Source organism: Micromonospora sp. NPDC005237, assembly GCF_040607775.1.
In the GTDB taxonomy this organism is placed as follows: Bacteria; Actinomycetota; Actinomycetes; order Mycobacteriales; family Micromonosporaceae; genus Micromonospora.
In genome coordinates, this window is the sequence record NZ_JBEXHJ010000002.1 from 481,393 (window position 1) to 537,557 (window position 56,165).

Annotated in this window: 52 protein-coding genes, 1 pseudogene and 1 riboswitch (1 of these 54 running past the window's edge); of the genes and pseudogenes, 31 read left to right on the forward strand and 22 right to left on the reverse strand. The window is 72.0% G+C overall.

The window, feature by feature from the left end; genetic code table 11:
* Positions 1-166: 166 nt before the first annotated feature.
* A complete protein-coding gene (locus tag ABZT87_RS07205; RefSeq protein WP_355134208.1) occupies positions 167-4,534 on the forward strand; it encodes a HAMP domain-containing protein in 4,368 nt (1,455 codons plus the stop codon).
* Positions 4,531-5,085, forward strand: coding sequence for a response regulator (locus ABZT87_RS07210; protein WP_354853752.1), 555 nt, complete (start codon positions 4,531-4,533; stop codon positions 5,083-5,085). The genes ABZT87_RS07205 and ABZT87_RS07210 overlap by 4 nt, the downstream gene beginning before the upstream one ends.
* Positions 5,086-5,094: 9 nt before the next feature.
* Here ABZT87_RS07210 and ABZT87_RS07215 read toward each other — a convergent pair whose 3' ends face one another.
* Positions 5,095-5,592 carry a helix-turn-helix domain-containing protein gene (locus tag ABZT87_RS07215; RefSeq protein ID WP_355134210.1) on the reverse strand — a complete coding sequence of 166 codons (498 nt, stop codon included), beginning with the start codon at positions 5,590-5,592 and terminating at the stop codon, positions 5,095-5,097.
* Between the two features lie 92 nt (positions 5,593-5,684).
* Here ABZT87_RS07215 and ABZT87_RS07220 point away from each other — a divergent pair, with 92 nt between their 5' ends.
* Together ABZT87_RS07220 and ABZT87_RS07225 are read left to right on the forward strand one after the other, a co-directional pair.
* Positions 5,685-6,581, forward strand: coding sequence for an ABC transporter ATP-binding protein (locus ABZT87_RS07220; RefSeq protein WP_355134212.1), 897 nt, complete (start codon positions 5,685-5,687; stop codon positions 6,579-6,581).
* Positions 6,578-8,191: an ABC transporter permease gene (locus ABZT87_RS07225; protein WP_355134214.1), complete on the forward strand. Its 1,614-nt coding sequence runs from the start codon at positions 6,578-6,580 to the stop codon at positions 8,189-8,191. Before ABZT87_RS07220 ends, ABZT87_RS07225 begins: the two co-directional genes overlap by 4 nt.
* Before the next feature lie 123 nt (positions 8,192-8,314).
* On the opposite strand, the gene ABZT87_RS07230 is transcribed toward ABZT87_RS07225, so the two are convergent.
* Entirely contained in the window at positions 8,315-8,650 is a 336-nt protein-coding gene (locus ABZT87_RS07230) for an STAS domain-containing protein (protein WP_272614785.1), read from the reverse strand.
* A gap of 165 nt (positions 8,651-8,815) precedes the next feature.
* Between ABZT87_RS07230 and hemL the strand changes: the two genes are divergently transcribed.
* From hemL to ccsB, 6 genes are read left to right on the forward strand one after another with little or no spacing between them, the layout of a single operon-like run.
* Entirely contained in the window at positions 8,816-10,156 is a 1,341-nt protein-coding gene (gene hemL / locus ABZT87_RS07235) for a glutamate-1-semialdehyde 2,1-aminomutase (protein WP_354853764.1), read from the forward strand.
* A gap of 3 nt (positions 10,157-10,159) precedes the next feature.
* Positions 10,160-10,807, forward strand: coding sequence for a histidine phosphatase family protein (locus tag ABZT87_RS07240; protein ID WP_355064747.1), 648 nt, complete (start codon positions 10,160-10,162; stop codon positions 10,805-10,807).
* A complete protein-coding gene (locus tag ABZT87_RS07245) occupies positions 10,807-11,376 on the forward strand; it encodes a TlpA disulfide reductase family protein (RefSeq protein WP_354853769.1) in 570 nt (189 codons plus the stop codon). The genes ABZT87_RS07240 and ABZT87_RS07245 overlap by 1 nt, the downstream gene beginning before the upstream one ends.
* On the forward strand, positions 11,376-12,203 hold the full coding sequence (locus tag ABZT87_RS07250; protein WP_355134216.1) for a cytochrome c biogenesis protein CcdA: 828 nt from the start codon (positions 11,376-11,378) through the stop codon (positions 12,201-12,203). The genes ABZT87_RS07245 and ABZT87_RS07250 overlap by 1 nt, the downstream gene beginning before the upstream one ends.
* On the forward strand, positions 12,203-13,858 hold the full coding sequence (locus ABZT87_RS07255; RefSeq protein ID WP_355064749.1) for a cytochrome c biogenesis protein ResB: 1,656 nt from the start codon (positions 12,203-12,205) through the stop codon (positions 13,856-13,858). Before ABZT87_RS07250 ends, ABZT87_RS07255 begins: the two co-directional genes overlap by 1 nt.
* Positions 13,858-14,835: a c-type cytochrome biogenesis protein CcsB gene (gene ccsB, locus ABZT87_RS07260; protein WP_355064750.1), complete on the forward strand. Its 978-nt coding sequence runs from the start codon at positions 13,858-13,860 to the stop codon at positions 14,833-14,835. The genes ABZT87_RS07255 and ccsB overlap by 1 nt, the downstream gene beginning before the upstream one ends.
* A 70-nt stretch (positions 14,836-14,905) precedes the next feature.
* On the opposite strand, the gene ABZT87_RS07265 is transcribed toward ccsB, so the two are convergent.
* From ABZT87_RS07265 to ABZT87_RS07275, 3 genes are all read right to left on the reverse strand, one after another.
* Positions 14,906-16,267, reverse strand: coding sequence for a hypothetical protein (locus ABZT87_RS07265; RefSeq protein WP_354853778.1), 1,362 nt, complete (start codon positions 16,265-16,267; stop codon positions 14,906-14,908).
* Positions 16,268-16,371: 104 nt separating this feature from the next.
* The gene (locus tag ABZT87_RS07270; RefSeq protein ID WP_355134218.1) at positions 16,372-16,620 is read right to left on the reverse strand and encodes a hypothetical protein; all 249 of its coding nucleotides are present in this window, start codon (positions 16,618-16,620) and stop codon (positions 16,372-16,374) included.
* 134 nt (positions 16,621-16,754) lie between these two features.
* A complete protein-coding gene (locus ABZT87_RS07275) occupies positions 16,755-17,231 on the reverse strand; it encodes a MarR family winged helix-turn-helix transcriptional regulator (protein ID WP_355134220.1) in 477 nt (158 codons plus the stop codon).
* A gap of 74 nt (positions 17,232-17,305) precedes the next feature.
* Between ABZT87_RS07275 and ABZT87_RS07280 the strand changes: the two genes are divergently transcribed.
* A complete protein-coding gene (locus ABZT87_RS07280; protein WP_355134222.1) occupies positions 17,306-17,860 on the forward strand; it encodes a carboxymuconolactone decarboxylase family protein in 555 nt (184 codons plus the stop codon).
* Positions 17,861-17,907: 47 nt separating this feature from the next.
* Here ABZT87_RS07280 and ABZT87_RS07285 read toward each other — a convergent pair whose 3' ends face one another.
* Entirely contained in the window at positions 17,908-18,783 is an 876-nt protein-coding gene (locus ABZT87_RS07285; protein WP_355064758.1) for an alpha/beta hydrolase, read from the reverse strand.
* 162 nt (positions 18,784-18,945) lie between these two features.
* On the opposite strand from ABZT87_RS07285, the pseudogene ABZT87_RS07290 reads away from it, so the two are divergent.
* From ABZT87_RS07290 to mqnP, 4 genes and pseudogenes are all read left to right on the forward strand, one after another.
* Positions 18,946-19,212 (forward strand): annotated as a pseudogene (locus ABZT87_RS07290) (helix-turn-helix transcriptional regulator); the annotation flags it as partial.
* 108 nt (positions 19,213-19,320) lie between these two features.
* Positions 19,321-19,503, forward strand: coding sequence for a DUF397 domain-containing protein (locus ABZT87_RS07295; protein ID WP_355134604.1), 183 nt, complete (start codon positions 19,321-19,323; stop codon positions 19,501-19,503).
* 178 nt (positions 19,504-19,681) lie between these two features.
* Positions 19,682-21,142, forward strand: a complete 1,461-nt coding sequence (locus tag ABZT87_RS07300) for a menaquinone biosynthesis decarboxylase (RefSeq protein WP_355134224.1) — start codon at positions 19,682-19,684, stop codon at positions 21,140-21,142.
* The gene (gene mqnP, locus ABZT87_RS07305) at positions 21,142-22,053 is read left to right on the forward strand and encodes a menaquinone biosynthesis prenyltransferase MqnP (protein ID WP_355134226.1); all 912 of its coding nucleotides are present in this window, start codon (positions 21,142-21,144) and stop codon (positions 22,051-22,053) included. Before ABZT87_RS07300 ends, mqnP begins: the two co-directional genes overlap by 1 nt.
* Here the strand turns inward: mqnP and ABZT87_RS07310 are convergent.
* Positions 22,050-23,012, reverse strand: a complete 963-nt coding sequence (locus ABZT87_RS07310) for a terpene synthase (protein WP_354853798.1) — start codon at positions 23,010-23,012, stop codon at positions 22,050-22,052. The two genes, mqnP and ABZT87_RS07310, sit on opposite strands and share 4 nt — an antisense overlap.
* Positions 23,013-23,173: 161 nt before the next feature.
* Between ABZT87_RS07310 and ABZT87_RS07315 the strand changes: the two genes are divergently transcribed.
* A complete protein-coding gene (locus tag ABZT87_RS07315) occupies positions 23,174-23,803 on the forward strand; it encodes a UbiX family flavin prenyltransferase (protein WP_354853801.1) in 630 nt (209 codons plus the stop codon).
* Between the two features lie 100 nt (positions 23,804-23,903).
* Here the strand turns inward: ABZT87_RS07315 and ABZT87_RS07320 are convergent, their stop codons facing one another.
* A complete protein-coding gene (locus ABZT87_RS07320; RefSeq protein ID WP_007454516.1) occupies positions 23,904-24,170 on the reverse strand; it encodes a BldC family transcriptional regulator in 267 nt (88 codons plus the stop codon).
* 269 nt (positions 24,171-24,439) lie between these two features.
* On the opposite strand from ABZT87_RS07320, the gene ABZT87_RS07325 reads away from it, so the two are divergent.
* Genes ABZT87_RS07325 through ABZT87_RS07335 form a run of 3 tightly spaced genes read left to right on the forward strand, consistent with a single transcriptional unit; the run spans position 24,440 to position 26,908 of the window.
* A complete protein-coding gene (locus ABZT87_RS07325; RefSeq protein ID WP_354853802.1) occupies positions 24,440-24,898 on the forward strand; it encodes an Lrp/AsnC family transcriptional regulator in 459 nt (152 codons plus the stop codon).
* A 56-nt stretch (positions 24,899-24,954) separates the two neighbouring features.
* Positions 24,955-25,785 carry an SDR family oxidoreductase gene (locus tag ABZT87_RS07330; protein WP_354853805.1) on the forward strand — a complete coding sequence of 277 codons (831 nt, stop codon included), beginning with the start codon at positions 24,955-24,957 and terminating at the stop codon, positions 25,783-25,785.
* Between the two features lie 31 nt (positions 25,786-25,816).
* On the forward strand, positions 25,817-26,908 hold the full coding sequence (locus ABZT87_RS07335) for a PLP-dependent cysteine synthase family protein (protein WP_355064766.1): 1,092 nt from the start codon (positions 25,817-25,819) through the stop codon (positions 26,906-26,908).
* A gap of 76 nt (positions 26,909-26,984) precedes the next feature.
* Here the strand turns inward: ABZT87_RS07335 and ABZT87_RS07340 are convergent, their stop codons facing one another.
* The 4 genes from ABZT87_RS07340 to ABZT87_RS07355 all read right to left on the reverse strand — a co-directional run bounded on the left by ABZT87_RS07340 (position 26,985) and on the right by ABZT87_RS07355 (position 33,338).
* Positions 26,985-27,605 (reverse strand): putative glycolipid-binding domain-containing protein, encoded by a 621-nt coding sequence (locus ABZT87_RS07340; protein WP_355064801.1) that lies wholly within the window; start codon positions 27,603-27,605, stop codon positions 26,985-26,987.
* Positions 27,606-27,714: 109 nt separating this feature from the next.
* Positions 27,715-29,757: a DEAD/DEAH box helicase gene (locus ABZT87_RS07345; protein ID WP_355134228.1), complete on the reverse strand. Its 2,043-nt coding sequence runs from the start codon at positions 29,755-29,757 to the stop codon at positions 27,715-27,717.
* A gap of 259 nt (positions 29,758-30,016) precedes the next feature.
* Positions 30,017-31,666 (reverse strand): hypothetical protein, encoded by a 1,650-nt coding sequence (locus tag ABZT87_RS07350; protein WP_355134230.1) that lies wholly within the window; start codon positions 31,664-31,666, stop codon positions 30,017-30,019.
* Between the two features lie 112 nt (positions 31,667-31,778).
* A complete protein-coding gene (locus tag ABZT87_RS07355) occupies positions 31,779-33,338 on the reverse strand; it encodes a C40 family peptidase (RefSeq protein WP_355134606.1) in 1,560 nt (519 codons plus the stop codon).
* A 237-nt stretch (positions 33,339-33,575) separates the two neighbouring features.
* On the opposite strand from ABZT87_RS07355, the gene mqnE reads away from it, so the two are divergent.
* The 3 genes from mqnE to ABZT87_RS07370 all read left to right on the forward strand — a co-directional run bounded on the left by mqnE (position 33,576) and on the right by ABZT87_RS07370 (position 35,545).
* Positions 33,576-34,745, forward strand: coding sequence for an aminofutalosine synthase MqnE (gene mqnE / locus ABZT87_RS07360; RefSeq protein WP_355134232.1), 1,170 nt, complete (start codon positions 33,576-33,578; stop codon positions 34,743-34,745).
* 23 nt (positions 34,746-34,768) lie between these two features.
* Entirely contained in the window at positions 34,769-35,206 is a 438-nt protein-coding gene (locus tag ABZT87_RS07365; protein WP_355134234.1) for a hypothetical protein, read from the forward strand.
* A gap of 63 nt (positions 35,207-35,269) precedes the next feature.
* A complete protein-coding gene (locus ABZT87_RS07370) occupies positions 35,270-35,545 on the forward strand; it encodes a DUF4229 domain-containing protein (RefSeq protein WP_355134236.1) in 276 nt (91 codons plus the stop codon).
* Between the two features lie 124 nt (positions 35,546-35,669).
* Here the strand turns inward: ABZT87_RS07370 and ABZT87_RS07375 are convergent, their stop codons facing one another.
* Positions 35,670-37,007, reverse strand: a complete 1,338-nt coding sequence (locus tag ABZT87_RS07375) for a C39 family peptidase (RefSeq protein ID WP_354853824.1) — start codon at positions 37,005-37,007, stop codon at positions 35,670-35,672.
* Positions 37,008-37,219: 212 nt separating this feature from the next.
* Here ABZT87_RS07375 and ABZT87_RS07380 point away from each other — a divergent pair, with 212 nt between their 5' ends.
* From ABZT87_RS07380 to ABZT87_RS07395, 4 genes are all read left to right on the forward strand, one after another.
* Positions 37,220-39,097: a M14 family zinc carboxypeptidase gene (locus ABZT87_RS07380; protein ID WP_355134238.1), complete on the forward strand. Its 1,878-nt coding sequence runs from the start codon at positions 37,220-37,222 to the stop codon at positions 39,095-39,097.
* 177 nt (positions 39,098-39,274) lie between these two features.
* Positions 39,275-39,339, forward strand: a riboswitch (cobalamin riboswitch).
* Between the two features lie 110 nt (positions 39,340-39,449).
* A complete protein-coding gene (locus ABZT87_RS07385) occupies positions 39,450-40,379 on the forward strand; it encodes an ABC transporter substrate-binding protein (protein ID WP_355134240.1) in 930 nt (309 codons plus the stop codon).
* A gap of 193 nt (positions 40,380-40,572) precedes the next feature.
* On the forward strand, positions 40,573-41,607 hold the full coding sequence (locus ABZT87_RS07390) for an iron ABC transporter permease (RefSeq protein ID WP_355134608.1): 1,035 nt from the start codon (positions 40,573-40,575) through the stop codon (positions 41,605-41,607).
* A 23-nt stretch (positions 41,608-41,630) separates the two neighbouring features.
* Positions 41,631-42,434: an ABC transporter ATP-binding protein gene (locus ABZT87_RS07395; RefSeq protein WP_354853939.1), complete on the forward strand. Its 804-nt coding sequence runs from the start codon at positions 41,631-41,633 to the stop codon at positions 42,432-42,434.
* 9 nt (positions 42,435-42,443) lie between these two features.
* Here ABZT87_RS07395 and ABZT87_RS07400 read toward each other — a convergent pair whose 3' ends face one another.
* The 5 genes from ABZT87_RS07400 to ABZT87_RS07420 form a co-directional block, all read right to left on the reverse strand.
* On the reverse strand, positions 42,444-43,205 hold the full coding sequence (locus ABZT87_RS07400; RefSeq protein ID WP_354853833.1) for a VOC family protein: 762 nt from the start codon (positions 43,203-43,205) through the stop codon (positions 42,444-42,446).
* Positions 43,206-43,299: 94 nt separating this feature from the next.
* Positions 43,300-44,037 carry an ABC transporter permease gene (locus tag ABZT87_RS07405; RefSeq protein ID WP_355064776.1) on the reverse strand — a complete coding sequence of 246 codons (738 nt, stop codon included), beginning with the start codon at positions 44,035-44,037 and terminating at the stop codon, positions 43,300-43,302.
* 11 nt (positions 44,038-44,048) lie between these two features.
* Positions 44,049-45,005: an ABC transporter ATP-binding protein gene (locus tag ABZT87_RS07410; protein WP_354853839.1), complete on the reverse strand. Its 957-nt coding sequence runs from the start codon at positions 45,003-45,005 to the stop codon at positions 44,049-44,051.
* A complete protein-coding gene (locus ABZT87_RS07415) occupies positions 45,002-45,328 on the reverse strand; it encodes a transcriptional regulator (protein WP_234584813.1) in 327 nt (108 codons plus the stop codon). Before ABZT87_RS07415 ends, ABZT87_RS07410 begins: the two co-directional genes overlap by 4 nt.
* Complete coding sequence (locus tag ABZT87_RS07420) at positions 45,325-45,963, reverse strand: transporter (protein ID WP_355134242.1); 639 nt, start codon at positions 45,961-45,963, stop codon at positions 45,325-45,327. The genes ABZT87_RS07415 and ABZT87_RS07420 overlap by 4 nt, the downstream gene beginning before the upstream one ends.
* Before the next feature lie 95 nt (positions 45,964-46,058).
* On the opposite strand from ABZT87_RS07420, the gene ABZT87_RS07425 reads away from it, so the two are divergent.
* Positions 46,059-46,343: a hypothetical protein gene (locus ABZT87_RS07425; RefSeq protein WP_355134244.1), complete on the forward strand. Its 285-nt coding sequence runs from the start codon at positions 46,059-46,061 to the stop codon at positions 46,341-46,343.
* 71 nt (positions 46,344-46,414) lie between these two features.
* Here the strand turns inward: ABZT87_RS07425 and ABZT87_RS07430 are convergent, their stop codons facing one another.
* Together ABZT87_RS07430 and ABZT87_RS07435 are read right to left on the reverse strand one after the other, a co-directional pair.
* Entirely contained in the window at positions 46,415-48,757 is a 2,343-nt protein-coding gene (locus ABZT87_RS07430) for an AAA family ATPase (protein WP_355134246.1), read from the reverse strand.
* Positions 48,758-49,099: 342 nt separating this feature from the next.
* The gene (locus ABZT87_RS07435; RefSeq protein ID WP_355134248.1) at positions 49,100-50,350 is read right to left on the reverse strand and encodes a DUF222 domain-containing protein; all 1,251 of its coding nucleotides are present in this window, start codon (positions 50,348-50,350) and stop codon (positions 49,100-49,102) included.
* A 193-nt stretch (positions 50,351-50,543) separates the two neighbouring features.
* Between ABZT87_RS07435 and ABZT87_RS07440 the strand changes: the two genes are divergently transcribed.
* From ABZT87_RS07440 to ABZT87_RS07450, 3 genes are read left to right on the forward strand one after another with little or no spacing between them, the layout of a single operon-like run.
* Positions 50,544-51,125, forward strand: coding sequence for a winged helix-turn-helix domain-containing protein (locus ABZT87_RS07440; RefSeq protein ID WP_355134250.1), 582 nt, complete (start codon positions 50,544-50,546; stop codon positions 51,123-51,125).
* Positions 51,126-51,168: 43 nt separating this feature from the next.
* Positions 51,169-52,611, forward strand: a complete 1,443-nt coding sequence (locus ABZT87_RS07445; RefSeq protein ID WP_355134252.1) for an MFS transporter — start codon at positions 51,169-51,171, stop codon at positions 52,609-52,611.
* A gap of 26 nt (positions 52,612-52,637) precedes the next feature.
* The gene (locus tag ABZT87_RS07450; RefSeq protein ID WP_354853855.1) at positions 52,638-53,489 is read left to right on the forward strand and encodes a menaquinone biosynthesis protein; all 852 of its coding nucleotides are present in this window, start codon (positions 52,638-52,640) and stop codon (positions 53,487-53,489) included.
* Between the two features lie 97 nt (positions 53,490-53,586).
* On the opposite strand, the gene ABZT87_RS07455 is transcribed toward ABZT87_RS07450, so the two are convergent.
* Both ABZT87_RS07455 and ABZT87_RS07460 read right to left on the reverse strand, forming a co-directional pair.
* A complete protein-coding gene (locus ABZT87_RS07455) occupies positions 53,587-54,549 on the reverse strand; it encodes a hypothetical protein (RefSeq protein WP_354853858.1) in 963 nt (320 codons plus the stop codon).
* Positions 54,549-55,538 (reverse strand): hypothetical protein, encoded by a 990-nt coding sequence (locus ABZT87_RS07460; protein ID WP_354853861.1) that lies wholly within the window; start codon positions 55,536-55,538, stop codon positions 54,549-54,551. The genes ABZT87_RS07455 and ABZT87_RS07460 overlap by 1 nt, the downstream gene beginning before the upstream one ends.
* Positions 55,539-55,909: 371 nt before the next feature.
* Between ABZT87_RS07460 and paaA the strand changes: the two genes are divergently transcribed.
* Positions 55,910-56,165, forward strand: the start of a protein-coding gene (gene paaA, locus ABZT87_RS07465) for a 1,2-phenylacetyl-CoA epoxidase subunit PaaA (protein WP_355065331.1). The gene runs 824 nt beyond the window's last position; only the first 256 of its 1,080 coding nucleotides appear in the window; its start codon is at positions 55,910-55,912; the stop codon falls past the right edge of the window.

Consider the following 56,165-nt stretch of genomic DNA (forward strand, 5'->3'; position numbering starts at 1 on the left):
CGCCACTCGGCGAGGTCTGTGCCGGGTTGGGCGTCGCCGGGGGGATCGTGGAGGCCACCAGGGTCGCCCGGCGGGTCGCGCACCCTGGCACTGCGGCGCGCGCGGGCACAATATGGGGTGCCGGTGTGTCCGTACGGGCACGGGCCCCCGAGTTGAGCGAGGAATGATGACCACGGCGAAGCAGTCGGTCGCGGATCCGTCCGCGCCCGACCACGAGGCGCTCCTCGGTGAATTGACCGAGGCGCTGCGACGGATCGGTCGCGGTGACCTGAAGGTCCGGCTGCCCCGCCGTGCCGGCAAGGCCGGCGAGGTGGCGGACGCCTTCAACGAGGTGGTCTCGCTCCAGGAGCGGCAGTACCTGGACCTGCGGCGGATCAGCCGGATCGTCGGTCGGGACGGCCGGCTCACCGAGCGACTCGACGACGAGGGGCTGGACGGCTCCTGGGCGGAGGGGCAGCGGGCGATCAACTCGCTGATCGACGACCTGGGCCGGCCCACCACCGAGATCGCCCGCGTCATCGTGGCGGTTGCGGACGGCGACCTGTCCCAGCACATGGCGTTGGAGATCGACGGTCGGCCGCTGCGCGGTGAGTACCTGCGCATCGGGCGCACCGTGAACACGATGGTCGACCAGCTCTCGTCGTTCTCCAACGAGGTGACCCGGGTGGCCCGTGAGGTGGGCACCGAGGGCAAGCTGGGCGGCCAGGCCGACGTCCGGGGCGTCGCCGGCACCTGGAAGGACCTCACCGACTCGGTGAACACCATGGCGTCGAACCTGACCGGCCAGGTGCGGTCGATCTCGCAGGTGGCGACGGCGGTGGCCAAGGGCGACCTGTCGCAGAAGATCACGGTCGGCGCGCGCGGTGAGGTCGCCGAGTTGGCCGCGACGATGAACTACCTCACCGACACGCTGCGGCTCTTCGCCGAGCAGGTGACCCGGGTGGCCCGTGAGGTGGGCACCGAGGGCAAGCTGGGCGGCCAGGCCGAGGTGCCGAACGTGGCCGGCACCTGGAAGGACCTGACCGACAGCGTCAACTCGATGGCGTCGAACCTGACCGCCCAGGTCCGCAACATCGCGCAGGTCTCCACGGCGGTCGCGCGCGGTGACCTCTCGCAGAAGATCACCGTGGCGGCGCAGGGCGAGATCCTGGAGCTGAAGGACACCGTCAACACGATGGTGGACCAGTTGTCGTCGTTCGCCGACGAGGTGACGCGGGTGGCCCGTGAGGTGGGCATTGAGGGCAAGCTCGGCGGTCAGGCGCAGGTGCGTGGCGTCTCCGGCACCTGGCGGGACCTCACCGAGAACGTCAACCAGCTCGCCGGCAACCTGACCAGCCAGGTCCGCAACATCTCCCAGGTCTCCACCGCCGTGGCGAAGGGCGACCTGTCGCAGAAGATCACCGTCGACGCCCAGGGCGAGATCCTGGAGCTGAAGAACACCGTCAACACGATGGTGGACCAGTTGTCGTCGTTCGCCGACGAGGTGACCCGGGTGGCCCGTGAGGTGGGCACCGAGGGCAACCTGGGCGGTCAGGCCCAGGTCAAGGGCGTCAGCGGTACGTGGCGGGACCTGACCGACAACGTGAACTCGATGGCGTCGAACCTGACCAGCCAGGTGCGGAACATCGCCTCGGTGACCACGGCGGTGGCCAAGGGTGACCTGTCGCAGAAGATCACGGTGGACGCGCGGGGCGAGATCCTGGAGCTGAAGTCGACTGTCAACACGATGGTGGACCAGTTGTCGTCGTTCGCCGACGAGGTGACCCGGGTGGCCCGTGAGGTGGGCACCGAGGGCAAGCTGGGCGGCCAGGCCCAGGTGCGCGGGGTCGCCGGCACCTGGCGGGACCTGACCGACAACGTCAACTCGATGGCCTCGAACCTGACCGCCCAGGTGCGCAACATCGCGCAGGTCTCCACGGCGGTGGCCAAGGGTGACCTGTCGCAGAAGATCACGGTGGACGCGCGGGGCGAGATCCTGGAGCTGAAGTCGACTGTCAACACGATGGTGGATCAGCTCTCGTCGTTCGCCGACGAGGTGACCCGGGTGGCCCGTGAGGTGGGCACCGAGGGCAAGCTCGGCGGTCAGGCCCAGGTCAAGGGCGTCAGCGGCACGTGGCGGGACCTGACCGACAACGTGAACTCGATGGCGTCCAACCTGACCAGCCAGGTCCGCAACATCGCCTCGGTGACCACCGCAGTGGCGAAGGGCGACCTGAGCCAGAAGATCACCGTGGACGCGCAGGGCGAGATCCTGGAGCTGAAGTCGACGGTCAACACGATGGTCGATCAGCTCTCGTCGTTCGCCGACGAGGTGACCCGGGTGGCCCGCGAGGTCGGCATCGAGGGCAAGCTGGGCGGTCAGGCGCAGGTCAAGGGTGTCTCCGGCACCTGGCGCGACCTCACCGAGAACGTCAACCAGCTCGCCTCGACGCTGACCACCCAGCTGCGGGCCATCGCCCAGGTGTCCACGTCGGTGACCCGGGGCGACCTGACCCAGCGGATCGCGGTCAAGGCGCAGGGCGAGGTCGCCGAGCTGAAGGACAACATCAACCAGATGATCGTCACCCTCCGGGAGACGACCAAGAAGAACGCCGAGCAGGGCTGGCTGGACTCGAACCTGGCCCGCATCGGCGGCCTGTTGCAGGGCCAGCGGGACCTGGTCGAGGTCTGCCGCATGATCATGACCGAGGTGACCCCGCTGGTCGACGCCCAGCTCGGCGCCTTCTTCCTGGCCGACGACACAGACGGCAGCATGCGGCTGCGGTTGACCTCGTCGTACGGGTATGTGGCACGCGGGCACGACGTCACCTTCGGGCCGGGTGAGGGTTTGGTCGGCCAGACCGCCCTTTCGCGCCGGACGATCCGGGTCAGCGCCTCCCCGAACAGCCGCCTCACGCTGCGCTCCGGCCTGGCCGAGACGCCTCCGTCCGACCTGGTGGTGCTCCCCGTGCTGTTCGAGGGGGAGCTGCTCGGGGTGATCGAGTTCGCCAGCGTGGCCGCCTTCTCCGAGCTGCACCTGTCGTTCCTGGAGCGGCTGGTGCTCACCATCGGCATCGCCGTCAACACCATCCAGGCCAACCGGCGTACGGAGGAGCTGCTGGCCCAGTCGCAGCGACTCGCGCACGAGTTGCAGGAGCAGTCGGCGGAGTTGCAGCGCACCAACGCCGAGCTGGAGGAGAAGGCCACCCTGCTCTCCGAACAGAAGGGCAACATCGAGACCAAGAACCGGGAGATCGAGCTGGCCCGGCTCGGCCTGGAGGAGAAGGCGCAGCAGCTCACGCGGGCCTCGGCGTACAAGTCGGAGTTCCTGGCCAACATGAGCCACGAGCTGCGTACGCCGCTGAACTCGCTGCTGTTGCTGGCCCGGCTGCTGGCCGAGAACTCGGAGCAGAACCTCAACCCGAAGCAGATCGAGTTCGCCCGGACCATCCACAGTGCCGGCTCGGACCTGCTCTCACTGATCGACGACATCCTGGACCTGTCCAAGATCGAGGCCGGCCGGATGGACGTCGAGCCCACCGAGATCCGCTTCGCGGAGATCCGCGGCTACGTCGAGCAGGCGTTCGCGCCGCAGGCCGAGGAGAAGAACCTCGACTTCCAGGTACGGGTCAGCAAGGATCTGCCGCCGGCGTTGGTCACCGACGCGCAGCGGTTGCAGCAGATCCTGCGCAACCTGCTCTCGAACGCGGTGAAGTTCACCGACAACGGCGCGGTGACGTTGCGGATCGCCCCGGCGGCCGAGAACGCGGTCTTCGACGTGCCGGCGCTGACCAACGCCCAGCAGGTGATCGCCTTCACGGTGATCGACACCGGCATCGGCATCTCCGACGACAAGCTGTCGATCATCTTCGAGGCGTTCCAGCAGGCGGACGGCACGACCAGCCGCCGCTACGGCGGCACCGGCCTGGGGCTGTCGATCAGCCGTGACCTGGCCCGGCTGATCGGTGGCACCATCACGGTGTCGTCGGCGCCCGGGCAGGGTTCGACGTTCACGTTGTTCGTGCCGCAGGTCCTCGCTCCGGACGCGGTGGTCGCGCCCCAGTCGCCGTCACCGCAGCGTGCCGGCCTGCCGTCGTCGCTGTTGATGCCGCCGCTGGAGCTGCTGCCGGCGCGGCCGGAGGCGCCGGCCACCCGTCAGTTGGACGGCGCCACCGTGCTGATCGTGGACGACGACGTCCGCAACGTCTTCGCTCTGACCAGCGCGTTGGAGCTGCACGGCATGACCGTGCTGTACTCGGACAACGGGGCGGACGGCGTCCGCCTGTTGGCCGAGCACCCGGAGGTGGACATCGTGCTGATGGACGCCATGATGCCGGACCAGGACGGATACGAGACGACCCGCCAGATCCGCCGTAACCACCGGTTCGCCGACCTTCCGGTCGTCTTCCTGACCGCGAAGGCGATGCCGGGTGACCGCGAGTCCGCGCTCGCGGCCGGAGGAAGCGACTACATCACCAAGCCGGTCGACCTGGATGACCTGATCGAGTTGATGTCGTCCTGGATCAGCGGCGGCCGGACCGAGGAGACTTCGTGACCCAGATGGCCAAGGCGCTGCTCGTGGACGACCGCCGCGAGAATCTGATGGCGCTGGAGGCGATCCTCCAGGGCCTGCCGGTTCAGTCGGTGGCTGTGGAGAGCGGCGAGGCGGCGCTCAAGCAGCTGCTGGTGGACGACTTCGCGGTGATCCTGTTGGACGCGCAGATGCCGGACATGGACGGCTTCGAGACGGCCAGCCACATCAAGCGCCGGGAGCGGACCCGGCACGTGCCGATCATCTTCCTCACCGCCGCCGACCGGGACGCCCAGCTCGCGCTCCGCGGCTACCAGGTGGGTGCGGTGGACTACCTGACCAAGCCGTTCGACCCGTGGGTGCTGCGGGCCAAGGTGTCGGTCTTCGTCGAGCTGTGGGTGAAGACCCGGCAGTTGGCCGCCCAGTCGGACCTGGTTCGGGAGCGCGACACGCAGTGGCGGCGGCTCACCGACGCGGTCGACGAGGCGACCACGCTGCTCCGCTCCGACGACCAGGAGTCGCGGGGCCGTGCGGTGGAACTGCTGGAGCAGGCCCGCTGGGGCAGCTCCGCCTGACCGGGCCGGTCAGCCCTCGCCGGGGCGCAGATGGCCGGTCTGGGCCCGACGGATCCGCCAGCGCTCGCCCAGCGAGTCGATTTCCTCCTGCACGAAGATGAAGAAGTCGCGCATCTCGGCCACCCGTTCGCCGGCCGGCGTCTGCGGGCCGTTGAGCGCGTCCACCCCGGAGCTGGCCACGTCGATGAACGTCTTGTAGATCGCGGTCTTGGTGATGGTCCCCTCGTACCAGGGGTTGTCCGGCATCCGGTAGCGATCGCGGCGGGACCGGGGGACGGGCTCGCGGATCAGCATGCCGAACTGGGTGAGATAGCGGACCGCGCCGCTGACCGCCGCCGCGCTGACCCCGAGCCGCTCGCCGATCTCGGCGGCCGTCAGGGGGTCGTCGGCGCTCATCACGGTGAACAACACCCGGGCGGCCATCCGTGGGAAGCCGACCTCGGCGAACGTGAGGGCCATCCGTTCGACGAAGAGGTGCACCGGGTCGTGGCCGTCGTCGGCTGCCATGGCGGTCCCTCCCTGCGCGGTTCGTGGGCACCGATGGTGCACCGACTCTCACTGTCTTCACAACTTTGTGAAACGAGTGTAGCTTCCGAGATATGGAAACTCCGATTGAGGTGTCCGGCCTGGTCAAGACCTTCGGCCGGACCCGGGCGCTGGACGGTCTCGATTTGACCGTCCGCGCCGGCGAGGTGCACGGCTTCCTCGGCCCGAACGGCGCCGGCAAGTCGACCGCCATCCGGGCCCTGCTCGGCCTGCTGCGGACGGACGCGGGGGACGTCCGACTGCTCGGCGGTGACCCGTGGCGCGACGCGGTGGCCCTGCACCGCCGGCTGGCGTACGTGCCAGGCGACGTGACGCTCTGGCCCAACCTCTCCGGCGGCGAGGTCATCGACCTGCTCGGCCGGATGCGCGGCGGCCTCGACCCGGCCCGCCGAGCCGAACTGCTCGACTCCTTCGAGTTGGACCCCCGCAAGAAGGGCCGGGCGTACTCCAAGGGCAACCGGCAGAAGGTCGGCCTGGTGGCCGCCCTCGCGTCGGACGTCGAACTGCTCATCCTGGACGAGCCGACCTCCGGCCTGGACCCGCTCATGGAGGAGGTCTTCCAGCACTGGGTGCGCCGGGCCAAGGCCGACGGTCGCACCGTGCTGCTCTCCAGCCACATCCTGGCCGAGGTGGAGGCGCTCTGTGACCGGGTGACGATCATCCGCAACGGGCGGGACGCGGAAACCGGCACCCTGAGCGAGCTTCGGCACCTGCGACGCACCTCGATCGAGGCCGAAGTGACCGGCCCGGTGGACGGGCTGGGTCAGCTCGGCGGGGTACACGACCTGCGGGTGGACGGGCAGCGGGTGCGCTTCGACGTGGAGAACGCCGCGCTGGACGCCGCGCTGCGTCGGCTCACCGAGATCGGCGTACGCAGCCTGACCAGCCAACCGCCGACGCTGGAGGAGCTGTTCCTGCGGCACTACCAGGCCGAGCAGGTGCGGTCATGACCGCTCTCACCGGCACCCGGCACCTGGTGCGGCTGATCCTGCGGCGGGACCGCGTCGTGCTGCCGATCTGGATCCTCCTGCTGGCCGTGCTGCCGGCCAGCTACGCCGGCACGTACGCCGAGCTGTACCCGACCGCCGCCGAGCGGGCCGCGTACGTGGCGAGCACGGCGAGCAACCCGTCGATCGTCGCGTTGCTCGGCCCGGTGTTCGGCGACAGCGTCGGCGCGCTCACCGTCCAGCGGGCCGGCCTGCTGATGTTGTTCGCCGCGTTGGCCAGTCTGCTGACGGTGGTGCGGCACACCCGCACCGAGGAGGAGGCCGGCCGGCGGGAGTTGCTCGGCGCGACGGTCCTCGGCCGGTACGCCGGTCTGACCGCGGCGCTGCTGGTGACGTACGCCGCGAATGTGCTGCTCGGCCTGCTCACCGCCGGCGGCCTGGTCGCCGCGGGTCTGCCCGGCGCGGGTTCGCTGCTCTTCGGTGCCGGCTTGGCGCTCACCGGCGTCGCCTTCGCCACGGTCGGCGGTCTGGCCGCACAGCTCACCGAGAGCGCCGGCGGCGCGCGCGGCATCGCCCTGGGGGTGCTCGGGTTGGCCTTCGTGCTGCGGCTGGCGGGCGACGCCGGAGGGTCCGGCGGCGCCGGTGGAAAGACCGAATGGCTGAGCTGGGTCTCGCCGCTGGGCTGGGCGCCCCGGGGGCGGGCCTTCGCCGGTGAGCGCTGGTGGGTGCTGCTGCTTCCGGTGCTGTTCGCCGCGGTGGTCGCGCTCGTCGCGTACCCCGTCTCGGCGCGCCGGGACCTCGGCGCGGGGGTGCTGCCGCCGCGGCTCGGCCCGGCCACCGCCGGTCCGCGGCTGGCCGGCCCGTTCGGGCTGGCCTGGCGACTGCACCGGGGCCCGTTGCTCGGCTGGACGGTCGGCTTCGGGCTGCTCGGTCTGGTGCTGGGCGGCGCGGCGGACGCGGCCGGCGACGCGGTGCAGGGCAACCAGCAGTTCGCCGAGATCCTGGCCCGTCTGGGCGGCACCTCGGCCCTGGCCGAGGCGTACCTCGGAAGCTCGTTGAGCCTGACCGCGCTGGCCGCCGCCGGGTACGGCATCCAGGCGGCGCTGCGGGCGCGGGCCGAGGAGACCGCCGGGCGGGCCGAACCGCTGCTCGCCACGGCGGTGAGCCGGTCCCGCTGGCTGGCGGCGCACCTGCTCTTCGCGCTGCTCGGCCCGGTGGTGGTGCTGGCCGTGGCGGGGCTCGCGACCGGGCTGTCGTACGGCCTCAGCGTGGGCGACGTCGGTGGTGAGCTGCCCCGGCTGCTCGGCGCGGGGCTGGCCCAGGTGCCGGCGGTGTGGGTGCTCGCCGGGCTCGCCGCGCTGCTGGTGGGCTGGCTGCCCCGGTTCTCCGCGGCGGCCTGGGCCGTTCTCGCCGGCTGCCTGCTGCTCGGTCAGATCGGCGCGGTGCTGAAGCTGAGCCAGTGGGCGCTGGACGTCTCCCCGTTCACGCACACCCCCCAGGTCCTGGGCGACAGCTGGACGGCCACCCCCCTGGCGGCCCTGACGGTGATCACGGCAGCCCTCCTGGCCCTGGCCCTACGCACCTTCCAAACCCGCGACATCCCCACCCAGTAACCCCCGGCCCCCTGGAACCGCGTTGATCATGAAGTTATTGCCGACAAATGGGACGGAGATTGGCAATAACTTCATGATCAACGCTGGAGGCGGCCGGGACCCAGGCCGGGGGTGGGGTGGGGGTCAGCCGGTGGGTTGGTCGTTGCGGATCATCAGGGCGCTGCGCAGGCCGGTGATGTCCAGGACGCGGATCAGGAACTCGCCGACGTGGGTGAGCATCAGCAGGCTCTGCGCGTGACTGGCCTTGCGGCTGAGCACCACGAGCGTGCCCAGGCCCTGCGAGTCGCAGAAGGTGACGCCGCCGAGGTCGAGCACGATCCGCGGGGGCGGATCGGCCAGCACCTCGTTGACGACGGTGCTGAGCTGGGCGGCCGTGAGCATGTCGATCTCACCGGCCAGGCGCAGCACTGCTTCGTCGCCCGTCCGGTGTAGCGTGATGGACAGTTCGGCACGATCCACCCGGTCAGCCTATCGCGATCCAGCCGACCCGGCCTGTTGAGGCCGAGAGCCGCTGACCCGGCCCGTGTCGGGGCTGGTGACGGGTGCCGGCAGCGGGTGAGCCTGGTAACCCCGGCCCGGGGTGGCTGCTGGTTGACCGTCCGTCGCTGACACAATGGCGGCATCGTGACCGACATCGTTTCCGCCGGATCTGGCCGTTACCCGGCCGACGCGCCGGCTTCCGAGGCCCTGTTCGACCGCGCCCGCGCCATCGTGCCGGGCGGGGTGAACTCCCCCGTGCGCGCCTTCCAGGCGGTCGGCGGCACCCCGCGTTTCATGGTCCGTGGCGAGGGCCCGTGGCTGTACGACGCCGACGGTCGCCGCTACGTCGACCTGGTCTGCTCCTGGGGTCCGCTGATCCTCGGGCACGCCCACCCTGAGGTGGTGGAGGCCGTGCAGGCCGCCGCCGCCCGGGGCACCAGCTTCGGCACGCCCACCCCGGGTGAGGTGGAGTTGGCCGCCGAGATCGTCGACCGGACGCCGGTGGAGCAGGTGCGCCTGGTCAACTCCGGCACCGAGGCCACCATGTCGGCGATCCGGCTGGCTCGCGGCTTCACCGGCCGTTCCAAGATCGTCAAGTTCGCCGGCTGCTACCACGGCCATGTCGACGCGCTGCTCGCCTCCGCCGGCTCCGGCGTGGCGACGCTCGGCCTGCCCGACTCGCCCGGCGTCACCGGCGCGGCGGCCAGCGAGACGATCGTCCTGCCGTACAACGACATCCGGGCCGTCGAGGAGGCGTTCGCCGCCGAGGGCCCGCACATCGCCGCGGTGATCACCGAGGCCGCCGCCGGCAACATGGGCGTGGTGGCCCCCCGCGACGGCTTCAATCAGCAGCTCGCCCGGATCGCGCACGCACACGGGGCGCTGCTCGTGGTCGACGAGGTGATGACCGGGTTCCGGGTCTCCCGCGCCGGGTGGCACGGCCTCGACGCCTCCGACGCCGACCTGTGGACGTACGGCAAGGTCATGGGTGGTGGGCTGCCCGCGGCGGCCTTCGGCGGGCGCGCGGACATCATGGCGCGTCTCGCGCCGGCCGGCCCGGTCTACCAGGCCGGCACGCTCTCCGGTAACCCGCTGGCCTGCGCCGCCGGCCTGGCCACGCTGCGGCTGGCCGACGACGCGCTGTACCGCAAGCTCGACGACACGGCCGCCGTCGTGGGCAAGCTCGCGTCCGACGCGCTGGCCGCCGCCGGGGTCCCGCACCGTTTGTCGTACGCGGGCAGCATGTTCTCGATCTTCTTCACCGATGCCGATGTCGTCGACTACGACAGTGCCCGCACCCAGCAGGTGCCGGCGTTCAAGGCGTTCTTCCACGCGATGCTCGCCGCCGGCGTCTACCTGCCGCCGAGCGCGTTCGAGTCGTGGTTCGTGTCGGCGGCGCTCGACGACGCCGCTCTGGAGCACATCGCCGCAGCGCTGCCGACGGCGGCGAACGCGGCGGCGGCGGCTGGTCACGGGGGGTCGTAAACGGTGAGCAAGACGGTGGTCCACGTGCTCCGGCACGGTGAGGTGCACAATCCCGACCAGATCCTGTACGGGCGGCTGCCCGGTTTCCGCCTGTCCGAGCTGGGCGTGCAGATGGCCAAGGCCGCCGCGCAGGGGCTGGCCGATCGGGAGGTCGTGCACGTGGTGGCCAGTCCGCTGGAGCGCGCCCAGCAGACCGCCGAGCCGATCGCCGCCCAGTTCGGGCTGCCGGTCGGGGTGGACGAGCGGCTGATCGAGAGCGCCAACTGGTTCGAGGGCAAGAAGGTCTCCCCGGGTGACGGGTCGTTCCGCGACCCGCGCAACTGGTGGGTGCTACGCGACCCGGTGACGCCGTCCTGGGGTGAGGCGTACCGGGTGATCGCCGAGCGGATGTTCGCCGCCGTGCACGCCGCCCGCGTTGCCGCCGAGGGCCGCGAGGCGGTGCTGGTGTCCCACCAGCTCCCGATCTGGACGCTGCGCCGCTACGTCGAGCGCAAGCGGCTCTGGCACGACCCGCGCAAGCGGCAGTGCGGGCTGGCGAGCCTCACCTCGTTCCACTTCGACGGCGCGAAGGTGGTGGGCATCGGCTACAGCGAGCCGGCCGCGCACCTCATCGCCCTCTCCGCGACAGCCCGGACGGCCAAGGGGGCCTGATGACCGCCCGGAGGTGGACCGCCGGTCTGCTCGCCGCCGTCACCACGGTGGCGCTGGTCGGCTGCACGTCGTCGAAGGGGCAGGAGAAGACCTGCTCGACCACCTCCGACGGCATCATCGAGTGCGCACCGGACCAGCGTTCGGCCCCTCCGAAGCTCGCCGGTGAGCTGCTCACCGGCGGCACCTACGACGTGAGTGCGGCCCGCGGGCAGGTCGTGGTGGTCAACTTCTGGGGCTCCTGGTGCGCGCCGTGCCGCGCCGAGGCCGACGACCTGGAAGCCACCTACCAGGCCACCAAGGGCTCCGGGGTGGGCTTCCTCGGCATCAACGTGCAAGACCAGCGGGACAAGGCCAAGGCGTTCGAGGAGGGCCGGGTCACCTATCCGAGCCTGTTCGACCCGTCCAGCCGTCTGGCGCTCGACCTGGACATCCCGCCGAACACCGTCCCGGCGACCGTGGTGCTCGACCGGGAGGGCAGGGTCGCGGTGGTGATCCGCGCCGCCGTCAAGCAGGAGGGCCTGCAACCGATCGTCGAGCGGGTCGCGGCCGAGAAGCCGGCGCCGAACTGATGGGTGAGACCTTCAAGGAGTTGGCCCAGAGCGGGCCGCTGGTGCTCGCCATCGGCGCGGCGGCGCTCGCCGGCCTGGTCAGCTTCCTCTCCCCGTGCGTGCTCCCGCTGGTCCCCGGCTACCTGTCGTACGTCACCGGTCTGGCCGGCGCCGACCTGGAGGGCCGCCGCCCGGCGACGGCCCCCGCGCCCGCCGAGACCACCGGCGGGGGTGTCGCGGTCCGGGAGCGGACGGCACCGTCGGCGGCGGTCAAGGGGCGGGTGCTCGCCGGCACCCTGCTCTTCATCGCCGGCTTCACTGTCGTCTTCGTCGCCACCGCGATCCTGTTCGCCGGCATCGGTCGGGTCTTCTTCGACTACAAGCGCGAACTGCAGATCGGCATCGGCGCGCTGATCATCGTGCTCGGCCTGGGCTACCTCGGCATGATTCCCGCCCTGCAACGTGAGTTCCGCATCTCCCGGCTGCCGTCGGCCGGCCTGCTCGGCGCACCCGTGTTCGGCGCGGTCTTCGCGCTCAGTTGGGTGCCGTGCACCGGTCCGACCCTCGGCGCGGTGATGGGCATGGCCGCCACCAGCGGTCAGAGCGACCGCGCCGTGGTGCTCGCCGTGGCGTACTGCCTCGGGTTGGGGATACCGTTCGTCGTCTTCGGGCTGGGCTTCCAGCGCCTGCTCGGGGTCTTCCGCGCCATCCGGCGCAACAGCCGCTGGGTCACCCGGGTCGGCGGCGCCCTGCTCATCCTGATCGGCCTGGCGCTGGTCACCGGCGGATGGCAGAGCTTCGTGATCTGGTTGCAGACCACCGTCGGGGTGGGCGAGGTGAGCATCTGATGACGGTCGTCGACGACCGACCGGAGACCGTGGCTCCGGCGCCCCGGCGCCGGCCCAATCGGCTGCTGGCCTTGCTGCGCAACTCGTGGCGGCAGCTCACCAGCATGCGTACGGCGCTGATCCTGCTCTTCCTGCTGGCCATCGCCGCGATCCCCGGGTCGGTGCTGCCGCAGCGGGGGATCAGCCCGGAGAAGGTCAACCAGTACTTCACCGACCACCCGGACTGGGCCCCCCGACTGGACCGGATCGGCGCGTTCGAGGTCTTCGGTTCGGTCTGGTTCTCCGCGATCTACCTGCTGCTGTTCACGTCGCTGATCGGCTGCATCACGCCCCGGCTGCGCGACCACGTCCGGGCGCTGCGGTCCCGGCCACCGGCCGCGCCGAAGCAGCTGGCGCGGCTGCCGCAGCACGCCGTACTGCCCGCCCCGGCCGGTGGCGCGGCCGCCGTCGCCGAGGTGCTGCGCAAGCGACGCTGGCGGGTCGAGGTTCGCGGCGACGAGATCTCCGCCGAGAAGGGCTACCTCAAGGAGACCGGCAACCTGCTGTTCCACACGTCGCTGATCGCGGTGCTGATCGGTGTCGCGCTCGGCTCGTGGTACGGCTGGAGCGGCAACCGCCTGCTCGTGGCGGGCGCGGACAACGCGTTCTGCAACACCCGCCAGCAGTACGCCGAGGCCAAGCTCGGCCCCCGCGTCGACAGCGCGGACCTGCCGCGCTTCTGCCTGCGGCTGGACGACTTCCAGGCCCGGTTCCTGCCGTCCGGCCAGCCGGAGTTCTTCAACGCCCGGGTGACCGTCGACGGCCCGGACGAGCCGACCCGCAGCGCGGACTTCTCGGTGAACTCACCGCTGCGACTCGCCGACGCGAGCGTCTACCTGCTCGGCCACGGGTACGCCCCGGTGATCCGCTACACCGACCGGTTCGGCAACAGCCAGGTCAGTGACGAGCCGTTCCTGACCACCGGCGACATGGGCCTGACCAGCGAGGGGCTGGCGGCCTTCCCGGACGCGAACGTCGACCCGGCCACCGGCAAGCGGACACCGGGTGAGCAGATGGCGTTCACCGGCATCTACCTGCCCACCGCGCCGCAGCAGGCCCCGTTCGTCCGCTCCGAGTACCCGACCGAGCGCAACCCGGCGCTGAACCTGGTCGCCTACCGGGGCAACCTCGGCCTGGACGCCGGCATCCCCGGCTCGGTCTACCAGCTCGACCAGCGGCAGGTGCGCAACGGCAAGGTCAAGGAGATCGGCAGCAAGCTGCTGCGCAAGGGCGAGAAGTGGACGCTTGACGACGGCACGACCGTCGAGTTCCTGGGCACCGAGCGGTACGTGACGCTCTCCGTCCGGCACGACCCCGGCTCGACGCCGCTGCTGGTGAGCTGCGGCGCCCTGCTGGTCGGGCTGATGGGCTCGCTTTTCGGTAGGCGCCGCCGGGTGTTCTTCCGGGTGGCACCGGCCGACCCGGCGGATGGATCTCCGACGGGCGGTAGTAGCTTGATGGAGGCCGGTGGGTTGCCGCGCACCGACTATCCAGGGTTCGCCGACGAGTTCGCCCAGCTCGTCACCGCCGTGAGCGGTGCCGACGGGGCTGCCGAGCGGGCCGGCACCGACGCTGACTCCAGCGACCGGGCCGGTGTGCGAGAAGGGACCGAGTGATGTCCGCGCTCTCCGACAATCTGGTGACCTTCGCGATCCTGACGTACCTGATCGCGATGATCAGTCACGCCGTCGAGTACGCGCTGGGCAACGCGCGTACCCGGGTCGCCGTGGCGTCGCCCGCCCGCGAGCTGGTGGGGGCGGGGGTCGGCGGTGGCGGTGGCGTCATCCCGGAGCCGCCCGCGCCGGTCCCGCCGACGGCCGACGGCGCGGCGCGTCGGGCCCGGATCGCCGGCCTGGTCGCGGTGGGGGCCACCGCGTTGGCCGCCGTGCTGCACCTCGCGGCGCTGGTCACGCGGGGTCTGGCCGCTGACCGGATGCCCTGGGGCAACATGTACGAGTTCGTGCTCACGGTGACGTTCATCGGGGTCGCGGCCTGGCTCGTGGTGCTCTGGAAGCGACCGGCGTTGCGCAAGCTCGGGCTGTTCCTGACCCTGGTGATGGTGCTGCTGGTGGCCACCGCCGAGCTGGTCCTGTACGTGCCGATCGTGCCGCTGGTGCCGGCCCTGAACTCGTACTGGTTCGTCATCCACGTCTCGACCATCGTCTTCGCGTCCGGCATCTTCCTGCTCGGCGCGGTGCCGGCGGTCGGCTTCCTGATGCGCAACGGGTACGAGCAGGGCAAGCGGAGCTTCCCGTACACCCTCGCGAAGCGGCTGCCCGGCGCGGTCAGCCTGGAGCGGCTGACCTTCGCGCTGCACGCGTTCGCGTTCCCGATCTTCACGTTCGCGGTCATCGCCGGCGCGATCTGGGCCGAGGCGGCCTGGGGCCGGCCGTGGGGCTGGGACCCGAAGGAGACCTGGGCGTTCATCTCCTGGGTCGTCTACGCCGGCTACCTGCACGCTCGCGCCACGCCCAGCGTGAAGCGCAACGTGGCCACCTGGATCGCGGTGATCGGCTTCCTCACCATGCTGATGAACCTGTTCGGCGTGAACATCTTCTTCACCGGCCTGCACTCGTACGGCGGGCTGAACTGACCCTGGTCGACGACGCGCGGGCCGGCCACGGAATCGTCCGTGACCGGCCCGCCGTCTTTCGTTGCCCTGGTCAGCTCACGGTCACCGGGGCGATGTCGTTGCTCGGGTCGTCGTCAACCCGGGGGTAGCGGCCGTACGGCTGCACCTCGCCGGCGGCTCCGGTGAGGCTGTCGATGCGCAGGTCGAAGGTGACCGTGTGGCTCGTCCCGGCCGGGAACACGGCCCCCGGCCCGTTGCAGTACCAGGTCGTCGGGGCGTCTCCGGCGGTCTCATCGTCGCCGTTGAGCCAGCAGCCCGACGGGTTGGCGAGCACTGTGGTGCCGGCCGGCGGCACGAAGAGGAAGGCGCCGACACCGTCACCGGAGTTGGTGGCGTCCGGGACACCGGGGCCCTCGTTGCGGAGGCCCACCGTGACCCGGACGGTGTCACCGACGGCCCCGGTGACGGTTGCGCCCTCGGCGACGATGTCGAAGGCGCCCTGGACGTTCCGCAGGTAGGTCTGCCCGCCAGCGCCGGTCACCTCGACCGGGATCACGCCGAGCGGCCGCCCGACCGCGCGCAGCCGCAGTGCCTGGTCGGCCTCGCGGCGCGCGAGTTTCACACCACTGGGCAGCGGCCCGGCGCTGGCCAGCGGCTCCACGATCTGCGTGATCCGCTTGTCGCCGAGGGTGGCCGGGCCGACAGTGGTGGCGAGCCCGCCGCGCAGCTCGTGCCGCTGGCCGGGCGCGAAGGTGCCGCGCACGGTGCAGACGGCCACGGTGGCGAGCACCTGGTCGGTGCCGTACCGGCAGTTGCGGTAGCTTGCCGGGACCAGGCCCACCGGGAAGCGCATGGTGAGCCGCAGGTCGACGGTCGGCTGGTCACCGGCGTTGACCACGGCCACCGGGACGGGGCGCGTGTCGCCCACCTCGACGCCGGAGACGTACTCGTCGACCATGTCGAGCAGGTCGGGCCCGGACCGCACGGTGATCGTCGCCTGCTGGGTGTACGCCTCGGTCTGCTCGCCGAATGCCGTGTAGTCGAGCGTGCCGGTCACGCCGTCGGCGGCACCGGGAGCGGCCCGGAACACCACCGGCACGGTTCCGGTGAGCGTGCCGAAGTCGTCGACGGCGTTCGGTGGCATCGGGCAGGTGACCGAGGTGGCCTCGGTGACGCACCAGTCGGGGAAGCTGGCGGTGGCCACGCCGGCCAGGCCGGCCAGGTCGATGGTCACCCGGGGCTGGGTGGCCCCGGTGCTGGTCAGGGTGAGCGGCACCGTCCGGGCGGGAGCACCGGGGCCGCCGACCGTCAGGTCCCCCAGCCAGCCGCTGACCCAACCGGGGTCGTCAGCGGCCGCAGCGGGACCGGCCACCACGCCGACCGCCGTGGTGGCCACGACCAGCGCGCTCAGACCGCGCAGGAGCCTGCCACGCGTAACGTGCACAGATCTCATCGATCTCCTTGGTGAGGGATGAGCCGGTCGGTAGAAGCCGGGGCTGCTGCGACCCGACCCGACCGGCACCCCTGATCCTAGAGATCGCCTGTGTCAGTTCTCGATCAGTCGATCGGAGCCTGAACACCGTCGGAACGGGCCTCGCCGCGTGGCGGCGGCCCGGGTCGCCAGCGGCGCAACGCCCGCTCGACCTGGATGGTGACCTGATAGGACACCTCGGGCAGGTCGGCCAGCTCGATCCGCTCGCCCCGCAGCGCCACCTGCGCGTGCAGCTCCCGGGCGATGGTGTCGCGCAGCTCGACCAGCAGCGGCGACAACCCGTCCGGGTCGCCGACGACGTACGCGTCCGACATGCCCCCAGCCTGCGCCGGGGTCCGGCCGTTTGGCCAGGACCGGTGAGATGTGCCCGCAGGGCTTGACCCACGCCGATGGGGTGGCGTCCTGCGCCCCGCAGGGCACCACGTCGGCGATCCGGTGTGGAGCAGGGTCAGCCGCCGAACCAGCCCGGCACGTCCAGGCGGAACCAGTTGGCCGAGGCCATCGTGCGCAGGTCGTCCTCCAGGGCGGCGACCCGTTCCTCGCCCAGGGCCTCGGCCCACTGCTCGCGCAGCCGGTCGAAGATCTCCGCCGAGCGGCGTAGCCCGTCGGCGCCGTGTTCCGTCACCCGGACCAGCCGGCGGCGGGCGTCGGACGGATCGTCGACCCGTTCCAGGTAGCCGACGGAGACCAGCCGGTCGACCGTCTTGCCGGCCGCCTGCTTGGAGATGCCCAGCCGTTGGCCCAGCTCGGTGGCGGTGGTGCCGTGCACCCCGACGGCCTGCAACACGAAGCCGTGCAACGGGCGCAGCTCGGGATGCCCCTGCCGGGCCAGTTCGGCGTGCAGGTCGTCGATCAGGGTGCGGAAGCCGGCCAGCAGCAGCAGCGGGAGCTGGAAGCCGGGCCGGGCGGGATCAGCGGTTGCCATGTTCGACAACCACGTTTACTATTTCGTCAACCACGTTGACCATTTTACGGCGTACGCCGTGGAAGCAGGTAACCATGTCCGTCTTTCCCGTCCACACCGCCGAGACCGCACCCACCGCCGCCCGCCGGACCGTCGAGGGCGTACGCGGCCGGTTCGGCTGGCTGCCCACCCCGGTGGCGCTGATGGCCGAGTCGCCACAGCTGCTCAGCGGCTTCCTCACCGCCAGCGCGGGCTTCGAACAGACCAGCCTCGCGCCGGTGGAGCGGGAGGTGGTCATCCTGACCGTCTCCACCTCCCACGAATGCCACGTCTGCGTGGCCCTGCACACCGGCAAGCTCACCGAGATCGGCGCGAGCACCGCGCTGATCACCGCGTTGCGCGGCGGCACGGAGCTGCCCGAGCCGCGACTGGAGGCGCTGCGCCAGTTCACGCTGGCCGTGCTCAAGCACCAGGGCGCGGTGCCCGACGAGGAGTTGGAAGCCTTCCTGGCGGCCGGCTACCAGCCCCGGCAGGCGCTGGAGGTGGTGCTCGGCGTCGGGGCGTACACGATGTCCGCCTTCGCCAACCGGCTCACCCGCGCGCCGCTCGACCCGCCGCTGGCCGCCCACGCCTGGGCGCCCGCCGCCTGACCGCCGCATCGCCCGCCGCCCGCAGGGCTGACCAGCGGCGGCGGCCCTCAGCCCGCACCGAGGAAGTCGCGCAGCAGGGCCAGCATCTCGTCCGGGCGTTCCTCGTACAGCCAGTGTCCGCAGTCGTCGATCACCTCGCCGCGGACCGTGTCGGCGTACCGGCGGACCTGCTCGGCGACCTGTCCACCGAGGCTGGCCGACGCGCCGACGGCCAGCACCGGCATCGTCAGCTTCGTGGCCCGGTACGCCGCGTTGTCGACGATGTCCTGATCGAACGCCCGGAAGTAGGCGAAGCTGGCCGTCAGGTGCGCCGGGTCGCGCAGATGGCGGGCGAACTCCTCGATGTCGGGCGCGGCCATGCTGCCCTTGCGCACCATCAGGGCATCGGTGAACCGGTCCACCCAGAGCGACTCCCGCCCGCGGACCAGCTCCTCCGCGAGCCCGTTGCCGATCGAGAAGAAGCCGAAGTTCCACACCCCCGGCCCGGCCGCGGTGAGCGCGGGGAACGTGTAGATGCTCTCGTCGGGAATCGGCGCCTCGGTGAGCGCCAGCCGGCTCACCCGCTCCGGATGGGCGGCGGCGTACGCGTACGCCACCATCGTTCCCAGGTCGTGCCCGACCACTCGCAGGTCGGCGGTCAGGCCGAGCTGGTCGAGCAGTGCGTGCAGGTCAGCGGCCACCGTCTTCTTGTCGTACCCGCCAGCGGGGGCGTCGCTGTCCCCGAACCCGCGCAGGTCGGGCGCGACCACGTCGTAGGAGCGTCCCAGCTCGGGCAGCAGGTGCCGCCACATGTGCGAACACTGCGGATAGCCGTGCAGCAGCACCAGTGGCGGGCCGCTGCCGCCCCGGACGTAGTTCATGGTGATCTCGCCGATCCGCGCCTGTTGCTCAGTGAACCCCGCCGGCATCCGCTCCGCCCCCATCGCTGCCTCCGTCCGCCCGCTTTGAGACTCGCGATACCCCGATATGGCCGTTGGATGCTGACTCAGGGTCGCGAGTTCGCTACCTTGCGGCAGGCGGATCGATGTGGTCCTTCATTCACGGCGGGAGGCGGGCGAATGGCCCCAGTGGTGTCGACGGTGGCGATGATCCGGGACCAGCTCCGCCGGTCGCGGCTCGCGGCCGGCATGAGTCAGGAGGAGTACGGCAAGCGGGCGCACTACTCGCCCTCCATGGTGTCGGCGGTCGAGTTGGGCCAGACCGTGCCCAACCTGGCGTACCTGACCCGGGCCGACGAGGTGCTCGACACCGGTGGGCTGCTGGTCTCGCTGCGCGAGCTGGGCCGGCGAGACGGTGAGCCGGTCTGGTTCCGGCCCTGGTTGGAGGTCGAGCGGGTCGCCACCCAGTTGCGAGAACAACGAGGTGGCGACCCTGCTCGGAAGGTGGGAGAGTCTGCGCAGTGACGCGCTGCCCCGGCAGCAGTCCATCGACCTGCTCGAGGAGATCGTGAAGCCATGGATCTGACCGGAGCCCGCTGGCACAAGTCCACCCGGAGCGGCAACGACGCCGGCGCCTGCGTCGAGGTCGCCGACAACCTGCCCGACCGGGTGCACGTCCGCGATTCCAAGGACCGCGACGGCGGCGTGCTGACCTTCAGCCCGGCCGCGTGGCGCGCCTTCGTCGAGCTGGCCCGCACCGACTGACCGCGCCGAACGACCGCGCCGCCGGTCCAGGAGCTGTCGCTGGGCGGTGGCCCGCGCCGACCTGGCCGGTGGCCGCGCCACCCGCCAGAGCCGCGGACAGCCGTCGACCCCGGGCCGTCGCGGGTGTCACAGCACCCGCTGTGGGCCACCCCGGACCCGGTGCGGGAGACTGGGCGTCATGGCGGCTCGTGGCTTCCCGTACACCGATCTCAAGGACTTTCTCGCGGCGCTGGAGCGCGCGGGGGAGCTGCGTCGGGTCGACGTCCCCGTCGACCCGACCCTGGAGATCAGCGAGGTGGTCACCCGCACGGTGCGCGCCGGTGGGCCGGCGCTGCTCTTCGAGCACCCCACCCGGGGCGAGATGCCGGTGGCGATCAACCTGTTCGGCACCGAGAAGCGGATGGCGATGGCCCTCGGCGTCGACTCGCTGGACGAGGTCGGCGCCCGGATCGGCGCGCTGATCAAGCCGGAGCTGCCGGTCGGCTGGTCCGGCATCCGCGAGGGCCTCGGCAAGGTCATGCAGCTCAAGTCGGTGCCGCCGCGCAAGGTCAAGACCGCGCCCTGCCAGGAGGTGGTCTACTCCGGCGACGACGTCGACCTGGGCCGGCTGCCGGGGTTGCAGGTGTGGCCCGGCGACGGTGGGATCTTCCACAACTACGGGCTGACCCACACCAAGCACCCGGAGACCGGCAAGCGCAACCTGGGCCTCTACCGGCTCCAGCAGCACGGCCGCAACACGCTGGGCATGCACTGGCAGATCCACAAGGATTCGACCGCGCACCACGCGGTCGCCGAGCGGCTCGGCCAGCGCCTGCCGGTCGCCATCGCGATCGGTTGCGACCCGGTCGTCTCGTACGCGGCCAGCGCGCCGCTGCCCGGCGACATCGACGAATACCTGTTCGCCGGGTTCCTGCGGGGCGAGCGGGTGGAGATGGTCGACTGCCTCACCGTCCCGTTGCAGGTGCCGGCGCACGCGCAGATCGTCCTGGAGGGCTACCTGGAGCCCGGCGAGCGGCTGCCCGAGGGGCCGTTCGGCGACCACACCGGCTACTACACGCCGGTCGAGCCGTTCCCGGTGCTGCACATCGAGACGATGACCGCGCAGCGCGACCCGGTCTACCACTCGATCGTCACGTCGAAGCCGCCGCAGGAGGACCACGGCCTCGGCAAGGCCACCGAGCGGATCTTCCAGCCGCTGCTCAAGCTGATGATCCCGGACATCGTCGACTACGACCTGCCGGCCGCCGGGGTGTTCCACAACTGCGCGATCGTCTCCATCCGCAAGCGCTACCCGAAGCACGCGCAGAAGGTGATGAACGCGATCTGGGGCGCGCACCTCATGTCGCTCACCAAGCTGATCGTGATCGTCGACGAGGACTGCGACGTGCACGACTACAACGAGGTCGCCTTCCGCGCGTTCGGCAACGTCGACTACGCCCGTGACCTGCTGCTGACCGAGGGCCCGGTGGACCACCTCGACCACTCGTCGTACCAGCAGTTCTGGGGCGGCAAGGCCGGCGTCGACGCGACCCGCAAGCTGCCCACCGAGGGCTACACCCGCGGTTGGCCGGAGGAGATGACCATGGCCCCGGAAGTCGCGGCCCTGGTCGACAAGCGCTGGAAGGAGTACGGGATCTGATGGCCGTCCTCGACGCACCGGTGGAGAAGCCGGGCCGGGTCAAGTCCTTCCTCAAGCTCGTCGCGATCGAGCACTCGGTGTTCGCGCTGCCGTTCGCGTACCTGTCGGCGCTGACCGCCATGCAGGTCAACGGCGGGCACGTGCGGTGGCTCGACCTGCTGCTGATCACCGTGGCGATGGTCGGCGCGCGGACGTTCGCGATGGCCGCCAACCGGATCCTCGACCGGCGCATCGACGCCCGGAACCCGCGTACCGCCGGACGGGAACTGGTCACCGGGGCCGTGAGCGTGCGGACGGCCTGGACCGGCGCGGCCGTCGCGCTTGTGGTGTTCCTCGCCGCCGCCGCGCTACTCAACCCCCTCTGCCTGGTGCTGGCGCCGCTCGCCGTGGTGCCGCTGGTCGTCTACCCGTACGGCAAGCGGTTCACCAACTGGCCGCACGCCATCCTCGCGATCGCTCAGGCGGTCGGCCCGGTCGGCGCCTGGCTCGCGGTCACCGGCACCCTGGACGGCTCCTGGCCGGCCTGGCTGCTCGGCGCGGCGGTCGGCCTGTGGATCGGCGGCTTCGACCTGATCTACGCCTGCCAGGACTCCGAGATCGACCAGGAGATCGGTGTGCGCAGCGTGCCCGCCCGGTACGGCCGGCGCTTCGCCCTGCACGCCTCCACCGTCGCGCACGTGGTGACGTTCGCGCTGTTCATCTGGTTCGGCGCGCTGGTCGGCTTCGGTTGGCTCTGGTGGATCGGGCTGGCGTTGACCGCTGTCGCGTTCGGCTACCAGCACCTGGTGGTCAGCCCGACCGACCTCAGCAAGGTCAACCGGGCGTTCTTCACCGCCAACGGCTTCGTCGGCATCGCGCTGTTCGTGTTCGCCCTGCTCGACCTGGTGATCCGCCTCGACCTGCGCCCCTAGGCGTTGGTCGGGTAGCGGGCGCTCTCCAGCGTCCAGTCGATGGTGCCGCGCACCGCGTACGCGACCCCGTCGAGATGGTCGGTGACCGCCTCGTCCAACGCCGGCCCGAACGACGGCACGGCGGCGCGGAGCGCCACGAACTGTCGCATCGACTCCCGCCAGCGCTCGGCCACCCGGTCGACCGCCTCCGCCGCCGACACGCCCTGCTCGGCCTGCGTGGCCAGGACCAGGTTGTGCCCGCCCGAGGTGGCCCGGTCCCGGTCCAGCGAGGCCACGTCGTTGTACCAGGAGAGCAGGTCGTTGCCGGTGCGCGCGACCTGCCGCAGCAGCGGGTGATGGTAGACCGCATCGGGCAGCGGTCGGCCGCTGACGAACTCCACAAGCGGGTACGACACCTCCGCCGCCGAGGTTTCCCGCCGCAACTCGACGTACTCGCCGACGCTGGGACGGCGGCCGGCCTCCTTGTTGACCGCCTCCCGCCAGGTGCCGTCGAGGTGCCGGGCCACCGCGTCGGCGAAGCGCTGCCGCCACCGGGCCGGCATCCGGCGGCGCGGCTCCCGCCAGGCCAGCACCAGCAGCCGCCGCAGCGGACCGGTCAGGCCGCCGTGCCGGAGCCGGGGGCCGTCGTGCAGCAGTGCCAGCGTCCCGTCGCGTAGCGCCCGGATCTGCGCCGGATCGAGCCGGTTCGGCCCGTCGCACGCGTCGTCGACGAGGAAGAACCAGGTGAAGAGGGCGGTCAGCACCCGCAGGTCGGCTTCGCTGGCGTCCGGGTAGAGCCGCCCCGCGTACCGGGCGAAGCCGCCCCGGGCCAGCCGGTGCAGCGCGGCGTCGTCGAGCGGCAGCCCCAGCTCGGGCAGCAGACCGAGCAGCCACTGCTGGACCCGGTCGGCGTGCGGCGAAGACCGGGCCGGAATCGGGCATTCGGCGCGCAGCGCCCAGAGGACCTCGCCGGTCGTCACCGATGCCTCCCGCGCGATCTGCTCCCGGTGCGAATCGCCACCGGCAGCATGTCAGGTCGGCGGGACGAGCAGAGACCCGCCCGGACATCTCGGACGGCTCGCGTCGACCGGATCGCGGGGGTGCCCACCGGCGTGCGACGCCGACCAGGCAGGCTGAGGGTATGCGGGAACCATGGGTGGTCGGGGTCTCCGGAGCCTCCGGCACGCCGTACGCGGCAGCCGTCGTCGGCGGGCTCCTCGACGCGGGCGAGCCGGTGGACCTCATCGTGTCCCGGGCGGCACGGCTCACCGTGCTCGACGAGACCGGCCGGTCGTTCCGCGACGCGCACTGGGCCGAGGACCTCGCCGCCTGGCTCGGCCGGGACCTGACCGACGCGGACGTACGGCACTGGCCGGCGGGTGACCTGGCCGCCGGGCCCAGCAGCGGCTCCTACCGGGTACGCGGAATGGCGGTCGTGCCCGCGAGCACGGCGGCCTGCGCGGGCATCGCGATCGGGCTCTCCAAGGACCTGCTGCAACGCGCCGCCGAGGTCAACCTCAAGGAGCGCCGACCGGTGGTGGTGGTGCCCCGGGAGACGCCGGTGACCCGCAGTCACCTGGAGCATCTCCTCGCGTTGCACGACGCCGGGGCGGTGGTGCTGCCGGCCAGCCCCGGCTTCTACGGCGCGGGCGCGGCGGCCAGCGCGCAGCAACTGGTCGACTTCGTGGCCGGCAAGGTGCTGGACGCGCTCGGCGTGCCACACACCCTGTTCCGCCGCTGGTCCGGCCAGCTCGGCGCGGCCCGGGGCTGAGCCGTCGGCTCAGCCTGTTCGGCCGGGACGCCCGGCCGGTTGTCGCAGCGGGACGCGGACCGGACTGGTGTCCGGTCCGCCTGACGTTGTCCGCACCAGTTCAGTACATGCCGGCGTTGGCCGGACCCGGCCCGGTGGAGGCAGCCGGACCCACGTTGCGTGGCTTTCCGACCTCGTCCACCTCGTCCAGCATGCCCTCCCCCTCAAGCAGGGCCCGCACCTCGGATTCCCGAAACCGGCGATGCCCGCCTGGAGTCCGGATGCTTCCTATCCGGCCGGCCGCCGCCCATCTCGTCACAGTTTTCGGGTCCACCCGAAACAGCGCGGCGACCTCACCCGGTGTCAGCAGGCGATCTCCAGTGTCCACAGCCCCCTCCTCGCGTCGACGAAGCCCCTGGCTGAACACACTGCCCCCGGCTGGTGCGAGCCCAGAGCCGTCATGAGGGACGTATGGCAATTACAGCACCAGGGACCTGGCCTGTCCGCCAAACGCGAAAAATGCACTGACTGGGAAGTTAGTAAATGGTACTGGTGCAACCCCTACCTAGACGGTCAGTTTATGAACGGTTACTCACTGTTCTGACCAACGGATGCCGAAGGCGTCGCGTTACGCCCAACACGTTAAGGTCACTCTCCGTGGACGCCATCGACCTGAGCCTCGTCGACCTGCTGCGGGGCAACGCCCGCCTCTCGTACGCCGAGCTTGCCCGGCAGGTGGGCCTCTCCGCCCCCGCCGTGCACGAACGCGTCGGCAAGCTGGAGAGCAGTGGCGTGGTCCGGGGCTACCGCGCGGACGTGGAACCCGAGGCGATCGGGCTGGGTGTCACGGCGCTCATCGGCATCGTCGAGGACTCCGGCGCGGACTCCGACGACATGCTGGAGTCGCTGCGGGTGCTGCCCGAGATCGAATCCTGCTACTTCATGGCCGGCGTCGAGTCGTTCCTGCTCAAGGCCCGGGTCGGCACGATCGCCGAGCTGGAGCAGCTCATCGTGCGGCTGAACCGGACCCCCGGGGTCGCCTCGACGCGCACCGCCATCGCCCTCTCCACCAAATGGGAGAACCGCCCCCAGCCGCTCGGCCCGCCGCCCGCCTGACCCTGCTGCGCCGCGTACCCCTGGTGTCGTCCGGCGCGCGGCGGTAGCGTGCGCCGATGACCTCGCCGGGACGCGGAGCGGCCGTGGTGACCGGGGCCGCCGGCGGCCTGGGCCGCGCCGTCGCCGCCGCGCTGCACGCCGACGGCTGGTCGGTGCTGCTCACCGACCTCGACCCGGACGCGGCAGCGGCCGCCGCTGTGCCGTTCGGCGGCTGGTCGGCCGCACTGGACGTCCGCGACGAGGCCGCGTGCGCCGAGATCGCGGCGACCGCCGCGAGTCGAGGCGGCCTCGGCCTCTGGGTCAACAACGCCGGCATCCTGGTCACCGGCCCCTCCTGGGAGCACGACGGGCCGACCCGCCGCCGGGTGCTCGACGTCAACGCGCTCGGTGCCATGAACGGCACACTCGCCGCGCTGGCGGTCATGCGCGACCAGGGCCACGGCCACGTCCTGAACATCGTCTCGCTGGCCGGGCTCATCGCCGCACCTGGCGAGACGGTGTACGCCGCCAGCAAGCACGCACTGCTGGCCTTCAGCCTCGGCACCCTCTCTGACCTGCGGATGGCCGGGTACCGGCGGGTGCACGTCTCCTGCCTCTGCCCGGACGGCATCTGGACCCCGATGCTGCACGACCGGCTGGACGACCCGGGCGCGCTGGCCTCGTTCACCGGGTCGATGCTGACCCCGCAGCGGGTGGCCGCCCGGGCCGCCCGGCTGGCCCGCCGGCCCCGCCCGGTGGTCAGCCTGCCCCGCTGGCGAGGCGCCCAGGTCCGGCTGCTGGACGCCCTGCCCCGACTCGCCGTCGGACTGAGCCCTCTCGTCCAGGCCGTCGGCCGGGCCGGGCAACGCCGACAGTCACGCCGCTCGACGCCTCCGGACCGCGGCTGAGCGCCGCTGGCCTGCTTGCTAGGTTTCCCGCGTGACTCATCTCGACCGGTGCGACGAGGCCAGCCGCAGCTGGGTGACCGAGGCGATCGCCGCCGTCGAGGCGGACGCGAACCGCTCGGCCGACACCCACCTGCTGCCGTTCCCACTGCCCCGGGCCTGGGGAATCGACCTCTACCTCAAGGACGAGTCGTCACACCCGACCGGCTCGCTCAAGCACCGGCTGGCCCGTTCGCTGTTCCTCTACGGCCTCTGCAACGGCTGGATCGGGCCGCGCACCACGATCGTCGAGGCGTCCTCGGGCTCCACGGCGGTCTCCGAGGCGTACTTCGCCCGGATGCTCGGGCTGCCGTTCATCGCCGTGATGCCCGCCTCCACCTCGCCCGAGAAGATCACGCAGATCGAGTTCCAGGGCGGCCGTTGCCATCTGGTGGACGACCCGGCGGGCGTCGTGGTCGAGGCCCGCTGGCTGGCCGAGGACTCCGGCGGCCACTTCATGGACCAGTTCACGTACGCCGAGCGGGCCACCGACTGGCGGGGCAACAACAACATCGCCGAGTCGATCTACGCGCAGTTGGGGCTGGAACGCCACCCGATCCCGGCGTGGGTCGTCGTGGGCGCCGGCACCGGGGGCACCAGCGCCACCATCGGCCGGTACGCCCGCTACCGCCGCCTGGCCACCAAGCTCTGCGTCGTCGACCCGGAGAACTCCGCCTTCTATCCGGCCTGGCTGGCCGCCGACTGGTCGGTGCGCACCGGCAGGGGCTCCCGCATCGAGGGGATCGGTCGGCCCACCGTCGAGGCGTCCTTCCTGCCGTCGGTCGTGGACCGGATGGTCCAGGTGCCGGACGCCGCCTCGCTGGCCGCGATGCGCGCCGGCTCAGCGGTGCTCGGCCGCCGGGTGGGCGGCTCCACCGGCACCAACCTGTGGGGCGCGTTCGGCCTGATCGCCGAGATGCTCGCCGAGGGCCGGACCGGCTCGGTGGTCAGCCTGATCTGTGACGCCGGTGACCGGTACGCCGACACGTACTACTCCGACGACTGGGTGGCCGCCCAGGGCCTCGATCTGGCGCCCCATGCCGCCACCATCGAGCGCTTCCTGACCAGCGGCGCCTGGCCCGCCTGAGCAGCGCGTCCCCTGCTCCTAGGGCTCTGCCTCCGTGCGGCCTGGCTTCGGCTGCGGGCCTGTCGGATCGGCTCGGTCACCGTGGGTCGATGCGCTCCGCCAGGCCGGGGTAGCGCACCACGTAGCCGTCGGCGTCCAGGTCGATGTCCGCCGTGAAGGTGCCGCTGGCGAATCGGACCCGACCCGGCCCGAGCCCGGTGTAGATCTGCTCGGCCGGCACCACCTCCAGGCCGGGCAGCAGCACCCACGCGACGGTGATCCGGCGCGGCATGTCGGCCGGCCCGCTGGTCAGCCCGAGCCGGCGCACCGGGACGGCATTGAACAGCGGCGAGCCGCTCAGGTCGACGTCGAGCGCCTCGGCCAGGCGATCCGGGTCGTCGGTGCCCGGCAGGCCGGACCGGGGATGCCCGGCCCTGGTCAGCGCCGCGTCCAGGTCGCCCTGCTCGGCGGTGGTCACCCGCCACCGGGACGCGGCCCGCTCCAACGTCACCCGGCGCAGCCAGCCCGACCCCTCGGCCTCGACCTCGACGCGGGCGGTGCTCCAGTCGGGCGCCGTGGTCAGCCGGTAGCGGGCGGTGAACGGAATCGGGTCCACGGCGAGCAGCGTGCCCCGCGCCGCCAACCCGTCGCCGTCGGTGAACAGAGCCTGCTCACTGCCGGCGGTGTCCGTCCGGGACCAGAAGATCGACTTCGCCATGGTCGCCATGAGCCGGACGTTACGCGACCAGACCGACATCGGCCACGGCATGCGCGAACGCCGCCGCGAAGCGTGGGCTCCGCGACGGCGTTCCGGTGGATCAGTGGGATCAGTGGGTACGCGCCGCCGGCCGGCCGCCGAAACCGCGACGGTCGTCGCGCGGCCGGTCGTCCCGACCGCGACCCTCGGAGCGGTAACCACCCCGGGTGTCCCGGTCGGCGAAACGCCGCTCGTCGGCCGGCCGGTCACCCCGGTCAGCCTGCGGCCGGTCGCCGAAGCGCCGCTCGCCGGTGGGCCGGTCGCCGTACTGCCGGTCGCCGGTCGGACGGTCGCCCGTCGGACGGTCGCCGTAGCGGCGCTCACCCTGCGGTCGGTCGCCGTACTGCCGGTCGCTGGTCGGACGATCGCCGAAGCGCCGCTCGCCGGTGGGCCGGTCGCCGTACTGCCGGTCGCCGGTCGGGCGGTCGCCATAGCGGCGCTCGCCCTGCGGTCGGTCGCCGAAGCGCCGCTCGCCGGTCGGTCGGTCGCCCCGGCCGTCCCGGTCGCCGAACTGCGGGCGGTCGCCGTAGCGCCGTTCGCCGGTGGGTCGGTCGCCCCGGCCGTCCCGGTCGCCGAACTGCGGGCGGTCGCCGTAGCGCCGTTCGCCGGTGGGTCGGTCGCCGTAACCCCGGCTGTCCCGATCGGCGTAGCGGCGGTCGCCCTGCGGGCGGTCGCCGTACTGCCGGTCGCCGGTCGGGCGGTCGCCGTTGCGGCGCTCACCCTGCGGCCGGTCGCCGTAGCGGCGCTCGCCGGTCGGCCGGTCACCGAAGCGGCGCGGACCCCCGGAACGGTCGTCGAAGCGGCGTGCGCCGCCGGAACGGTCGCCGAAGCCGCGAGGCTCCGCTTCCACGCGAACCGGGACGCCGCTGGGCTCGCGGGCGCCGATCAGCTCGGCCAGCACCGGGTCGCCGACCCGGACGCGGGTCTCGGCCGGTGCCACGCCGGCCTTCTCCAGCATGGCGAGGGTGGTACGGCGCTGCTTGGGCAGCACCAGCGTGGCGACCGCGCCGGACTCGCCGGCCCGGGCGGTGCGGCCGGCGCGGTGCAGGTAGTCCTTCGGGTCCTTCGGGGGGTCGACGTGCAGCACCAGGGTGACCCCGTCGACGTGGATGCCCCGGGCCGCCACATCCGTGGCGACCAGGACGTTCATCCGGCCCTCACGGAACTCGGCCAGGGTCTTGGTCCGCATCCGCTGGGTCTTGCCGCCGTGCAGCCCACCGGCCCGTACGCCGACCGCCGCGAGCTGCTCGACGAGCCGGTCCACACCCAGTTGGGTGCGGGCGAAGACCATGGTCCGCCCGTCCCGGGCGGCGATCGACGCGGCCACCGGGAACTTCTCGTGCGGCGGGATCAGGAGCATGTGGTGATCCATGGTGGACACCGACGCGGTGGACGGCGCGGTGGAGTGGGTCACCGGGTCGTTCATGAACCGCCTGACCAGCGCGTCGACGTCACCGTCGAGGGTGGCCGAGAAGAGCAGCCGCTGACCGTTGGCCGGCGTCTTCGCCAGCAGTTCGGTCACCTCGGGCAGGAAGCCCATGTCGGCCATCTGGTCAGCCTCGTCGAGCACCGTCACCTCGACGTCGTCGAGCTGGCAGATGCCCCGCTCGATCAGGTCGCCGAGCCGGCCCGGGGTCGCAACGATGACCTCCACGCCGCGCCGGAGCGCGTCGATCTGGCGGTCGTACGGAACGCCGCCGACGGCGGTCTTCAAGAAGATGCCGACGGACTTGCCCAGCGGCACCAGCGCATCGTTGACCTGCATGGCCAGCTCACGGGTGGGAACCAGGACCAGGGCGCGCGGCCGCATCGGCCGGGCCCGGTTGCGGGTGGCGAGCCGAGCGATCATCGGCAGGCCGAAGGCGAGCGTCTTGCCCGACCCGGTCTGCCCACGGCCCAGCACGTCCCGGCCGGCGAGGGCGTCCGGAACGGTGGCCCGCTGGATCTCGAACGGAGCGGTGATGCCCTGGCGGGCCAGGGCACGAACCAGCGGCTCGGGCAGACCCAGGCCGGCGAAGTCGATCGGCTCGGCGGTCTCGGACGGAGTGTTCTCGGTCGAGACCGGCTCGGCCGCGACGACGCTGGACGTCTCCGGGGCTGCGTCGATCGCCACCGGGGTGGAATCGAAAACGGACGAAACGGTGCTGGAGTCAGCAGAGGTGGTCAACAAATGCCTTTCGAGCGGGGCGCATCTTCGCGATGGCCTGCCGCGGCTGTGCCGCCGGATCGCCCGCAAGATCGCCCAAGGGCGCGCACCACGCGCGCCGGGTCAGTGATCTCGACCAGTGTACGGCGCTTCGGCGAAGCCGCCAGCCGGTTGACCGACGGTAGTGGGCGGACTCACGGACCCGCGAACCCGCCCGGTCGCCGGATCAGCCGTTGAGCACGCTGCCCACCAGGCCGTCCAGGGCATCGTTGGCGAGCAGCACGACCAGCACGCTGATCCCCACCAGCAGCCCCAACGCGGCGATCAGGACGATCACCACCCGGGTGTTTCGCGATCGCTCGGCCGGCGTGTCCGACCAACCCTGGGCGAGGATGTGCCCGGTCAGCGACCCGGAATTCTCCACCGCCGCGTTGGCCGGCAGGGCGATCGTGGCGAATCCCGGCCCCTCACCGCCGCCGTAGACGGTGCCCGCCAGGTCGGTGCCGCCGTTGCGCCTTCCAGCGTGCGGGCCGGCCGGCGCGTCCCGCCGGGCGGGGCCTCCCGGCGGCGTGGTCGTCCGGTAGCCCGTACCACCGGTCGCCGGCGTGCCGGCGGTGGACGGTGGCCAGCTCGGCAGCGCGGGCGCCGGCACCACCGGTGGGGCCGAGACAGGAGCCTCGGCCCGTGCGCCGCTCGGGGCCGACAACGCAGCATCCGACGTCCGGGCGCTGCTCGCGGCCGACGTCGCGGCACCCGACGTCCATGCGTTGCTCGGGGCCGACCAGGCGGCATCCGACGTCCCTGCGCCGCTCGGGGCCGGCGGTGCGGCATCCCGGCTCGGCTGTGCCCCGGTCGGGGCGACGTGCGAGGCGTTGACGGTTCGGGGTGCCGCGTCGGTCACGGACGGCCACGCGGCCGGCGGCGCGGAGACCGACGCGGTGGCCCGTACGCCCGGCGTGCCGATCGTCGCCGGGGGCGGCGGGAACGGTGGCGCTGGCATCGGACCGGGCGGCGGCGGTGGCGCGGGCACCGGCGGGCCGGGCGGCGGCATCGGCGGCCCGGGAACCGGTGGTGTCGGCGGACCCGGCATGGGCGGCAGCGGCGAGGGCGGCGGCACGGGTGGCCCTGGCACGGGCGGCACCGGGGCCGGTGGCGGCGTGGGGGAGGGGCCCGGCGTCGGCGACGGGCCGGGCGGGTACGGACCCGGACTCGGCGCGGGCTCCGGGTCACCCGGCCCGGGAGGCGTCGGTTCCGGGGTCGGCGGCTCGGGAGGCTGCACCGGCTCCGGAGGCTCGGGACTGACCGGCCCCGACCGGTAGACGGCGGACGTGCTGGCCCGGGAGTCCGGCGTGCCCTCGCTGCCGGCCGCGACCCGGCTGCTGCCCGGCACCGTGGCGCTGGCCCGCGCGGGAGCGGTCGAGGTGGCTCGCTGGCCGGGCAACGGGACGCCGACCGGGCTGGCCGAGCCGGTCGCCCGGTAGGTGGTCGCGCTGGCCGGGGCGCTCGCCGGGAGATCACCGGGCAGCGCTCCGACGGTCGCGACGCTCGCGCGGGCCCGCACCGGGGCCGCGGCGGTCGGGGCAGGGGCAGCGTCATCCGGCGCCGGCTGCTCGACGTCGGCCTCGCAGGGCTGAGCGATGGCGGCGTTCTCGGCGCGAGCGTCGTCGGTGCCAGCGTCGTTCTCGGCGTCGTCCTCTGGCGCGGTGGCGTTCACGTCGGGCGTGGCGGCCTTCGCGTCGTCCGTGGCAGCCTTCGCGTCGTCGGCGGCCTCCGTGGGGGCCTGCCCGTCGAGCGTGGCGGCGGCTTCGCCGTCGAGCGGGTCGGCCTCCGTCAGCGCGGAGTCGACACTCTCCGCCGGATCTCTCTGCTCGGCCATCTCCGCCCTCCGCGCCACGCTCGCACCCGGCCCGTGACATCGGACCGGATGTGCCTGGTTGTCACCGTGCCACAGATCGCCCCGGGCGGACAGCCGGAGGCCGTGTGGCGGCTCAGCGGTCGGTGCTCGGGCTGTTCGTCGGGCTGTCGCTGGACGTCCCGCTCCGGCTGGTGGACGGTGTGGCGGCCGCGGAGGCTGATGCGCTGGCCGGTGCCGTGGTGGGTGGCGGCGGCGGGGTCGACGGCGTGTTCGTCGGGCTGCCCGTCGGGGTCGGCGTGCTGCTGCCGGTCGGCTTCGGGGTCGGGGTGCCGGTGGGCTTGGGGGTGGCCGATCCGGTCGGCTTGGGCGTCGGCTTGGTGGTCGGCGTCGGCTTGGTGGTCGGCGTCGGCTTCGCGGTGGGGGTCGGCTTGGTGGGCGGGGTCGGCGTGGTGGTGGGGGGCGGCGGAAGGGGCACGGTCGGAGTCGGCACCGCCCCGATCACCCGGGTCGCGGCGTAGAGCCGGGACCAGCCGACCACCGAGATCTTGACCACGTCGCCGGTCGTGGGCGCCTGCACCATCTTGCCGTTACCGATGTACATGCCGACGTGGTGGATCGTGGTCCAGCTGCTGCCGGAGGCGAAGAAGAGCAGGTCGCCGGGGAGCAGTGCGCTCTGCGGCACGGTGCGGGAACGGGTGGCCGCGTACTGGTCGCGGGAGACCCGGGGCAGGTCGAAGTAGTCGGCGCCCGGGGACCGGTACGCCGCCCACATCAGACCGGAGCAGTCGAACTCGTCCGGCCCCTCCTCCGACCACTTGTACGGGTCGCCGAGCTGGGCGAGCGCGTACCGGACGGCGGCCAGCGCCCGCGGGTGCGCGGACATCCCGCTGCTGCTCTGGCCGACGACGTAGCCCGCGCCCAGCTGCTGCTCGGCGGCCTCCTGCTGACGCTCGAGCTCGATCAGCTGCGTGGCGTTGTCCTTGCGCAGTTTGAGCAGGCTGGCCTCGGCGGTGCGCAGCGCCTTCTCGCCGGTGGCGAACTCGGCCTCGGCGGCGTCGACGGCGGTCTTGGCCGTGGCGTGCGCCTGGTAGGCGGCCTGCTCGTTGGCGCGAGCCCGGGACAGCTCGCCGGCCACGGCGGTGGTGGCGCCCTCGACCTTCTCGCCACGGTTGATCCGCTGGAGCCGGCTCAACCCCTGGATGTCGTTGGCGAAGTCACCGGGCGGCAGGGCGGCGGCTGCCTTGACCGCGTCCGAGGCGGCCGCGTCGGCTGCCTGCTGGGCGCGCAGGAGGGCGTCCTGCGTGGTCGCCAGCACCTTGCCGGCGGCGGCGAGCTGGGCCTGCGCGTCGGTGCGTTTCTGCCGGGTCAACAGGAGTTGGTCGCCGAGCAGGCCGACCTGGCTCTCGGCGGCGGCGATCTGGGCGGCCAGCGGGCCGGCGCCGACGTTGACCACCGGCGGGGCGGGGATGCCGGCGACGGGCGGGCTGCCGGGCACCTGCGGCGCGCCGATCGACGGCGGGCGGGCGCCGGTGTCCGGCACCGTCGTGGGCACGGCGGGCTCGGCGTACGCGGGAGTGGCCAGCACGGCGGCGGCGATCGCGCCGAGCAGGGCTGCCCAGAGCTTCGGTCGCAGCACCGGCGAGATCACCGGGCTCCGTCGTCGCTGCCGTCGCCCGCGCCCGCTGTCGACCATTCCACTCCCCGTCCGGTGCTCGGCGCCGCGCTTGGTGGGCACGGCCGTCGGGACGGTACCAGTGTGTGAGTTCCGCCCCACCTTGTCTTACCGCACGACGGCAGTGATGTCGATGCATCGGTGGGTTACGGGAGGCTGAGAGTCCGGTGAAGTGGATCCCTGCCGCCGACCGTGCCGCCGGGGCCACCGGAACGCCGACGTACCCTCGGGAGGGACCGCAGGTGGAAGGGACGTGCCATGGACGCCGGACTCAAGCGTGAGCTCGAAGCGAAGGTGTACGCCGGTGAGCGGCTGAGCCGCGAGGACGGCATCGCCCTCTACGACAGCGACGACCTGACCTGGTTGGGGCGGCTGGCGCACCACAAGCGCACCGAGCTCAACGGCGAACGGGTGATGTTCAACGTCAACCGTCACCTCAACCTCACCAACGTGTGCTCGGCGTCGTGTGCGTACTGCTCGTTCCAGCGCAAGCCGGGCGAGAAGGACGCGTACACGATGCGCATCGACGAGGCGGTCCGCAAGGCCAAGGAGATGGAGGACGAGCAGCTCACCGAGCTGCACATCGTCAACGGCCTGCACCCGACGCTGCCGTGGCGCTACTACCCGAAGGTGCTGCGCGAGCTGAAGGCGGCGCTGCCGAACGTCAAGCTCAAGTGCTTCACGGCGACCGAGGTCCAGTGGTTCGAGAAGATCAGCGGCCTGAGCGCCGACGAGATCCTCGACGAGCTGATGGACGCCGGCCTGGAGTCGCTGACCGGCGGTGGCGCGGAGATCTTCGACTGGGAGGTCCGGCAGCACATCGTCGACCACGCCTGCCACTGGGAGGACTGGTCGCGCATCCACGCCCTGGCGCACCGCAAGGGCATGAAGACCCCGGCAACCATGCTGTACGGCCACATCGAGGAGCCCCGGCACCGCGTCGACCACGTGCTGCGGCTGCGCGAGTTGCAGGACGAGACCGGCGGCTTCGCGGTCTTCATCCCGCTGCGCTACCAGCACGACTTCGTGGACTCGGCGGACGGCAAGATCCGTAACCGGATCCAGGCGCGCACCACGATGGCCTCGCCGGCCGAGTCGCTGAAGACGTTCGCCGTGTCCCGGCTGCTCTTCGACAACGTGCCGCACCTGAAGAACTTCTGGGTGATGCACGGTCTCTCGGTGGCCCAGCTCTCGCTGAACTTCGGTGTGGACGACCTGGACGGCTCGGTGGTCGAATACAAGATCACGCACGACGCCGACTCGTACGGCACCCCGAACACCATGCACCGCGACGACCTGCTGCACCTGATCTGGGATGCCGGGTTCCAGCCGGTCGAGCGGGACACCCGCTACAACGTGGTCCGGGAGTACGACACGGCGCCGTCGCTGGCCGAGCGCCGCGCCGAGCCGCAGCAGGTCTGGGCCTGAGGCACCACGTACCCTCGCAGTCGATGACCGAGCAGCGCGGAGCCGAGCAGCAGGGCGGGTTTCCACGGCGGGACGCCGAGGGACGCGTGCGTACCCTGGGCGATCTGCTCGGGGTGTGCCTGGCCGGCCTGGTCATCGGCGTGCTGGCGCTCGTGCTGTTCGAGTGGGCGTTCGCCTCGTTCGGCGCCGGCGACTTCGGCCACACCAACGGTTGGCTGGCGGTGATCCTGCCGGCCTGGCTGTTCTGGGACGATTTCCGGGCCTGGGATTTCGGCGCGGCCCGGGTGGTGGCGGCGTTCGTCGCGCTGGCGGTCGCGGTGCTCGTGGGGCTGCTGGTCGCCGGGCTGGCCGCCGGGTTCCCGCCGCTGCTGTCCGGCGCGTTGGGGGCACTGGCGTTCACCGTGGCGTACGCGCTGGTCTGGTTCCGCGGCGTCCGTTGGCTGGCCCGCCGGACCGGCTGACCCCGACCAGGTTGACTCTTCCGCCGGCACCGGCGGCTGACGGAGAGAACGGAAGTGGTGCAGGTGAGCGCGGCGGTCAAGTACACGCTGGGCCGGATCGGACTGTTCGTCGCCGTGCTGGCGGGTCTCTGGCTGGTCGACATGAACGTGTTCCTGAAGCTGATGCTGGCGCTGGTCTTCTCCGCCGCGCTCTCCTTCTTCCTGTTGCGCGGCTGGCGCAACGAGATGGCCGAGGAGATGGCCAGCGCCGCCGAGCGCCGCCGCACCGAGAAGGAACGCCTCCGCGCGGCCCTGGCCGGCGACGACGACCACCCCGACGAGCCTGAGCGGAAGCCGTAGGGCCGGAACGCCGATCCACCGCCGTGATCAAGAGGTTTGCGTCACCAGGACGGCTTCCGGTGACGCAAACCTCTTGATCATCGGCGTTCGGCGCAACCGGCGCTGGGCGCAACCGGCGTTGGGCCTACCAGTTGGTGGAGCCGGGGACCTTGGGCCAGGGCTTCGAGGTGGGCTTGATGAGGTACGCGATGCCGCCCGAGCCGCCGGAGACTCCGCCGCTGGCGTTGGTGCGCTTGGTCCGCAGCCAGATCTGCTCGAACTGCGCCCGCTTGTAGACGTTGCGCACGACGTCGTTGCTGGACGACGCGGGGTCGTTGACGATGACGTCGCCGTCAGCGGTGAAGCCGACCACCACGAACAGGTGCCCGGAGGTGCCGTAGTTCGCCCCGTCCAGCTCGCTGGCGAGGAAGGACTGGCTGGTCACCACGGGGATGCCGGCGGCGACGAAGCGCTCCAGCTCGTCCAGCGAGTGCAGCCGGGTCACCCGCCCCTCCAGTCCGGGGAAGCTGGCCGCGTACGCGGTGTTGAACGGCCAGTTGCCGGCGCCGTCGTACGCGTAGTCGTAGGTCATCCGGGCGGCGTGGTTGACCGTCGGGTCGGGATAGGTCGGGTCCACCCAGGAGGTGTCGGCCTCCGACGGCTTGCGCCCCCAGTACTCGACGACCATCTCCGTGGAGGTGGGCGAGCACCACGCCTCGCCGCCGCCGTCGTACTCCGGGTAGTGCCCGGCGTGCACGTTCTGCGAGTAGCGCGGCACCGGCAGCTCGACACCCCAGGCGATGTGCCCGGCGCTCGGCGGCACGGTGAACCGGTCCGGCACGGTGGAGCTCATCGCGCCGAGCATCCGCACCACCGGCGCGGCGGTCTGCCCCGGCGCCCGGTAGAGGGTCAGCCGCAGCTGGTACGACCGCAGCAGCACTCCGGCGTCGGCGTCGTCGATGCTGAAGGTGTCCGTCCAGATCGTCGACCAGGGGTCACCCTGCTTGTTGACGCTGGTCCGCTTGATGTCGGTGTCGCCGGAGGCCCAGCGGCCCATGACGTACCACGGGGTCTGGTCGCCGCTGGTGTAGCTGCCCTGCATCTCCACCTGGATCCAGGTGCCGGCGGGGGTCTCCGCGTTCCAGGAGGCGATCAGCTCGGTCGCGTCGAAGCCGACCTGGGTCACCGGCGAGGTCCAGGTGCCGTACTCCCAGGTGCGGGTGGTGCCGGTGTGCGGGTCGGCGTACTCGATGGTGCCGGCCGGGCGGGCCAGGGTGACGCCCGCTCGCGCGCCGGGCACGACGCGGGTGCCGTCCCGGCTGCCCCGGTGCCAGTCGGCGGGGCCGGACCAGTCCTGGAAGGTGATCTGCTCGTCGTGGGTGGGGGCCGGCGGCCGGGCCGCCGTCGCGGGGGCTGCGGTGGCGAGCAGGGTGAGCGCGCTGACGCCGGCGAGGGCGGCCGCGTGCAGGCGGGAGGAGGCCATGGGTGCTCCGCGGTGTCGAGTGGGGGCATCGTCGCTGGTCAGTGTTCCGCTTGGAGGGAAGTTTCGCCAGATGTTCGACGGCAGAAAATCTTTGCCGCAGCGATGGTCAACCTGGGATGCACAAGGCAGCGATCGATATTGATATGACCATGTGACTGATGGTGAAGTGTGCTTCACCGAGCGGGACATCCCGCCCTCCGAGGAGGTAGTCCATGACCCTGGGCAGACCCCACCCTCTCCGTCGTCTCCTGGTGCTCGCCGTCGTCACCGGGCTGGGAATCGTCACCGTCGCCGCCGGACCGGTCGCCGCCCAACCGGCACCGGACCGCACCGCCGAGCCGGCCGCCGCCGGCTACCGGGTGCTCGGGCCCCGGACCCTCGCCGACCGCAACGCGGTGGCCCGCACCGGGGCCGCCATCGACTACTCCGAACACGGCGTCCTGCACGTCTCGGCCACCGCCGGCGAGGCCGCCGCCATCGGCAGGCTCGGCTTCCGGCTGGAGCCGCTCGCCCCGCCACCGAACGCCGAACGCGGCGCCGGCGAGGTGGGCACGCTGGCCTTCCCGCCCGCCGACTCCAACTACCACGACTACGCGGAACTGACCGCCGTCGTGAACCAGACCGTCGCCGACCACCCGGCCATCGCCCGCAAGATCAGCATTGGTACGTCGTACGAGGGTCGCGACCTGATGGCCGTGAAGATCTCCGACAACGTCGGCACCGACGAGAACGAGCCGGAGATCCTGTTCAACTCCCAACAGCACGCCCGCGAGCACCTGACCGTCGAGATGGCGATCTACCTGCTCAACCTCTTCACCGACAGCTACGGCAGCGACTCCCGGATCACCAACATCGTCAACAGCCGGGAGATCTGGATCGTGCCGACGGTCAACCCGGACGGCAGCGAGTACGACATCGCCACCGGGTCGTACCGGTCCTGGCGCAAGAACCGCCAGCCCAACAGCGGCTCGTCAAACGTCGGCACCGACCTCAACCGCAACTGGGGCTACAACTGGGGCTGCTGCGGCGGCTCCTCCGGGTCGACGTCGTCGGAGACCTACCGCGGCCCGTCCGCGTTCTCCGCGCCCGAGACGCAGGCGCTGCGCAACTTCGTCAACAGTCGTGTCGTCGGCGGCACCCAGCAGATCAAGGCCAACATCGACTTCCACACCTACTCGGAGCTGGTGCTCTGGCCGTACGGCTACACGACCGCGAACACCGCCACCGGGATGAGCGCCGACCAGTACAACACGTTCGCCACCATCGGCCAGCAGATGGCGGCCACCAACAACTACACCCCGGAGCAGTCCAGCGACCTCTACATCACCGACGGCGACAGCCTCGACTGGATGTGGGCCACCCACAACATCTGGGCGTACACCTTCGAGATGTACCCCGGCTCGTCCGGCGGCGGCGGCTTCTACCCGCCCGACGAGGTGATCACCGCGCAGACCACGCGCAACCGGGAGGCGGTGCTGCTGCTCAGCGAGTACGCCGACTGCCCGTACCGGGCCATCGGCAAGCAGTCGCAGTACTGCGGCGGTGGCGGCGGCACCACGGTCTGGTCGGACACCTTCGAGACCGCCACCGGCTGGACCACCAACCCGGCCGGCATCGACACCGCCACCCTCGGAGTCTGGGAACGGGGTGCCGCCCAGGCCACCACGTCCTCCGGCGCCAAGCAGCTCACCCCGTACGCCGGATCCAACGACCTGGTCACCGGCCAGCTCGCCGGCTCGGCGGCGGGTGACTACGACGTCGACGGCGGCGTGACCAGCGCCCGGTCCCCGGCGGTGACCCTGCCGTCGTCCGGCACGCTGACCCTCTCGCTGGCCTGGTACCTGGCGCACGGCTCGAACGCCTCGTCGGCCGACTACCTGCGGGTGAGCGTGGTGCACAACGGCGGCACCACGGCCCTGCTCACCGAGGCCGGCGCGGCCGCCAACCGCAACGGGACCTGGGCGGTGGCGAACCTCAACCTCACCCCGTACGCCGGCCAGTCGGTCCGCATCCTCGTCGAGGCGGCGGACGCCTCCGGAGCCAGCCTGGTGGAGGCGGCTGTGGACAACGTCACCATCACGTCCTCCTGATCGGGTGGGGCCCCGCTCCGCCCCCGGCGGGGCCCCGCCACCCGCTCCGAGACTCCCGATCCGGGACATATGCCGCCCCCGTGACCACGATCCCGATCGACGAGTGTTGATCAACACTTGATCGATCCGGCACGTCCCGGCGGTGCGCTACCGTCTTATCGACCACTCCGCAGCGAAGCCGGTGCGAAACCGGCGCTGTCCCGCAACTGTGATGCCCCGCCCGACGGCGGGGACGAGCCAGGTCGCCTGCGGATGGGTCGCGACACGCGCTCTCGAGGAAGGGCGCCTCGTGGGCGGGCGTAACGAGTCCTGTCGGCGAAGCACCACACTCCTCGACCGACAGGAGGCCCCCATGTTCAGACGTACCCCTCGGCTCTTCGCCGCGACCCTCGCGGTCGCCGCGCTCGCCCTCGGCGCCTGCGCCGAGAAGACCGACGACAAGCCGAGCGCGGGCACCGCCGCCGCCAACTACCCGGTGACGGTCGGCGCGCTCACCCTCGACAAGCGTCCCGAGAAGATCGTGTCGCTCTCGGCCAGCGCCACCGAGATGCTCTTCGCGATCGGCGCGGGCCCGCAGGTGAGTGCGGTCGACGACCAGTCCAACTACCCGGCCGACGCGCCCAAGACCGACCTGTCCGGCTTCCAGCCCAACGCCGAGGCGATCGCCGGCAAGAACCCCGACCTGGTGGTGCTCTCCAACGACATCAACAAGATCGTCGACCAGCTCGGCAAGCTGAAGATCCCGGTGTACCTGACCCCGGCCGCCACGACGCTGGACGACTCGTACCGGCAGATCACCGAGCTGGGCACCCTGACCGGGCACGCCGACCAGGCCGCCGACGTCGCCACCGGGATGAAGGACGACATCGCCAAGCTGGTCAAGGACCTGCCGCAGCGTGCCGAGAAGCTCACCTACTACCACGAGCTGGGCCCCGAGCTGTACAGCGCGACCAGCAAGACCTTCATCGGCTCGCTCTACAGCCAGGTCGGCCTGACCAACATCGCCGATGCGGCCGACGCGGACGGCAAGAGCGGCGGCTACCCGCAGCTCTCCCAGGAGTTCATCGTCAAGGCCGACCCGGACTTCGTCTTCCTGGCCGACTCCAAGTGCTGCCAGCAGAACGGCGACTCGGTCAAGGCCCGCAGCGGCTGGGCCGGCCTCACCGCCGTGAAGAACAACCAGGTGGTCACGCTTGACGACGACATCGCCTCCCGCTGGGGCCCGCGGATCGTGGACCTGCTCCGGGTGATCATCGACGCGGTCGCCAAGGTGCCCGCGTGATGACGACCCGTCGGTGACCGGGACGCCGATGGCCGCCCCGCCACCCACCACCCCGCCGGCCGGGACGCCCTCCACGTCCCGGCCCGGCGGGCTGCCGTCCGTCGCTGGGCTGCCGTCCCCTGGTCAGCCCGGTGGGCTGCCGCCCGTCGGTGGGGGCGCGGGGGTGCCCTCTGCCGGGGCGCGGCCCGCTGGGGTGCGCAAACGCCTGTTGGTCGCCGGCGTCCTCGCGGTGCTCGTCGCGCTCCTCGCCGGGGTGTCGCTCGGGCCGGTCAGCCTGCCGCCGGGCAGCGTCGCCGCCGAGTTGCTCAACCTGATCCCCGGGGTGCACCTCGACAGCGGGCTGACCGAGCGGGAAATCGCCATCGTCACCGAACTGCGGCTGCCCCGGGTCGTGCTGGGCCTCCTCGTCGGCGGTCTGCTCGCCCTGGCCGGCGGCTGCTACCAGGGTGTGTTCCGCAATCCGCTGGCCGACCCGTACCTGCTCGGCGTGGCCGCCGGCGCGGGCCTCGCGGTCACCGCGGTGATCGCCCTCGGCGGCGTCGGTCGGCAGGGCGCGATCTCCGGGCTGCCGTTGACCATCCCACTGGCCGCGTTCGCCGGCTCGCTGCTCGCCGTGACGATGACCTACCTGCTCGGCGCGGCCGGCGGGCGGAGCAGGTCTCCGGCGATGCTGATCCTGGCCGGGGTCGCGGTCTCCGCGTTCCTCTCCGCCGGGCAGACGTACCTGCTCCAGCGGCACTCCGACAGCATCCAGCCGGTCTACTCCTGGCTGCTCGGCCGGCTGGCCACCGCTGGTTGGCACGACGTGCTGCTGGTGCTGCCGTACGCCGCCCTGACCACCGTGGTGGTGCTGCTGCACCGCCGCGAGCTGGACGTCCTCGCGGTCGGCGACGACGAGGCGAGGAGCCTCGGCCTGCACCCGCAGCGCACCCGCTACCTGCTGATCGCCGCCGCGTCGCTGGGCACCGCCGCGGCGGTCTCCGCGACGGGGCTCATCGGCTTCGTCGGCATCATCGTGCCGCACACGGTCCGGCTGCTCGCCGGGTCGAGCTACCGGGTGATCCTGCCGCTGTCACTGCTGTTCGGGGGCGCTTTCCTGGCCCTGACCGACGTGGTGGCCCGGACCGCCGCCGCCCCGGCCGAGGTGCCCATCGGCGTGGTCACCGCACTGCTCGGCGGCCCGTTCTTCGTCCTCGTGCTGCGGACCGCCCGACGGGTGCTCACGTGAGCCCCGAGCCCGGACCGGCGGGCGTGTCCGCTCCCCGGCAGGTCGAAGCGCCGGCCGTCGAGGTGCGGGGGTTGCACGTCAGTCTGGGCGGCACGCCGATCCTCACCGGCGTCGACCTCACCGTCGCGGCCGGCGAGTGGGTCACCGTGATCGGCCCGAACGGCGCCGGCAAATCCACCCTGCTGCGCGCCGTCGGCGGCCTGCTGCCCGCGCCGGAGGCCATCACCCTGTTCGGTACGCCGAGCACCGCACTGCGCCGCCGCGACCGCGCCCGGGTGGTGGCGACGGTGACGCAGTCCCCGGTGGTGCCGCCCGGCATGTCGGTGCTGGACTACGTGCTGCTCGGCCGCACCCCCTACATCCCGCCGCTGGGTCGGGAGTCGACCGCGGACGTCGCCGCGGTGCACGAGGTGCTGGACCGCCTGGACCTCACCGGCTTTCACCGCCGCGAGCTGGCGACCCTCTCCGGGGGAGAACGACAACGTGTCTTCCTCGCCCGCGCGCTCGCCCAGGGCGCGACGCTGCTGCTGCTCGACGAGCCGACCAGCGCGCTGGACATCGGTCACCAGCAGGAGGTTCTGGAGCTGGTCGACCAGTTGCGTCGCGCGCACGGCCTGACGGTGCTCGCCACCATGCACGATCTCTCGCTGGCCGGGGAGTACGCGGACCGGATGGTGATGCTGGCCGACGGCCAGGTGGTGGCGACCGGGACGCCGCACGAGGTGCTTACCGAACACCTCCTCGCCATCCACTACCGGGCCAGCGTCCGGGTGGTCCCCGGCACCAACGGCCCTCTGGTGGTCCCCATCCGCCCCCGCCCGGCCTGACCCTCGCCGTCACCCGAGGTCGATGACCGAGAAGAGTGCTCCCTGGGGGTCGCGGAGGGAGGCGAACCGGCCGGTCGGGATGTCGCGGGGTGGCACGAGGATCGTTCCGCCCAGTTCGGCGGCGCGGGCGGCGGCAGCGTCCGCGTCGGTCACCGCGAAGTACACCGTCCAGTACGCCGGGAGGTCGGCCGGGTAGCCCTCGCCCAGCGGCGGCATCATGCCGGCGACGATCCGCGCGCCGAGCCGCCATGCCGTGTACGTCATCGCCCCGACCTGCTGCTCGTCCGGCTGCCAGCCGAACACCAGCTCGTAGAAGACCTTCGCGCCCTCCGGGTCGGGGGTGACCAGTTCGTTCCAGCTCATCGCGCCGGGCACGTTGAACACCTCGGCACCGGGCATCGTCAGCGGCTGCCAGACGCTGAACGTGGCGCCCGCCGGGTCGGCGAACACCGCCATCCGGCCCCGGTCGAAGACCTCGAACGGCGGCACCACGACCTGCCCGCCGGCCCGTTCGACCCGGCCGGCGACCAGTTCCGCGTCGTCGGTGGCGACGTACGTCGACCAGATCGGCACCTGGTCGGGGATGGCCGGCGGGCCGGCACCGGCCACCGGCCGGCCGTCGAGCAGGAAGACTGTGTAACCGCCCGCCTCGGGTTCCGGTGTCACCCGTCCGGTCCAGCCGAACAGTTCGGGGTAGAAGCGCCGCGCGTCGGTCAGGTCTGGGGTGGCCAGGTCGGCCCAGCACGGCGTACCCGGCGGGACGGTGCTCACGTCAAGACCCCTCTCGGCCGGCGGCCACGGGCGGCCCCCCTGCCGGAATCCTGGCACCGTCCCGCTGTGGCACGGGGCAAAAACGTGCGAATCGTCAGCTGAACCGGCGACCCTCGTCCCGTCGGTACGCCCAGGCAGCGAGGGAGGCGAGCAGCACGACCCAGACACCGAGCATGATCAGCGCCAGCGGCTCGACCGGGTAGTCGCCGACCGCCGACCACATCAGCTCGGCCGCGCCCCGGGTGGGCAGGAACGGCGCGATCGTCTCGATGAACCCGGGCGCGTCTCCCGGGGCGGAGAGCAGCCCGCCGCCGAACGCGAGCGGCAGGAAGACGACCTGCGCCACCACGATCGCCGCCTTGCTGGGCAGCGAGTAGCCGATGGCGAGCCCCATCAGCGTGAACGGCACCGAGATGACGGCCACCGTGACGGCGGTCAGCAGGAACGCCAGCGGGGTGACCCGGGCCGGGGTCAGCGTCGCGCCGATCACCACGACCGGGATCAGCGAGAGGTACGTCAGCGCGAGGCCGGCCAGCACCCGGCCCGCGAAGCGGGGCGCGGGTCCGGCCGGCAGGGTCCGGGTGTACGGGTTCCACGGCTGGTCGCGGTCCTCGGCGACGCCGACGCCGTACTGGAAGATGTTGGCGCTCATCACCGAGAAGGTGACCATCGACGCGGTGGCGAAGGTGGCGCCGACCGCGTCGTCACCGGTGAACGGCACCACGAAGAAGATCATGGCAGCGGCGGGGAAGAAGGCGCTGCCGAAGACGGCCACCGGGATCCGGATGATCTCCAGAAGTTGGTAGCGGGCGTGGACCAGGGCGAGCTGCACGGTGCGCCTCCTCAGACGGTGGTGGGTCGGCCGCCGGCAGCGGCGGTGGTGGCGGGGTCGTCGGGGGTGGACTGCGCGGCGACGTGGGCCTGCTCCTGGCTGCCCGTCCCGCTGGTGATGGCGAGGAACGCCTCCTCCAGCGAGGTGGGCCGCACCTCCAGGTCGGTGAACGCCGCTCGGGAGCCGACCAGCGCCCGGACCAGTTCGTCGGCGTCGGTGGTGAGCAGGTGCAGGCGTCCGTCGATCCGTTCGGCGCGTACGACGCCGGGCAGTTCGGGCAGCTCGTCGGCGACCAGGCTGACCCGGCGTACGCCGACGATGCCGCGGACGGCCTCGACGGTGTCGTCGGCGAGCACCCGGCCCTGCCCGATCACCACCACGCGGTGGGCGAGCGCCTCCACCTCCTCCAGGTAGTGGCTGCTCAGCAGGACGGTTCCGCCGTCGGTGTGGAACGCGCGGATCGCGTCCCACAGGGTGTGCCGGGCCTCGACGTCCAGACCGGTGGTCGGTTCGTCGAGCAGCACGAGCCGGGGCCGGCCGACGAACGCCAGCGCCACGGCCAGCCGGCGACGCTGGCCGCCGGAGAGCCCGCCGGTCTGCCGCCGGGCGAGGTCGCCCAGGCCGAAGCGGTCGAGCAGCTCATCCCGGGGCACCGGGTCGGGGTAGTGCGCGGAGACGAAGTCGACGACCTCGCCGACGCGCAGCGTGCCCGGCAGGCCGGTCTCCTGCGGGGTGACCCCGATCTGCCGCCGGGACGCCGGGTCGCGGGGGTCGCGGCCGAACAACTCGACCCGGCCCGAACTGGGTCGACGCAGACCGACCAGCAGGTTCATCAGGGTGCTCTTGCCGGCGCCGTTGGGACCGAGCAGGCCGACGAGCTCGCCGGCCCGGACCTCCAGGTCGACGCGGTCGAGGGCGAGGACGTCGCCGTACCGGCGGCTGGCCTGGTCGGCGCGGGCGAGGGTCATGACTGCTCCTTCGACGGGGTGGGGCCGAGCTGGGAGGGATCGAGCAGGGTGCGGATGGCTTCGGTGTACTCCTCGAACGCCAGCCGGCCCCGCCGGCTGAGCCGGATCAGGGTGGCCGGGGTGCGTCCACGATGGGTCTTGCTGATCTCGACGTACCCGGCGTCCTCCAGCTTGCGCAGGTGGACGGAGAGGTTGCCGGCGGTCATCGCGAGCAGTTCCTGGAGTCGTGGAAACGTGATCCGGTCCCCGTCGCCGAGCGCGGAGAGCGCGGCGACGACCCGCAGCCGCGCCTGGGCGTGGATGACCGGGTCGAGGTCGGTCATGACCGCCGTCGCTGTCGCAGTCGGGCGATGGCTCCGGCGATCAGGATCCCGACCCCGCCGGCCACCGAGACGACAAGCGCGTGCCAACCCGGCCCGGCGATCGCGCCGACCACGTTGATCACGCTGATCCAGACGCCGAGCCGGAACAGGTCCCGGTCCAGCCAGATCGCGCCGCCCGCCATGTGCAACGCCCCCGTCAGCCCCACGGCGGCAGCGGACCAGAGCAGCGCCGCCAGATCGTGCGGCAGGTGATCCGAGACCCGGCCGACCGCCGCGTACACGCTCATCGAGCCCAGGGCCCAGGCCCACCCGTACCAGCGGCCGCGCCGGGCCGAGTCCCCGGTCACCTGGCCGTACGCCCGCGCGCCGGCCACGGCCTGGATCGCGCCGGCGGCCACCAGCAGGGCGAAGAGCGCGGTCAGGGGCAGCCAGTCGGGCAACCGGACCAGCACCCGGCCACCCGGGGAGTAGCGCAGGAAGAACAGCCCGAAGCCGACCAGCCAGGCCACGCCCCACGGCCAGTAGAGCAGCCGGGCGTCGGGTTCCAGCCGGGAGACTGTGGCCGCCCGCTGGTCACGGATCAGTTGGAGTGCCGTAGCGGCGTCGGCGGGGGGTCGATCATCGTCCTGTTCCACGCAAACAACTTTACGGCGCAAAGCTGAACTCGTGTGCCCCGCTCCGCTGGCGGGTACCCGACAGCGACGCTTGGCGCCTACGGTGGGACTCGTCAGTGGCTGATCCGTCGCACAGGACACAGAGGAGGGCCGGCATCAGTTACCAGGCGCGGCTGACCAACCTCGTCGAGCCGGACGAACAGCGGGCCGCCGCCGAAACCCGGATCGTCTGGTCCGTGCCCCGGCCCGCGGTGGCCGACGCCCGGGTGGGTTGGCACCGGCTCAACCCGAAGCGGCTCCGGATCGAGTTCACCGACGGCTCGTGGCTGGCGTTCACGGTGCCGATCGCCGAGCCCGGCACGCCACTGCGCGAGATCGCCGCCGCACTCACCGGCCGCTGACCCGCTCGACCCGCCGCGAGCACCGGCGAGCTGGCCGTGGTCTGTGGCATCGCCGCCGGGGACAGCGCGGCCTACAGCGGTGCCGGCTCCAGTGGTGCGGCCTGCGACGGTGTCTGCGGCGTCGCGGACAGCAGTGGCGCGGGCAGCGGTTCGCGGTGCAGCACCGAGAGGCGGGACACCGCGCGGGTGAGCACCACGTACAGCCGGTGCAGCCCGCGTGGTTCGGCCGCGACGATCGCGGCCGGCTCGACCACCACCACGTGGTCGTACTCCAGACCCTTGACCAGGGTCGCGGGCACCACGGTGACCCGCTCCGCGGCGGCGACGTCGTCGGCGGTCGCGGTGGCGACGCCCGCGGCGGCCAGCGCCGCGCGCAGCTCGTCGACCGCGTCGTCCGCGGCGATCACACCGACCGAACCGTCGTGCGCGAGCGCCGCCCGCACCTCGGCCACCGTCGCGGCGGTCAGATCGGCCACGGTACGCACGTCCAGGCCGCCGTCGTGACGCAGCGACTCGGCCGGCGGTACGTCCACGGCCAGCGCCGGCAGCAGCAGGTTGGCGAACGCGACCACCGCGGCGGGCACCCGGAAACCGACCGTCAGCGGAACCACCACGGCGTCCGGCTTGCCGAGGTGGGTCAGGGACTCCCGCCAGTCGGTCGCCGCCCACGGCGCCGTGCCCTGCGCGAGGTCACCGAGCAAGGTGACGGAGCCGTGCTCACTGCGGCGGGCGATGGCCCGACACTGCATGGGGGAGAGATCCTGAGCCTCGTCCACCACCACGTGCCCGAATCCGGAGGGGCGCTCCAGCAGCCCGGCAGCCTCGTCGACCAGCACCGCGTCGGCGGCGGTCCAGCGGGCGGCCTTCGGCGTACGGGCCGGCTTCGCCCAGACCAGCAGCGCCTGCTCCGCGTCGCTGAGCAACCCGTCCGCCGCGGCGGCGAGTCGGGCCGGGTCGGAGAGCAGGCCGTGCACCAGCCCTTCCGGGGTGAGCGCCGGCCAGACCGCGTCCAGGAAGTCCACCACCGGCCGGCATCGGCTCATCCGGCGCAGCCACGCGTCGCCGGGCGACTCCGCTCGCCGTGCCTCGGCCTGCCGTTGCAGCAGACTCACCACGCGTGCCCGGACCCGCTCCCGGCCGGTGCCGTACGGCAGCCCCTCCCGACGGGTCTCCTCGACGATCCGGTGCAGCGGCTCCAGCCCGATCCGCCATCGGAACGAACCGTCCGACACGGTGATCGAGTCGGTCGGCGTACCGATCTGTGTCTGCACCGCGCGCCGCAGGACGCTCGCCATCCGCGCATCGTGCTTCAGCGCGGCCACGGCCGGCGCCTCCACCGCCCGCACCGGTACCCGTGAGATCAGCTCCTCCACGGTGGCCTGCTCGACCTCGACCTCACCGAGCGCCGGCAGCACCGCCGCGATGTACGACAGGAACGCCCTGTTCGGGCCCACGATCAGCACACCCGCCCGCCGCAGCCGCTCGCGGTGCAGATAGAGCAGGTACGCGGCCCGATGCAGGCCGACCGCCGTCTTGCCGGTGCCCGGCGCCCCCTGCACGCAGATCGAGTCGGCCAGGTCGGCCCGAACCAGCTCGTCCTGCTCCGGCTGGATCGTGGCGACGATGTCGCGCATCGGCCCGACGCGCGGTCGCTCGATCTCGGAGGTGAGAATCCGACTGGCCGTGCCCAGTTCCTCGCCCCGGTCCAGCCGCTCATCCTCGAAACTGGTCAAGACCCCGTTGCTGAACCCGAACCGCCGCCGGACCGCCACACCCTGCGGATCCCGCGCGCTGGCCCGGTAGAACGACCGGGAGACCGGCGCCCGCCAGTCCAGCACCAGCGGCTCGCCGTGCTCGTCGGTCACATGCCGCCGCCCGACGTGATACCGCCGGCCGTCATGGTCGCCGCCGCCGCCTCCGCTGCCCGCACCGCCTCCGCTGCCCGCACCGCCTCCGCTGCCCGCACCGCCTCCGCTGCCGCCGGCACCGCCTCCGCTGCCGCCGGCACCGCCTCCGCTGCCGCCGGCACCGCCTCCGCTGCCGCCGGCACCGCCTCCGCTGCCGCTGCCTCCGCTGCTGATGGTGGCTGCGCTGCTGGTGCTGCCGGCGTTGGTCGTGGTGGCGCTGGTCGTGAGTCCGGTGGCCGTCTTCTCGCCGCTCGGGGTTCCACCGAAGTCGAGGCGGCCGAAGAACAGCGGCGTGGTGGGGTCGTCGGCCAGTTCGGCCACGCGGCGGGCCAGCGTACGGCCGAGCATCTCCGCCGCGTACGGGTCGCCGGCCACCTGGTCACCGGTCGAGAAGAGGGCTTCGGCCCGCTCCCGCATCCGGCGGAGCGCCGCGCGCGAGGTGGCCAGATGGGCGCGTTCGGCGACCAGATCCGTGTCGGGGTGAGTGTCCAGGTCAGGTGCGGGCATGCTGACGTCCCATCGTTCACATCTGCTGCGCGCTCGCGTGTCCGGTGGCGGATGGCCGCCCGCCCGGCGCGGTGACGTCCGTCCCGGTGCAGCTCACCTCGGCCGTCAAGCGGGCTGCAACCCTACGCCCTTCCGATGACCCCTTCCACCGAATTACCGACCAGACCACCCGTTCGCGCTGGCGTGGCGCATGACGACGTAACGGCCGACGCGCACCGCGACCCGAGATCATCGCCCGCGTCCCTGGTGTTGCGGGGCCCGGTACGTCGCGGGCGGGGCGATCCGGCCGCCGGGCTTGATCGCTGGGCTTGGTCGGTTCGCGATGGGTGAGGCTCGCGGGACTCAGCAGCGCCGGTGGTAGAGGTTGCGACGGGGGGTGCGGAGCGCGTCCATCCAGTCGGGCGGGAGGAATTCGGGTCTGCCGTCCGCTGCGATGCGGACGGTCCAGTCACCCTGGTGAAGGAGCCGGTGATGGTGGCCGCACAGCAGAACCGCGTTGCTCAGCGTCGTCGTGCCGCCGTCGGCCCAGTGGCGGACGTGGTGACCATCGCACCATCGCGGCGGCCGGTCGCAGCCGGGGAAGGCGCACCCACCGTCGCGCAGCACCAACGCGCGCCGCAGGGGACCGGTGAAGAGCCGGCGCTGACGCCCGACGTCCAGGATCTGGCTGTTGCCACCCAACACGACCGGCAGCACGGCCGAGTCGCAGGCCAGGCGCCGGACCGCGCCCGGCGTAAGGCGCGCACCGGTCTCCAGGGTGCCCGCGCCCACGTCGTTGACCAGCGCGTCGAGCGACATGGTGACCACCAGTTGCGGCCGATCTCCGCCGTTGTCGGGTAGGTGGCCGGTGCGCAGTGCCAGCCGGCAGATCTCGCCGAGTGCGTCCGCCCGGCGTTGGCCGGGACTGCGGTCGTCGTGCTCACCGGCTGGGGCACAGAGCGGATCGATGGCCTCGCGCAGCAGGCTCGCGGTCTCGGTGTCGAGGTTTCCGGTGAGGCGGACCTGCCCGTCCTTCGGCTCGGAGAGGGTGACGTGCCGGCGAGTCTCCGCCCGTTCGGTGGCCCGGTCGAGGGCCGCCAGCTCGGCCTGGTCGGCCAGATCCGGCGCGACGTGCGTGAGGACGCGCTCCCCGAGGCGACTCAGGATGGTCGGATCAAAGCGATCGGCCCAGGAGATCAACAGCTCGGTGGCCTTGTCTGTTACCTCCGGCCCGGCCGCGACCGGCAGGGCCGCGACCGTCTCCGCGACCACCCGGCCCTGCTCCACGGTGAGGCTGCCGTCGAGCAGAGCGTCGCGCACCGTTGGCGGCGCGGCGTCGATGGTGGCGGCGAGCTGGACCATCTGCCGGGCCGACCGGCCGGATAGCCGCAGCCGCTCCCGCAGCCAGACGGCGGTGGACGATGCTCCCTGGGCGACGGCGAGACCACGAGCGTCCAGCTCGCGCACCAGAGCGAGCTGGACGGTCGCCAGACGCTGCGTCACCACGTGCGCCGCATCGAGGGACGTGAGCAGCTCATCGTCGGAGAGAGCCCACAGCGCGGCTTCGGCGCAGTCGTCGACAGCACCCGCCGCCTGCGTCAACGCCCTCAACATGGAACGACAGTAGAACACCCGTACGACACTTTCGGCCGTCGAGCGGGCCGACCATGCGGCCGTCATCCGCCAGGGCGGCGGTGGTGGACGCATGTGCTTCGTCGTGCAGCCGGGCCGGATGCGGTCCGCGGTCGCGGCGGCGCGGAACGCCAGGCTGGTGGCGGCTCGGCCGGACGGCCAGGATCATGGGGGCATGACCGAGGCCCGTCCCGAGCCGCGTCGGAAGACGATCAGCGATCCGCAGGTGATGCGGGCGTTGGCCCATCCGGCCCGGATCGCGATCATCGAATACCTGAGTAGCCGCGAGGGTGGCGGAACCGCCACCGAGTGCGCGGAAATCGCCGGGCTGTCGCCGAGCGCCACCAGCTATCACCTACGGGCCCTGGCGAAGTTCGGCCTGGTCGAGCAGGCGCCCAGCAGGGGCGACGCGCGCGAGCGGGTGTGGCGTACGCCGGGTGTCAGCTGGCTGGTCGACGCGGGCCGCGAGGCTGGTCCGGAGGCGCGCGCGGCCGAGCAAGCGCTGGTGGAGGCGCACGCCGCTCGTGCGATGGAGCGGACCCGGGACTGGTTGCGGCGCGCCGGTGATGAGCCCGCCGAGTGGTACGACGTGGCGCTGTTCAACGACACGCTGCTGCTGCTCACGGCAGACGAGTTGGCCGATCTGAACGAGGCGGTCATGACGCTGCTCAGGCCGTACCACCCTCGACGGCGCACCGCCGCGCCGCCTGGTGCTCGTTCCGTCGCTGTTCAGTACCGGACGGTGCCGCTGGCGTAGCGGGGGGTTGTGTCGATCAGTTGTGAAGGATTATTTTCGAAGTATGTCCTTCACAACTGAGGCATCGCGCTGGTCGGACGTGTGGCTCGCCAGCGCGGCCCGCGGCACCACGGTCGGTGGCGACTTTCTCGCCGCCACCGCGCTCGCGCTGGCCCTGCAGGGCGCGGGTGCCGGCGGACTGGCCGTGTCGGGACTACTGCTCGCGGCCACTCTGCCCCTGGTGGTGCTGGCCCCGCTCGCCGGACGGCTCGCCGATCGGGTGGACAGTCGTACCCTGCTGGTGACCATCGGGTCGGCGCAGGCCGCGATCTGCGTGCTACTCGCCGTCGCCGACGACCCGATCGTGGTCGTGGTCCTCGTCGCGCTGCTCGCCTGCGGGCTCGCGGTCACCCAGCCCTGCCTGGCGGCGCTGCTCCCGGCGATGGTCCGCCCGGCCGACCTGCCACGCGCGAGCGCGATCAGCCAGACCGCCGTCTCCCTCGGCGCGCTCGGCGGCCCGGTGCTGGCCGGCCTGCTGGTGGGGCAGTTCGGCACCCGCGTACCGCTGCTGGTCGACGCCGCGACCTACCTCGCGCTCGTGGTCGCGGGCCTGCTGCTGCGGACCCGTCGCGGCGGCCGACGGCCCACCGCGGACCAGGCCGGCCGTGTGGACCAGGCCGGCCGTGTGGACCAGGCCGGCCGTGCGGACCAGGCCCGCGCGGGAGGGCAGGGTAGCCGGGTCAATCCGGGTGGTACGGGGCAGGGCTGGCGGCTTCGACGGGATCCGCTGATGCTTGTCATGGTGGTCAGCACCGCCGTGGTGATCGCGGCGATCGGCGGCATCAACGTGATCGAGGTCTTCTTCATTCGGGAGACGCTGAAGGGGTCTGCCACCACGTACGGCCTCGTTGGCGCCGCCTGGATGGCCGGGATGTTGCCCGGCGGCTGGCTGGCGGCGCGGCTCGCGCGCCGGCTCGACGACGCTGCGCTGGTCCGCGGAGTGCTGATCACGCTGGCCGGGTGCAGTTCGATGGTGCTGCTGGCCGCGACGGTGCCAGCGGCGGTTCTGCTGGTGCCACTCTGGCTGGTGGCCGGCGCGGCCAACGGCGCGGAGAACGTCTTCGCGAACCTTCTCACCGCTCGCCGCGTGCCGCCGGGGATGCGCGCCCGGGCGTACGCCAGTTACGGCGCGGCCGTGCAGGGCGGCTCGATGGGCGGTTACCTGATCGGCGGCGCGCTGCTCACCGGTGTCGCGCCCCGGCCACTGATCGCGGGGGCCGGAGCGGCCGGGCTCCTGGTGGTGCTGGTGTTCGTGCCGGTCGTCGCCCGGGCGGTACGCAGGCCGGTACGCGAGCAGTCGGCCGGACCGGGGCGTGACACGACTGCCGGACCGGTACGCCCGCAGTCCACCGGCCCCGAGTGCGAGGAAACGACGGGATCGGAGGCTCTGCGACCGGGTGGGACGGATGCGGGGTTGGCCACTCCGGGCCGGCCCGCCGGGCCCTGACCGGAGGCCGGGGATACGGTCGGGTCATGGCTGAGCGCGTCGCACGCCCGCGGGTCGGGCACATCCAGTTCCTGAACTGCCTGCCCATCTACTGGGGGCTGATGCGCTCGGGCACCCTGCTCGACGTGGACCTGCACAAGGACTCGCCGGACCGGCTGAGCGCGGCGCTGGTCGCCGGCGACCTCGACATCGGCCCCATCACGCTGATGGAGTACCTGAAGCACACCGACGAGCTGCTTCTCCTGCCGGACCTCGCGGTGGGCAGCGACGGGCCGGTGCTCTCGGTCAACATGGTCTCCACCCGTCCCCTCGCCGAGCTGGACGGCGCCCGGGTGGCGCTCGGCTCGACCTCGCGGACCGGGGTCATGCTCGCGCAGTTGTTGCTCGCCGAGCGGTACGGCGTGCGGCCCGACTACTTCCGCTGCCCTCCGGACCTGACCCAGATGCTGCTGGAAGCCGACGCCGGGGTGCTGATCGGGGATGTGGCGCTTCGGGCCTACCACGAGGCGCCGTTGCGGGGCCTCACCGTGACCGACCTCGGACAGGCCTGGCGGGAATGGAGCGGGCTGCCGATGGTCTTCGCCGTCTGGGCGGTCCGCCGCGACTTCGCCGCCGCACACCCGGGCCTGGTCAAGGAGGTGCACGAGGCGTTCCTTCGCTCGCGCGACCTCTGCCTCTCGGAGCTGGATCAGGTCGCCGAGGCGGCAGCGCGCTGGGAGGCGTTCGACGCCGCGACGCTGGCCACGTACTTCCGGATCCTGGACTTCTCGCTCGGCGAGCGGCAGGTCGCCGGGCTGCGCGAGTTCGCCCGGCGGGTAGCCGCGCTCGGCGAGGTCCCGGCGCTGCCCGACGGTGGCCCGGAGTTCTTCGCCGGCTGAGCAGCCGGCCGAGCCGACCGCCGCGACGAGCCGCGCCTGCGCCGAGCCGACCGCCCCGAGCGCCGAGGCGCGCCGACCAACAGCGGTCGGCGCGTGATCAGGTGCCGGGGCGCAGCAGTGCCTCGGTGATCTTCTCGCAGTTCTTCATGCCGTAGTCGTAGCCCATGCCGATCGGGTACTTGACCATCACGCCCATCGTCCAGGTGTCCCCGATGGCCAGGCAGTTGATGTGCATCTCCTGCTCCGCGGTCCGGTCGATCCACCCGTTCTTGATGGCGATCTGCTTCTGCTCGGCGGCCGGGAACGCCTTGCGGATGCCGAAGTCACCGGCGCCGCGGACGAGCTTCATCTCGTTGAGCAGCCACTTGGTCCACTTCGGGCCGGCGGCGGTGCCGGTGGCGATGCAGTTGCCCAGGCGGGCGGTGTCGCGGGGGGAGAGGGCCGTGCGGGACCACCCCTTGTCGGGGGCGACGCTGCTGTCGGTCAGCTTGCACATGGAAATCAGTCGTTTGATCGAGGCGTCCCGGCCGACCGAGTTGTAGAACTGCTCGGCCCGCGTGTTGTCGCTGTCCCGGATGATCCGGGTGGCGTCGGCGAGCTTCGCGTCGCTCGGCGTCTGGCCGGCGTCGGCGGCGCGACGCAGGTAGTCGGCGACGATCCAGGATTTAATCATCGAGGCGGTGGTGCTGGTCTCGCCCATGTTCTTCGAACCGATGATCTTTCCGGTCCGGCGGTCGAGCACGCTCCAGGAGTACCAGCCCTGAATGTCGAGGTTGAGGTCCTTGGCCTGGAACGGCAGCGGCGCCAACGAGGGGCTCGGGCTCGGCGACGGTGGGGACGGCTGACGGGCACTGCGGTCGGTGGCCGCTCCGGTGGACCGGTCGCTGGTCGTCGCCTCGGAGTCACCCCACTTGGCGGCCGCGGACGACTCGAACGGCGACCCGGGCAGGAGGCGTAGCGACACCAGCACCAGCCCGATGAGGATGACCGCGACAGCGATCAGGCGCAGCGGCGAGGTCTCGCCCGCACCGCGCCGGTCGGCCCGCCGGTTGCCGGCCATCAGAGCTTTCCGACCGGCTGCTGCGGCACCTTGAGCGCGGCACCCGGCTGTGGGGTGACCAGTTGGGTGGCCACGCTGGCGCAGACCTGCGCGCCGTAGTCCAGACCGTTCTTGATCGGGTAACGCAGCATCACCGCGAGACTCCACTTCCCGTTGACGGCGAGGCAGTTGACGTGCCAGTTGCCGTCGTAGTTGATCGCGGTCCACCCGTTCTTGATGCTGACCGGCCCCTGCGCGGTGATCGACTTGGGCAGACCGTTGATGATCCCCCAGCGGCCACCGCCGGACTTGAGCTTCTGGTCCTTGGCTGCGGTGGTGCCCTTGACTTGGCTCATCTCGCTGAGCACCCACTTCGTCCACTTGGGGCCGGCGGCCTTGCCGTCGGCGATGCAGTCACCGAGCCGGACGGCGTCCCGCGGGGACATGCGGGTGAAGCTCCACCAACCCTCGTACTTCGGGACGTTGCCGCGCTTGGTGTCGGTCAGACCGCAGATGCTGATCGCGCGCTTGACGACCGGCCCGGGTTGCCCGCCGGGCGGCACGGCGTACGAGCCGCCGGCGGCCTTGTAGACCGCGTTGGCCGCGTCGTCGTCGCTGTTGCGGATGGCGAGGCTGGCCGCCTTCTTCAGGTTCGCCGGCGGTTCCCGGTCCTTGAGCTGCCGCAGATAGTCCGAGACGATCCACGCCTTGAGCATCGATTCCGTGGAGCTGGTCGAGGCCATGTTCGACGAGCCGGAGATCTTGCCGGTCTGCCGGTCCATCAACGCCCACGAGAAAAACTCGCCCTTGAAGCTCACCGACACCCGGCCGGCGGCCAGCGTGGGCGGTGGCGGCGGAGTGGGCGCGGGCGCGGCGACGCTGGCGCCGCCACCGCCGCCTCCACCACCGCTGTCGTCGGTGGAGAGTCGGGCGTACGCGGTGGGGACCAGCAGGACGCCACCGAGAAGAACCGCCACGATGGCGAACACCATGGTCACGCGAGATCGCATGAGTTGGGTGAGCTCCAGATGTCAGGGCCGGGGGGACCGGCTTCGTTGTCCGGGGCGACCGGTGCGTGCGCCAAGGCCGGGGGCGGTGGCCTCTGTGGAGACGGCGTGGGGGCAGCCGATCGTGTGACCGGCAGAAGTCTACGTCCGGACGGGCCGGGCACCAGGGTCCGACACCAGGCAACGTGCGACATCGGTGGAAAATCACGCTGGTCTGCGGCTTCTGGGGGGTTTCATCTTCTTCCCGTGACCCAAGTCATAGGAGGCTGAGTCACGATCCGTAGCCAGGAACTGCCCATCGGTGACGGAACGTCATTCGGGTTTCCTGTTACACCCCCTGGTGCATCAGGGCGCAAGCTGTAACACTTGTCCACATGTATGGCAACGACTTCTCCGCCCCTGGCGACGCACCGGACGACGCGCCCGGCGCGGGCCTGCTCGGCGAGGTCGAGGCCGCCGAGGCGGAGCTGCGTGCCGCCGCCGCGCGCGAGCGCCGCGGCGGTCCCGCACCGGACGAGGACCTGGCCGCGTACTTCACCGAGGTGGTCGACGCGGAGCAGAAGATCGAGCCGCGCGACTGGATGCCCGAGGCGTACCGCCGGACGTTGATCCGGCAGATCGCCCAGCACG

Excerpts from the sequence above, each read along its gene's own strand:
- ABZT87_RS07205 (WP_355134208.1), top strand. The coding sequence starts at position 167 with ATGACCACGGCGAAGCAGTCGGTCGCGGATCCGTCCGCGCCCGACCAC.
- ABZT87_RS07215 (WP_355134210.1), bottom strand. The coding sequence starts at position 5,592 with ATGGCAGCCGACGACGGCCACGACCCGGTGCACCTCTTCGTCGAACGG.
- ABZT87_RS07220 (WP_355134212.1), top strand. The coding sequence starts at position 5,685 with ATGGAAACTCCGATTGAGGTGTCCGGCCTGGTCAAGACCTTCGGCCGG.
- ABZT87_RS07225 (WP_355134214.1), top strand. The coding sequence starts at position 6,578 with ATGACCGCTCTCACCGGCACCCGGCACCTGGTGCGGCTGATCCTGCGG.
- ABZT87_RS07245 (WP_354853769.1), top strand. The coding sequence starts at position 10,807 with ATGACCGCCCGGAGGTGGACCGCCGGTCTGCTCGCCGCCGTCACCACG.
- ABZT87_RS07250 (WP_355134216.1), top strand. The coding sequence starts at position 11,376 with ATGGGTGAGACCTTCAAGGAGTTGGCCCAGAGCGGGCCGCTGGTGCTC.
- ABZT87_RS07255 (WP_355064749.1), top strand. The coding sequence starts at position 12,203 with ATGACGGTCGTCGACGACCGACCGGAGACCGTGGCTCCGGCGCCCCGG.
- ccsB (WP_355064750.1), top strand. The coding sequence starts at position 13,858 with ATGTCCGCGCTCTCCGACAATCTGGTGACCTTCGCGATCCTGACGTAC.
- ABZT87_RS07265 (WP_354853778.1), bottom strand. The coding sequence starts at position 16,267 with ATGAGATCTGTGCACGTTACGCGTGGCAGGCTCCTGCGCGGTCTGAGC.
- ABZT87_RS07270 (WP_355134218.1), bottom strand. The coding sequence starts at position 16,620 with ATGTCGGACGCGTACGTCGTCGGCGACCCGGACGGGTTGTCGCCGCTG.
- ABZT87_RS07275 (WP_355134220.1), bottom strand. The coding sequence starts at position 17,231 with ATGGCAACCGCTGATCCCGCCCGGCCCGGCTTCCAGCTCCCGCTGCTG.
- ABZT87_RS07280 (WP_355134222.1), top strand. The coding sequence starts at position 17,306 with ATGTCCGTCTTTCCCGTCCACACCGCCGAGACCGCACCCACCGCCGCC.
- ABZT87_RS07285 (WP_355064758.1), bottom strand. The coding sequence starts at position 18,783 with ATGGGGGCGGAGCGGATGCCGGCGGGGTTCACTGAGCAACAGGCGCGG.
- ABZT87_RS07300 (WP_355134224.1), top strand. The coding sequence starts at position 19,682 with ATGGCGGCTCGTGGCTTCCCGTACACCGATCTCAAGGACTTTCTCGCG.
- mqnP (WP_355134226.1), top strand. The coding sequence starts at position 21,142 with ATGGCCGTCCTCGACGCACCGGTGGAGAAGCCGGGCCGGGTCAAGTCC.
- ABZT87_RS07315 (WP_354853801.1), top strand. The coding sequence starts at position 23,174 with ATGCGGGAACCATGGGTGGTCGGGGTCTCCGGAGCCTCCGGCACGCCG.
- ABZT87_RS07330 (WP_354853805.1), top strand. The coding sequence starts at position 24,955 with ATGACCTCGCCGGGACGCGGAGCGGCCGTGGTGACCGGGGCCGCCGGC.
- ABZT87_RS07340 (WP_355064801.1), bottom strand. The coding sequence starts at position 27,605 with ATGGCGAAGTCGATCTTCTGGTCCCGGACGGACACCGCCGGCAGTGAG.
- ABZT87_RS07350 (WP_355134230.1), bottom strand. The coding sequence starts at position 31,666 with ATGGCCGAGCAGAGAGATCCGGCGGAGAGTGTCGACTCCGCGCTGACG.
- ABZT87_RS07355 (WP_355134606.1), bottom strand. The coding sequence starts at position 33,338 with ATGGTCGACAGCGGGCGCGGGCGACGGCAGCGACGACGGAGCCCGGTG.
- mqnE (WP_355134232.1), top strand. The coding sequence starts at position 33,576 with ATGGACGCCGGACTCAAGCGTGAGCTCGAAGCGAAGGTGTACGCCGGT.
- ABZT87_RS07365 (WP_355134234.1), top strand. The coding sequence starts at position 34,769 with ATGACCGAGCAGCGCGGAGCCGAGCAGCAGGGCGGGTTTCCACGGCGG.
- ABZT87_RS07375 (WP_354853824.1), bottom strand. The coding sequence starts at position 37,007 with ATGGCCTCCTCCCGCCTGCACGCGGCCGCCCTCGCCGGCGTCAGCGCG.
- ABZT87_RS07380 (WP_355134238.1), top strand. The coding sequence starts at position 37,220 with ATGACCCTGGGCAGACCCCACCCTCTCCGTCGTCTCCTGGTGCTCGCC.
- ABZT87_RS07385 (WP_355134240.1), top strand. The coding sequence starts at position 39,450 with ATGTTCAGACGTACCCCTCGGCTCTTCGCCGCGACCCTCGCGGTCGCC.
- ABZT87_RS07410 (WP_354853839.1), bottom strand. The coding sequence starts at position 45,005 with ATGACCCTCGCCCGCGCCGACCAGGCCAGCCGCCGGTACGGCGACGTC.
- ABZT87_RS07415 (WP_234584813.1), bottom strand. The coding sequence starts at position 45,328 with ATGACCGACCTCGACCCGGTCATCCACGCCCAGGCGCGGCTGCGGGTC.
- ABZT87_RS07430 (WP_355134246.1), bottom strand. The coding sequence starts at position 48,757 with ATGCCCGCACCTGACCTGGACACTCACCCCGACACGGATCTGGTCGCC.
- ABZT87_RS07435 (WP_355134248.1), bottom strand. The coding sequence starts at position 50,350 with ATGTTGAGGGCGTTGACGCAGGCGGCGGGTGCTGTCGACGACTGCGCC.
- ABZT87_RS07440 (WP_355134250.1), top strand. The coding sequence starts at position 50,544 with ATGACCGAGGCCCGTCCCGAGCCGCGTCGGAAGACGATCAGCGATCCG.
- ABZT87_RS07445 (WP_355134252.1), top strand. The coding sequence starts at position 51,169 with ATGTCCTTCACAACTGAGGCATCGCGCTGGTCGGACGTGTGGCTCGCC.
- ABZT87_RS07450 (WP_354853855.1), top strand. The coding sequence starts at position 52,638 with ATGGCTGAGCGCGTCGCACGCCCGCGGGTCGGGCACATCCAGTTCCTG.
- ABZT87_RS07455 (WP_354853858.1), bottom strand. The coding sequence starts at position 54,549 with ATGGCCGGCAACCGGCGGGCCGACCGGCGCGGTGCGGGCGAGACCTCG.
- ABZT87_RS07460 (WP_354853861.1), bottom strand. The coding sequence starts at position 55,538 with ATGCGATCTCGCGTGACCATGGTGTTCGCCATCGTGGCGGTTCTTCTC.